General features: G+C 28.1%; 47 protein-coding genes, 3 rRNA genes and 1 riboswitch (2 of these 51 only partly in view). Of the genes, 13 read left to right on the top strand and 37 right to left on the bottom strand.

Going from position 1 to position 57,671, the window contains the following annotated elements; all coding sequences use genetic code 11:
* The 5 genes from HH195_RS01520 to HH195_RS01500 all read right to left on the bottom strand — a co-directional run.
* Positions 1–268: the beginning of a Gfo/Idh/MocA family protein gene (locus HH195_RS01520; protein ID WP_055260146.1), read on the bottom strand. Its footprint begins 722 nt before the window's first position; only the first 268 of its 990 coding nucleotides appear in the window; its start codon is at positions 266–268; its stop codon lies beyond the left edge, outside the window.
* A gap of 187 nt (positions 269–455) precedes the next feature.
* Positions 456–573 (bottom strand): 5S ribosomal RNA (gene rrf / locus HH195_RS01515).
* Between the two features lie 67 nt (positions 574–640).
* Positions 641–3,544 (bottom strand): 23S ribosomal RNA (locus HH195_RS01510).
* A 198-nt stretch (positions 3,545–3,742) separates the two neighbouring features.
* Positions 3,743–5,252, bottom strand: a 16S ribosomal RNA gene (locus HH195_RS01505).
* Together the 16S, 23S and 5S rRNA genes form the textbook arrangement of a ribosomal RNA operon.
* A 430-nt stretch (positions 5,253–5,682) precedes the next feature.
* Positions 5,683–5,937 carry a hypothetical protein gene (locus HH195_RS01500; protein WP_196371318.1) on the bottom strand — a complete coding sequence of 85 codons (255 nt, stop codon included), beginning with the start codon at positions 5,935–5,937 and terminating at the stop codon, positions 5,683–5,685.
* Positions 5,938–6,141: 204 nt separating this feature from the next.
* Here HH195_RS01500 and HH195_RS01495 point away from each other — a divergent pair, with 204 nt between their 5' ends.
* Complete coding sequence (locus HH195_RS01495) at positions 6,142–6,324, top strand: alpha/beta-type small acid-soluble spore protein (RefSeq protein WP_055259637.1); 183 nt, start codon at positions 6,142–6,144, stop codon at positions 6,322–6,324.
* 81 nt (positions 6,325–6,405) lie between these two features.
* Here the strand turns inward: HH195_RS01495 and HH195_RS01490 are convergent, their stop codons facing one another.
* Positions 6,406–7,314, bottom strand: a complete 909-nt coding sequence (locus HH195_RS01490; protein WP_196371317.1) for a radical SAM protein — start codon at positions 7,312–7,314, stop codon at positions 6,406–6,408.
* 239 nt (positions 7,315–7,553) lie between these two features.
* Between HH195_RS01490 and HH195_RS01485 the strand changes: the two genes are divergently transcribed.
* Positions 7,554–8,507: an aldo/keto reductase gene (locus HH195_RS01485; protein WP_055259638.1), complete on the top strand. Its 954-nt coding sequence runs from the start codon at positions 7,554–7,556 to the stop codon at positions 8,505–8,507.
* 45 nt (positions 8,508–8,552) lie between these two features.
* Here the strand turns inward: HH195_RS01485 and HH195_RS01480 are convergent, their stop codons facing one another.
* From HH195_RS01480 to HH195_RS01455, 6 genes are all read right to left on the bottom strand, one after another.
* Positions 8,553–10,880 carry a heavy metal translocating P-type ATPase gene (locus HH195_RS01480; RefSeq protein ID WP_196371873.1) on the bottom strand — a complete coding sequence of 776 codons (2,328 nt, stop codon included), beginning with the start codon at positions 10,878–10,880 and terminating at the stop codon, positions 8,553–8,555.
* A 372-nt stretch (positions 10,881–11,252) separates the two neighbouring features.
* Positions 11,253–12,266, bottom strand: a complete 1,014-nt coding sequence (locus HH195_RS01475; RefSeq protein ID WP_196371316.1) for a sensor histidine kinase — start codon at positions 12,264–12,266, stop codon at positions 11,253–11,255.
* Positions 12,263–12,931 carry a response regulator transcription factor gene (locus HH195_RS01470; protein ID WP_196371315.1) on the bottom strand — a complete coding sequence of 223 codons (669 nt, stop codon included), beginning with the start codon at positions 12,929–12,931 and terminating at the stop codon, positions 12,263–12,265. Before HH195_RS01470 ends, HH195_RS01475 begins: the two co-directional genes overlap by 4 nt.
* Before the next feature lie 152 nt (positions 12,932–13,083).
* Positions 13,084–15,099 (bottom strand): FtsX-like permease family protein, encoded by a 2,016-nt coding sequence (locus HH195_RS01465; protein ID WP_196371314.1) that lies wholly within the window; start codon positions 15,097–15,099, stop codon positions 13,084–13,086.
* The gene (locus tag HH195_RS01460; RefSeq protein WP_055259648.1) at positions 15,089–15,856 is read right to left on the bottom strand and encodes an ABC transporter ATP-binding protein; all 768 of its coding nucleotides are present in this window, start codon (positions 15,854–15,856) and stop codon (positions 15,089–15,091) included. The genes HH195_RS01465 and HH195_RS01460 overlap by 11 nt, the downstream gene beginning before the upstream one ends.
* Before the next feature lie 177 nt (positions 15,857–16,033).
* Positions 16,034–16,390, bottom strand: a complete 357-nt coding sequence (locus HH195_RS01455; RefSeq protein WP_055259653.1) for an ArsR/SmtB family transcription factor — start codon at positions 16,388–16,390, stop codon at positions 16,034–16,036.
* 453 nt (positions 16,391–16,843) lie between these two features.
* Between HH195_RS01455 and pnuC the strand changes: the two genes are divergently transcribed.
* Entirely contained in the window at positions 16,844–17,668 is an 825-nt protein-coding gene (pnuC, locus tag HH195_RS01450; RefSeq protein ID WP_196371313.1) for a nicotinamide riboside transporter PnuC, read from the top strand.
* A gap of 93 nt (positions 17,669–17,761) precedes the next feature.
* Here the strand turns inward: pnuC and HH195_RS01445 are convergent, their stop codons facing one another.
* From HH195_RS01445 to HH195_RS01395, 11 genes are all read right to left on the bottom strand, one after another.
* A complete protein-coding gene (locus tag HH195_RS01445; protein ID WP_243278527.1) occupies positions 17,762–18,922 on the bottom strand; it encodes a universal stress protein in 1,161 nt (386 codons plus the stop codon).
* Positions 18,923–19,063: 141 nt separating this feature from the next.
* Positions 19,064–19,651, bottom strand: a complete 588-nt coding sequence (gene kdpC, locus HH195_RS01440; RefSeq protein WP_055259658.1) for a K(+)-transporting ATPase subunit C — start codon at positions 19,649–19,651, stop codon at positions 19,064–19,066.
* A 12-nt stretch (positions 19,652–19,663) separates the two neighbouring features.
* The gene (kdpB, locus tag HH195_RS01435) at positions 19,664–21,724 is read right to left on the bottom strand and encodes a potassium-transporting ATPase subunit KdpB (RefSeq protein WP_196371312.1); all 2,061 of its coding nucleotides are present in this window, start codon (positions 21,722–21,724) and stop codon (positions 19,664–19,666) included.
* A 22-nt stretch (positions 21,725–21,746) separates the two neighbouring features.
* On the bottom strand, positions 21,747–23,423 hold the full coding sequence (kdpA, locus tag HH195_RS01430) for a potassium-transporting ATPase subunit KdpA (RefSeq protein ID WP_055259661.1): 1,677 nt from the start codon (positions 23,421–23,423) through the stop codon (positions 21,747–21,749).
* A 20-nt stretch (positions 23,424–23,443) separates the two neighbouring features.
* Entirely contained in the window at positions 23,444–23,524 is an 81-nt protein-coding gene (gene kdpF, locus HH195_RS12705) for a K(+)-transporting ATPase subunit F (protein ID WP_082412345.1), read from the bottom strand.
* An 820-nt stretch (positions 23,525–24,344) separates the two neighbouring features.
* Complete coding sequence (locus tag HH195_RS01420) at positions 24,345–25,511, bottom strand: MFS transporter (protein ID WP_243278526.1); 1,167 nt, start codon at positions 25,509–25,511, stop codon at positions 24,345–24,347.
* 649 nt (positions 25,512–26,160) lie between these two features.
* Entirely contained in the window at positions 26,161–26,805 is a 645-nt protein-coding gene (locus tag HH195_RS01415; RefSeq protein ID WP_196371311.1) for a DedA family protein, read from the bottom strand.
* Between the two features lie 118 nt (positions 26,806–26,923).
* A complete protein-coding gene (locus tag HH195_RS01410; RefSeq protein WP_243278552.1) occupies positions 26,924–27,655 on the bottom strand; it encodes an alpha/beta fold hydrolase in 732 nt (243 codons plus the stop codon).
* A 257-nt stretch (positions 27,656–27,912) separates the two neighbouring features.
* Positions 27,913–28,200, bottom strand: a complete 288-nt coding sequence (locus HH195_RS01405; protein ID WP_196371309.1) for a putative quinol monooxygenase — start codon at positions 28,198–28,200, stop codon at positions 27,913–27,915.
* A gap of 148 nt (positions 28,201–28,348) precedes the next feature.
* A complete protein-coding gene (locus HH195_RS01400; RefSeq protein ID WP_055259671.1) occupies positions 28,349–28,780 on the bottom strand; it encodes a MarR family winged helix-turn-helix transcriptional regulator in 432 nt (143 codons plus the stop codon).
* A gap of 135 nt (positions 28,781–28,915) precedes the next feature.
* Positions 28,916–29,467, bottom strand: a complete 552-nt coding sequence (locus HH195_RS01395) for an ECF transporter S component (protein WP_196371308.1) — start codon at positions 29,465–29,467, stop codon at positions 28,916–28,918.
* A 343-nt stretch (positions 29,468–29,810) separates the two neighbouring features.
* Between HH195_RS01395 and HH195_RS01390 the strand changes: the two genes are divergently transcribed.
* The 3 genes from HH195_RS01390 to HH195_RS01380 are packed head-to-tail and all read left to right on the top strand — an operon-like array spanning position 29,811 to position 33,161.
* Positions 29,811–30,488, top strand: coding sequence for an ABC transporter ATP-binding protein (locus HH195_RS01390; protein ID WP_058992369.1), 678 nt, complete (start codon positions 29,811–29,813; stop codon positions 30,486–30,488).
* A 31-nt stretch (positions 30,489–30,519) separates the two neighbouring features.
* Positions 30,520–31,839: an ABC transporter permease gene (locus tag HH195_RS01385; protein WP_196371307.1), complete on the top strand. Its 1,320-nt coding sequence runs from the start codon at positions 30,520–30,522 to the stop codon at positions 31,837–31,839.
* Positions 31,840–31,853: 14 nt separating this feature from the next.
* Positions 31,854–33,161: an ABC transporter permease gene (locus HH195_RS01380; protein ID WP_196371306.1), complete on the top strand. Its 1,308-nt coding sequence runs from the start codon at positions 31,854–31,856 to the stop codon at positions 33,159–33,161.
* Between the two features lie 115 nt (positions 33,162–33,276).
* On the opposite strand, the gene HH195_RS01375 is transcribed toward HH195_RS01380, so the two are convergent.
* The 4 genes from HH195_RS01375 to HH195_RS01360 all read right to left on the bottom strand — a co-directional run bounded on the left by HH195_RS01375 (position 33,277) and on the right by HH195_RS01360 (position 36,869).
* Positions 33,277–34,005, bottom strand: a complete 729-nt coding sequence (locus HH195_RS01375) for an MBL fold metallo-hydrolase (RefSeq protein WP_196371305.1) — start codon at positions 34,003–34,005, stop codon at positions 33,277–33,279.
* 48 nt (positions 34,006–34,053) lie between these two features.
* On the bottom strand, positions 34,054–34,746 hold the full coding sequence (locus HH195_RS01370; RefSeq protein WP_196371304.1) for a response regulator transcription factor: 693 nt from the start codon (positions 34,744–34,746) through the stop codon (positions 34,054–34,056).
* Between the two features lie 2 nt (positions 34,747–34,748).
* Complete coding sequence (locus HH195_RS01365) at positions 34,749–36,041, bottom strand: HAMP domain-containing sensor histidine kinase (RefSeq protein ID WP_243278523.1); 1,293 nt, start codon at positions 36,039–36,041, stop codon at positions 34,749–34,751.
* 153 nt (positions 36,042–36,194) lie between these two features.
* A complete protein-coding gene (locus HH195_RS01360; RefSeq protein ID WP_196371303.1) occupies positions 36,195–36,869 on the bottom strand; it encodes a hypothetical protein in 675 nt (224 codons plus the stop codon).
* 326 nt (positions 36,870–37,195) lie between these two features.
* Here HH195_RS01360 and HH195_RS01355 point away from each other — a divergent pair, with 326 nt between their 5' ends.
* Complete coding sequence (locus HH195_RS01355) at positions 37,196–37,630, top strand: MarR family winged helix-turn-helix transcriptional regulator (RefSeq protein ID WP_196371302.1); 435 nt, start codon at positions 37,196–37,198, stop codon at positions 37,628–37,630.
* A gap of 86 nt (positions 37,631–37,716) precedes the next feature.
* Here the strand turns inward: HH195_RS01355 and HH195_RS01350 are convergent, their stop codons facing one another.
* Positions 37,717–38,310, bottom strand: a complete 594-nt coding sequence (locus tag HH195_RS01350; protein WP_196371301.1) for a class I SAM-dependent methyltransferase — start codon at positions 38,308–38,310, stop codon at positions 37,717–37,719.
* Between the two features lie 482 nt (positions 38,311–38,792).
* On the opposite strand from HH195_RS01350, the gene HH195_RS01345 reads away from it, so the two are divergent.
* Genes HH195_RS01345 through HH195_RS01335 form a run of 3 tightly spaced genes read left to right on the top strand, consistent with a single transcriptional unit; the run spans position 38,793 to position 41,055 of the window.
* Entirely contained in the window at positions 38,793–39,149 is a 357-nt protein-coding gene (locus HH195_RS01345) for a 6-carboxytetrahydropterin synthase (RefSeq protein ID WP_196371300.1), read from the top strand.
* Positions 39,150–39,151: 2 nt separating this feature from the next.
* On the top strand, positions 39,152–39,736 hold the full coding sequence (gene xrtG, locus HH195_RS12700; protein ID WP_196371299.1) for an exosortase family protein XrtG: 585 nt from the start codon (positions 39,152–39,154) through the stop codon (positions 39,734–39,736).
* Positions 39,730–41,055, top strand: coding sequence for a TIGR03111 family XrtG-associated glycosyltransferase (locus HH195_RS01335; RefSeq protein WP_196371298.1), 1,326 nt, complete (start codon positions 39,730–39,732; stop codon positions 41,053–41,055). The genes xrtG and HH195_RS01335 overlap by 7 nt, the downstream gene beginning before the upstream one ends.
* Before the next feature lie 91 nt (positions 41,056–41,146).
* Here the strand turns inward: HH195_RS01335 and HH195_RS01330 are convergent, their stop codons facing one another.
* The gene (locus tag HH195_RS01330) at positions 41,147–41,596 is read right to left on the bottom strand and encodes an S-ribosylhomocysteine lyase (RefSeq protein ID WP_196371297.1); all 450 of its coding nucleotides are present in this window, start codon (positions 41,594–41,596) and stop codon (positions 41,147–41,149) included.
* Between the two features lie 179 nt (positions 41,597–41,775).
* Positions 41,776–42,339, bottom strand: coding sequence for a nitroreductase family protein (locus HH195_RS01325; RefSeq protein WP_196371296.1), 564 nt, complete (start codon positions 42,337–42,339; stop codon positions 41,776–41,778).
* Positions 42,340–42,786: 447 nt separating this feature from the next.
* Between HH195_RS01325 and HH195_RS01320 the strand changes: the two genes are divergently transcribed.
* Together HH195_RS01320 and HH195_RS01315 are read left to right on the top strand one after the other, a co-directional pair.
* On the top strand, positions 42,787–44,619 hold the full coding sequence (locus tag HH195_RS01320; RefSeq protein WP_196371295.1) for an APC family permease: 1,833 nt from the start codon (positions 42,787–42,789) through the stop codon (positions 44,617–44,619).
* 83 nt (positions 44,620–44,702) lie between these two features.
* Positions 44,703–44,874, top strand: a riboswitch (Lysine riboswitch).
* Positions 44,875–44,990: 116 nt separating this feature from the next.
* Positions 44,991–46,433 (top strand): amino acid permease, encoded by a 1,443-nt coding sequence (locus HH195_RS01315; protein WP_196371294.1) that lies wholly within the window; start codon positions 44,991–44,993, stop codon positions 46,431–46,433.
* Positions 46,434–46,653: 220 nt separating this feature from the next.
* Here HH195_RS01315 and HH195_RS01310 read toward each other — a convergent pair whose 3' ends face one another.
* Positions 46,654–46,875, bottom strand: a complete 222-nt coding sequence (locus HH195_RS01310; protein WP_055259703.1) for a hypothetical protein — start codon at positions 46,873–46,875, stop codon at positions 46,654–46,656.
* A gap of 900 nt (positions 46,876–47,775) precedes the next feature.
* Here HH195_RS01310 and HH195_RS01305 point away from each other — a divergent pair.
* A complete protein-coding gene (locus HH195_RS01305; RefSeq protein WP_196371293.1) occupies positions 47,776–48,801 on the top strand; it encodes a HoxN/HupN/NixA family nickel/cobalt transporter in 1,026 nt (341 codons plus the stop codon).
* 361 nt (positions 48,802–49,162) lie between these two features.
* Here HH195_RS01305 and HH195_RS01300 read toward each other — a convergent pair whose 3' ends face one another.
* The 6 genes from HH195_RS01300 to HH195_RS01275 all read right to left on the bottom strand — a co-directional run.
* Entirely contained in the window at positions 49,163–51,475 is a 2,313-nt protein-coding gene (locus HH195_RS01300; protein WP_196371292.1) for a YhgE/Pip domain-containing protein, read from the bottom strand.
* Between the two features lie 27 nt (positions 51,476–51,502).
* Positions 51,503–53,653, bottom strand: coding sequence for a YhgE/Pip domain-containing protein (locus HH195_RS01295; protein WP_196371291.1), 2,151 nt, complete (start codon positions 53,651–53,653; stop codon positions 51,503–51,505).
* A gap of 263 nt (positions 53,654–53,916) precedes the next feature.
* Positions 53,917–54,477, bottom strand: a complete 561-nt coding sequence (locus HH195_RS01290; RefSeq protein ID WP_055259712.1) for a Fe-S-containing hydro-lyase — start codon at positions 54,475–54,477, stop codon at positions 53,917–53,919.
* Positions 54,478–54,495: 18 nt separating this feature from the next.
* Complete coding sequence (locus HH195_RS01285; protein ID WP_055259714.1) at positions 54,496–55,338, bottom strand: fumarate hydratase; 843 nt, start codon at positions 55,336–55,338, stop codon at positions 54,496–54,498.
* A 154-nt stretch (positions 55,339–55,492) separates the two neighbouring features.
* Complete coding sequence (locus HH195_RS01280; protein WP_207750875.1) at positions 55,493–56,452, bottom strand: AEC family transporter; 960 nt, start codon at positions 56,450–56,452, stop codon at positions 55,493–55,495.
* Between the two features lie 553 nt (positions 56,453–57,005).
* On the bottom strand, positions 57,006–57,671 hold the 3' portion of the coding sequence (locus HH195_RS01275; protein WP_112365215.1) for a 2-keto-3-deoxygluconate permease. It continues 291 nt past the right edge of the window; the window shows 666 of its 957 coding nt (coding positions 292–957); its start codon lies beyond the right edge, outside the window; it ends in the stop codon at positions 57,006–57,008.

Genomic DNA, 57,671 nt, shown 5'->3' with positions numbered 1-57,671 from the left:
ATACATGAATATCATTATCTAAAAATTCCAATGTTTGCTTACAATGAAGATAGTTAGGTGTAGCTATATAAACTGCATCTATCATACCTGAGCGAGCCATTTCCTCCCAAGAAGTAAATACCTTTTTTGCTCCATATTTTTGAGCAAATTTTTTTGCATTTTCTTCTTTTCCTGAACAAACAGCAATTAATTCAAAGTCCTTTATATGCTTTGCTGCATCCATAAAATTATTGGATATAAAATTAGTCCCAATTATTCCAAATCTCATTAAACAAACCACCTCTATAGTTATCTATATATTTTAGTATAAAAGTTTTTTAAAGTGGCTTTATTACTTTTTTATAAAAATTAAATATAATGTTAAAATTCTTTGTTGTGAGTTTTATATCTAATTAAAAGCAAAAAAATAAAAATGTAATTTACTAATCGTAAATTACATTTTTCCTTACTTACTAACCTGGCAACCACTTACTCTCCCACACGGTCTCCCATGCAGTACCATCAGCCTCTAAAAGCTTAACCTTCGTGTTCGGAATGGAAACGGGTGTTACCTTAAAGAGCATTATCACCAGATAATCATGTTATTTATATGAAAGATATATTCTCTCAAAATTACACTAAGCATTAAGATAAAGTTAATTAGGTCAAGCCCTCGACCTATTAGTATCAGTCAGCTAAATATGTTACCATACTTACACCTCTGACCTATCAACCTTGTGTTCTTCAAGGGGTCTTACTAGCTTATGCTATGGGAAATCTCATCTTGAGGTGGGCTTCACGCTTAGATGCTTTCAGCGTTTATCCCTTCCCGACTTAGCTACCCAGCTGTGCTCCTGGCGGAACAACTGGTACACCAGAGGTCAGTCCATCCCGGTCCTCTCGTACTAAGGACAGCTCCTCTCAAATTTCCTACGCCCGCGACGGATAGGGACCGAACTGTCTCACGACGTTCTGAACCCAGCTCGCGTGCCGCTTTAATGGGCGAACAGCCCAACCCTTGGGACCTACTTCAGCCCCAGGATGCGACGAGCCGACATCGAGGTGCCAAACCTCCCCGTCGATGTGGACTCTTGGGGGAGATCAGCCTGTTATCCCCGAGGTAGCTTTTATCCGTTGAGCGATGGCCCTCCCACGAGGTACCACCGGATCACTAAGCCCGACTTTCGTCCCTGCTCCACTTGTGGGTGTCGCAGTCAGGCTCCCTTCTGCCTTTGCACTCTTCGAACGATTTCCGACCGTTCTGAGGGAACCTTTGGGCGCCTCCGTTACTTTTTAGGAGGCGACCGCCCCAGTCAAACTGCCCACCTAACAATGTCCTGTGACCAGATTCATGGCCGCCAGTTAGAACTTCAGTACTATCAGGGTGGTATCCCAACGTCGACTCCACTAAGGCTGACGCCCTAGTCTCTCAGTCTCCCACCTATCCTGTACAGACAATACCGAAATTCAATGCTAAGCTACAGTAAAGCTCTACGGGGTCTTTCCGTCCAATCGCGGGTAACCAGCATCTTCACTGGTACTACAACTTCGCCGGATTTGCAGTTGAGACAGTGCTCAAGTCATTACGCCATTCGTGCGGGTCAGAACTTACCTGACAAGGAATTTCGCTACCTTAGGACCGTTATAGTTACGGCCGCCGTTTACTGGGGCTTAAGTTCACACCTTCGCTTACGCTAAGTGTTCCCCTTAACCTTCCAGCACCGGGCAGGCGTCAGCCCCTATACATCAGCTTACGCTTTAGCAGAGACCTGTGTTTTTGCTAAACAGTTGCTTGAGCCTATTCTCTGCGGCCTACTCTCATAGGCATCCCTTATTGCTAACTTACGGGATCAATTTGCCGAGTTCCTTAACTGCAATTCTTCCGCCGGCCTTAGGATTCTCTCCTCACCTACCTGTGTCGGTTTGCGGTACGGGCACTACTTCTCTCTCTAGACGCTTTTCTTGGCAGCGTGGAATCATGTACTTCGGTTCCGTAGAACCTTCCCCATAACATCTCATCATTATTACAACGGATTTGCCTATTGTAACTGACTAAATGCTTAGACTAGCATCCAATAGCTAGCACACACTATCCTCCTGCGTCACGCCATCGATAATAACGATGGTAGTGGTACTGGAATATCAACCAGTTGTCCATCACCTACGCCTTTCGGCCTCGGCTTAGGTCCCGACTAACCCTCAGCGGACGAGCCTTCCTGAGGAAACCTTAGGTATTCGGCCTGTAGGATTCTCACCTACATCTCGCTACTAATGCCAACATTCTCACTCGTAATCAGTCCACCACTCCTTACGGTATGACTTCAGCCCGATTACGACGCTCCTCTACCGCTTGAATAAATTCAAGCCCGTAGCTTCGGTGGTAAGTTTTAGCCCCGAACATCTTCGGCGCAGGATCTCTCGACTAGTGAGCTATTACGCACTCTTTTAATGAGTGGCTGCTTCTAAGCCAACATCCTAGTTGTCTTAGAAATCCCACATCCTTTTCCACTTAACTTACACTTTGGGACCTTAGCTGACGATCTGGGCTGTTTCCCTTTTGACCACGGATCTTATCATTCGTAGTCTGACTGCCGAACTTATAGTATATGGCATTCGGAGTTTGATAAGGTTCGGTAAGCGCTATGCCCCCTAGCCCATTCAGTGCTCTACCTCCATTACTCATATTCGACGCTAGCCCTAAAGCTATTTCGAGGAGAACCAGCTATCTCCGAGTTCGATTGGAATTTCTCCGCTATCCACAGCTCATCCCATGCTTTTTCAACAGCAACGTGGTTCGGTCCTCCACGAGGTTTTACCCTCGCTTCAACCTGGCCATGGATAGGTCACCCGGTTTCGGGTCTACGACATGCAACTAGTTGCCCTATTAAGACTTGGTTTCCCTTCGGCTCCGTACCTTAAGTACTTAACCTTGCTACATATCGTAACTCGTTGGCTCGTTCTACAAAAAGCACATCATCGCACACATAAGGTGCTTTGATCGGTTGTAGACATATGGTTTCAGGTTCTATTTCACTCCCCTCCCGGGGTTCTTTTCACCTTTCCCTCACGGTACTGCTTCACTATCGGTCATCAGGTAGTATTTAGCCTTGGGAGGTGGTCCTCCCTGCTTCCCACAAGGTTTCACGTGTCTCGTGGTACTCTGGATTAGAACTTGATTACTCTAACTTTCACTTACAGGACTATTACCTTCTACGGTAGAGCTTTCCAGCTCTCTTCAATTAGTTATAGTTTCTCGTTATGTTCTATCCACAACCCCGGAAACAAGTTTCCGGTTTGGGCTCTTTCCCTTTCGCTCGCCGCTACTTAGAAAATCGATTTTTCTTTCTCTTCCTCTAGGTACTTAGATGTTTCAGTTCCCTAGGTTTACCCTCGTTAACCTATTTATTCAGTTAACGATACATGGGGTTTCCCATGTGAGTTTCCTCATTCGGAAATCTTTGGATCTCAGACTATGTGCGTCTACCCAAAGCTTATCGCAGCTTATCACGTCCTTCGTCGGCTCCTGATGCCAAGGCATTCACCATACGCCCTTTGTAGCTTGACCTTTGTTTCTATCTTTTAGATAGTTGCAATCAATTTTACAAAGAATAGTAAATTTAATTGGCTTTACTCTATTTATTAATACTTATGTGTAATTTTCAAAGAACATAATTTTGAAAGAACTTAGTCTTTCAAAATTAAACAGATATTTAAGAAGCATTCTTTATTATCATCTTAGTTTTCCTAAGATGTTCTTCCTTAGAAAGGAGGTGATCCAGCCGCAGGTTCTCCTACGGCTACCTTGTTACGACTTCACCCCAATCGCTGACCCTACCTTCGGCCGCTGCCTCCTTACGGTTAGCTTACGGACTTCGGGTATTGCCAACTCTCATGGTGTGACGGGCGGTGTGTACAAGACCCGGGAACGTATTCACCGCGACATTCTGATTCGCGATTACTAGCAACTCCAGCTTCATGTAGGCGAGTTTCAGCCTACAATCCGAACTGAGACAAGTTTTTGAGTTTTGCTCCACTTCACAGTATTGCTTCTCTTTGTACTTGCCATTGTAGCACGTGTGTAGCCCTAGACATAAGGGGCATGATGATTTGACGTCATCCCCACCTTCCTCCCGGTTAACCCGGGCAGTCTCGCTAGAGTGGTCAACTTAATGGTACCAACTAACAATAAGGGTTGCGCTCGTTGCGGGACTTAACCCAACATCTCACGACACGAGCTGACGACAACCATGCACCACCTGTGTTCCTGTTCCCGAAGGAACTTCCCACATTACTGGTAATTCAGGACATGTCAAGTCTAGGTAAGGTTCTTCGCGTTGCTTCGAATTAAACCACATGCTCCGCTGCTTGTGCGGGTCCCCGTCAATTCCTTTGAGTTTTAATCTTGCGACCGTACTCCCCAGGCGGAATACTTAATGCGTTAGCGGCGGCACAGAGGCTTGGGGCCCCTACACCTAGTATTCATCGTTTACGGCGTGGACTACCAGGGTATCTAATCCTGTTTGCTCCCCACGCTTTCGAGCCTCAGCGTCAGTTACAGTCCAGAGAATCGCCTTCGCCACTGGTGTTCTTCCTAATCTCTACGCATTTCACCGCTACACTAGGAATTCCATTCTCCTCTCCTGCACTCTAGATATCCAGTTTGGAATGCAGCTCCCAAGTTAAGCTCGGGTATTTCACATCCCACTTAAATATCCGCCTACGCTCCCTTTACGCCCAGTAAATCCGGATAACGCTTGCCACCTACGTATTACCGCGGCTGCTGGCACGTAGTTAGCCGTGGCTTCCTCCTTAGGTACCGTCATTATCGTCCCTAAAGACAGAGCTTTACAATCCGAAGACCTTCATCACTCACGCGGCGTTGCTGCATCAGGGTTTCCCCCATTGTGCAATATTCCCCACTGCTGCCTCCCGTAGGAGTCTGGACCGTGTCTCAGTTCCAATGTGGCCGATCACCCTCTCAGGTCGGCTACGCATCGTCGCCTTGGTGAGCCGTTACCTCACCAACTAGCTAATGCGCCGCGGGCCCATCTCATAGCGGATTGCTCCTTTGATTGTTAAAAGATGCCTTTCAACAATATTATGCGGTATTAATCTTCCTTTCGGAAGGCTATTCCCCTCTATGAGGCAGGTTGCCCACGTGTTACTCACCCGTCCGCCGCTAGAAAAGCTCCGAAGAACTTTTCTCGCTCGACTTGCATGTGTTAAGCACGCCGCCAGCGTTCATCCTGAGCCAGGATCAAACTCTCAAATTAAAATATACTAATTTCTTAGTTTTTATTTGAGTTTAATCTACTCATATTACTTATAAAAGAATTGCTGGTTTACTTAAATTATCTGTTTAATTTTCAAAGACCATTGTTTTTCTTTTTTCTTTGTCGCCCTCAAGCGACTTTCTTAGTTTAACATTTGATTAAACATTTGTCAACAAGTTTTTTAATTTTTATCTTTAACTTAATTTTTTGTTTTTATTAAGTTATCCTTGCGACGTGTTTTATCTTATCATAAATATATCTATGTATTGAATATTTATAGTGCCTTAAAATTTAATTATATTAATTATACTAATAAATTCTCTTTTTTTATCCTTTATCTATTACTCGATACACCAGGTATAGTATATATACAAATTTTATTATATTTTTTACTTTTATATAAATATAAAACAAAATTAATTCTTTTAAGTTAAGTTTCATTTAAGACATTAAGGGAAAATTTTAATATAAAAATTTGAACTGTTAAATCAATAATACTAGTTAACTTTACATTTATAAGTTTAAAAACAATATCAACACCTAAAGATGTTAATAAAAAGACAATAGCTCCAACTATATGTGTAACATCATGTTCTAACAAATAAAAAAAACATAGTATAACAGTAATAAGTCTAAAAAAGTTTTTTATTATCAAGTTATATAACACTCTTTTATTCTTACTCATTATTTTTCCTTTCTTTTTTACTTGATTAATATATATACTATTCTAGTTTATATTTTTAACATTATATAGAATTTTATATTTTATTTTCCTTAATTTCAGTGTTTTTCATAGTGTATTAATTTTCTTTCTCCACATACTAATATCAACAAGGGATAGAAAGTCACTTGTTGATAAAATATATTATTTTTTAAGGAGGAATTAAAAATGAATAGAAAATTAGTTCCAGAAGCAAAGGATGGTTTAAACAAATTTAAAAACGAAGTAGCTAATGAAATGGGAGTTCCATTTAAAGACTACAATGGAGAATTAAGTTCAAAACAATGCGGAAGCGTTGGTGGAGAAATGGTTAAAAGAATGGTAGAACAATACGAAAAAGGAATTAAATAATTCTATTAATTGTTTACATTCAATTAAATATTAATTTTTAAATAAAAGCTACATTAAATTATTTTAATGTAGCTTTTACCTTTAATTTCTTTGCACACCTTCATAATCAAAAGCAGGAATAAAACTTTCTTTTGCAGTCCCTTCTTCTTGAATAAATGCATTTTGTATGCCTATAGATATAGCATAATCTATTATAGTATTATAGTATTTTTCACTAATTTTTTTATTTATTTCTGGATAATTTTCAACATGTGCTAAAGGAGTATATTGATTCATTATGCTTATATAAATTTTATCATCATATGTTTTATGTAGATAATCTAATATTTTTTTTGAATCAAATAACAATCCAGGTAAAAGTAAATGTCTTACTATAACACCTTTTTTAATTATTCCGTTTTTGTCAAATTGAATATCTCCAACTTGTTTCACCATTTCATCTATTGCTTTAATGGCAAAATTAAAATAATCTTTTGCATTTGAATACTTTAAAGAATATTTATTACTAAAATACTTTAAATCTGGAAGATAAACATCAATATATCCTTTTAAATATCTTAGGGTTTCTATATTTTCGTACCCACTACTATTGTATATAATCGGTAAATTTAATCCCTTATTTTTTGCAATTTTTAACCCTTCTATTATCTGTGGCACATAATGAGTTGGCGTAACTAAATTTATATTTAACGCTCCTTTGTGTTGAAGTTCTAAAAATATATCACTTAATCTTTCAATTGATATTTCTTTACCTGCACTACATTCACTTATATCGTTATTCTGACAAAAAACACATTTTAATGTGCAATTTGAAAAAAATACAGTTCCTGAACCTTTTTCTCCTGATATACAAGGCTCTTCCCAAAAATGAAGTGCCGCTCTAGCAACTTTTAACTTATCTGTAGCTTTACAAAACCCAATCTTATTATTTAATCTATCAACTTTACAATTTCTAGGACATAACTTACAACTTTTTAATAAATCTATCATTATCAATCACCTAAATTACATTTATATTGAATATATATACTTAATTATAACATTTTAAAGATAAAAACTACTTTAATTTTAAATAAGAAAAAATGATATTTTAATCACCAAAAATATACGCAAGAATACAATACTTTTTATCATTTACTATAATAAATTTATATGAAATAATTTTGTAAATTTTTCATAAATTTATTATGGTAAGATTTAAATAATAATAAGTACTGGGAGGACTACTTATGGAAAAAATTAAAATTGGAAATAGCAATCTAGAAGCATCTAGAATTGCTTTTGGTTGTATGAGTCTTGGAGGAGGTTGGAACAAAAACCCTATCTCTTTACAAGATGAATATAAAGCATTTGCTGCTGTAGATTGTGCTCTGGAGAATGGAATTAACTTTTTTGATCATGCAGATATATATTGTTTAGGAAAATCTGAAGAAGTATTTTCAAAGATTCTAGATAAAAGACCTAAATTAAGAGAAAACTTAATTCTCCAATCTAAATGTGGCATAAACAATCTTGGTAAAACACCTTACTATGATTTCAGTAAAGATTACATATTAAGTTCCGTAGATGGAATATTAAAAAGATTAAAAACTGAATATTTAGATGTTCTGCTTTTACATAGACCTGATTCGTTAGTTGAACCTGAAGAGGTTGCTGAAGCTTTTGATATACTAAAAACTTCTGGGAAAGTAAGACATTTTGGGGTTAGTAATCATAACGCTATGCAAATTAGATTATTAAACAAATATTTAAATGAACCATTAATTGTTAATCAACTTGAAATTTCACTTGCAAACAGTAGCATTATAGATGAAGGGCTAAACGTTAATTCTAATACAAACCCTGGACCAATGCGTAACTTTGGAACATTAGAATATTGCCGTCTACATGATATTACTCTACAAGCTTGGTCTCCACTTGCTGGTGGAAGAATTGTTGATCCTAAAATCGAAAAGTATAGAAAATTAAATATTACATTAGATGAATATGCCAAAAAATATGGAGTTAAGAAAGGGGCTATAGTTGTTAATTGGTTATTAAGACATCCTGCTAAAATACAACCTATAATAGGTACCCGTTCTATACAAAGAATAAAACATATTTGCCAAAGTTCTCAAATCAAAATCAGCAGAGAGGAATGGTATAACCTTTATAATTTAGTAGAACACAGAAAACTTCTTTAGTAATAAAAAAATTAAGCGTAAAGCCTAATACTTTACGCTTAATTTTTAAAGCTTATTTACCCTTAATGCTCTCATAGCATTTAATACTGCAATTAATGCAACTCCAACATCTCCAAAAACAGCTTCCCACATATTTGCCATTCCTAAAGCTCCAAATATTAAAATTATTACTTTAACTCCAATTGCAAAAGCTATATTTTGAATTACTATATTTCTTGTTCTTTTTGCTATTTTTATTGATGATACTATTTTTGATGGTTCATCTGTCATTATTATAACATCAGCAGCCTCTATTGCTGCGTCTGAACCAACTCCTCCCATTGCAATTCCTATATCAGCTCTTGCAAGAACAGGTGCATCATTTATACCATCACCAACATATATTACTTTTTTATTCTTAGATTTTTCATTTTCTATCTTTTCTAATTTTTCTACTTTTTCATATGGTAAAAGTTCTGAGTAAACTTCATCTATATTAACTAATTTTCCAATACCTTCACCAACTTTTTTATTATCACCCGTAAGCATTACAGTTTTTTTAATACCTATTTTTTTAAGTTCTTTAATAGCAACTTTTGTATCCTCTTTTATTTCATCAGATATTATAATGTTTCCTACATACGCATTATCTATTGCTATATAAACCACAGTTCCAACAGTTTCCTCTTCTTTACAGACTATATTTTCTTTATTCATTAATTTTTTATTTCCTGCTAAAACCACTTTATCTTTATAGCTAACTTTAATACCATGCCCTGAAATCTCTTCATAATTTTTTACATTCTTTTTTTCTATTTCTTTTCCATAAGCCTTTATAATAGATGTAGCTATTGGGTGACTTGAAAAACTCTCAGCTGCTACTGCATATTCCATTAAAATGTCCTTGTCAAAACCATTTTCTACATTTATTTTTGTTACATTAAAAGTTCCCTTTGTTAATGTACCTGTCTTATCAAAAACTACAGTTTCAACATTGTTTAAAGCTTCAAGATAATTTCCTCCCTTAACTAGAATTCCGTTTTTAGAAGCTCCTCCAATTCCTCCAAAAAATCCTAAAGGAATTGATACAACTAAAGCACAAGGACAAGAAACAACTAAAAATACTAACGCTCTATATATGCTTGAAGAAAACTCCATTCCTGTTACAAAAGGAGGTATAAAAGCTAAACATGCAGCCAATATTACAACTATTGGAGTATAATACTTAGCAAACTTTGTTATAAAGTTTTCTGTATGAGCTTTTTTACTACTTGCATTTTCCATTAAGTTAAGTATTTTAGCTACTGTTGATTCACTAAATGCTTTTGTTACCTTAACCATTAATAATCCATTTTTATTTATTGCTCCACCTAAAATTTCATCACCTATTGACGCATTTCTTGGAACACTCTCACCTGTTAAAGCTGATGTATCTAACATTGATTTTCCCTCTATAATTACACCATCTAAAGGAACTTTTTCTCCAGGTTTTATAACTATAATATCTCCTATATTAACATCCTCTGGAGATACTTTTTTTATATCTTGTCCATTTTTTACATTAGCATAATCAGGTCTTATATTCATTAGGGATTTAATAGATCTTCTTGAACTATCAACAGCCATATCTTGGAACAATTCTCCTACTTGGTAAAAAAGCATTACCGCAACACCCTCTGGATACTGTTTTATAGCAAATGCTCCTATTGTAGCTAAAGCCATTAAGAAATTTTCGTCAAAAACTTTACCTCTAACTATATTTTTACCAGCCTTTAATAAAACATCTCCACCTACTATAAGATAACTTATTAAAAACAAAATTCCTTCAACTATATCTGAAAAACCAAAAGCTAAGCCTATGAAAAATAATGCTCCACCAACCCCAAGTCTTATAAGATTAGTTTTATTTTCTATCCATACACTTTTTTCTTCTTTATTTAAAGATTTTTTAGTATCATCTAAAACTTCACATTTGGTACCTGGTTCAATCTTTTCTATAAGGTTTAATGCATTATCTATAACATCATTTTTTAAGCTCTTACTTTCTATATTTAATATAAGCTTTTTAGACATAAAATCTAATGTAGAATCAACAACACCATTTATATTTTTTGATTGCCTTTCTATTTTTGCCGCACAATTTGCACAATTTAAATTTGACATATGAATTGTAATTTTTTCTGTGTTATCTAAAATTTCACATTTTGTTCCCGGTTCTGTCTTTTCTATAAGATTTAAAGCATTCTTTATAACATTCTCTCTTACATTTTTATCTTTTATATCTAGTACAAGTTTTTTAGACATAAAATTCAAACTAGATCCAACGACGCCATCTATATTTTTTGATTGTCTTTCTATCTTTGCTGCACAGTTTGCACAATTTAAATTTGACATGTAAATTATAACTTTATCATTACCTCTTTTATTTGAAGGAAGTATTTCTTTATGAGTAACTGTAAGTTTATTTGTAGAGGACAATTTTATTTTATTTCCTGAATATTTTTTTATAAGTTTTTTTTCTTGGTTATCCAAACTTATCTCTTCCACAATAATTCCTCCTTTTTTTCTTTATAATATAAATTTTTACAATTCTAATTTCTTATCAACATATGAACAAGTATTCATATGTTCATATATTATTATATACAGATACAACGTTTTTGTCCACATAGTAAAAAATTTTTTTTATATTTTAATAATTTATATATCATTTACTGATGATTAACAAAAATAAAAAGGCTATGCAAAAGAGCACAAGCCTTTTTATTAATAATTTAAATTAAATTCACTAACTGGAAATATTATGTTTATTTTTGTTCCATTACCTTTTTTAGATTCTATATTTATCCCAAGCCCAAGCTTTTCACAAAGCTTTTTACAAAGATACAAGCCTATACCAGTAGATTTTCCAAACTCTCGCCCATTTTCCCCAGTAAAACCCTTATCAAACACTTTAACTATATCTTTTTCATTAATTCCAATTCCATTATCTTCTATGGTTAAAACTATATTTGATTTATTTTTAGCAGAATATATCTTTATAATAGAATCTTTTTCTTTTGAATATTTTAGTGAATTACTTATTATTTGATTTAATATAAATTCAACCCACTTACTATCACTAAAAACCTCTTCATCTAATTGCTCTATATCTAGTTTTACTTTTTTGTTTATAAAATCCTTTGAATTTCTTCTTATAACTTTTCTAGTTATCTCCTTTAAGTTTATATTTTTAACTATATAATCTTTATTAGCATCAGCAATTTTAGCATAATATAAAACCTGTTCTATAAAGTTTTCTATTTTATCTAGTTGAGGATTTATTTTTTCTTTTATATCTCCTTCATTATTTTCTAATATAAGTTTTGCTGAAGCTATTGGTGTTTTTATTTCATGAACCCACGTTTCTATGTACTCTCTATATTCTCTTTGCATAATTTTATACTTTTTCACGTTCTCATTCATAGATTTATTGCTTTCTTGTAAAATCTCATAAAGAACACAACCTTCGATAAAATTAGGTTTTTCCATTATTTCTGGTATTAAATATTTATCCTTTAAATTATCTAAAACAACTTTTACTTTAGCATAATATATTTTTTTATTTACTCCATCAATTATCATATAAGATAAAAGAGGAATAAACCATATAAATGCAAACAATACTATTAAAGCTATACTAAAACCTGATAAAAACATAAACATAGAAATTGTTAATACAACTAATATATTAATTAATAAAAAATTAAATTTCTCTTTAAAATATTCTATTAAACTCATACCATTATATACCCTAGCCCTCTTCTAGTTTCTATTGGATTTTTAAGCCCAATACTTTCTATCTTTTTCCTAAGTCTTGTTATATTTACAGATAGCGTATTATCATCAACAAAAAAATCATCATTCCAAAGATATTCCATAAGATTTTCTCTAGAAATTATCTTTCCTTTATTTTTTATAAGATAAGATAAAATTTTTATTTCATTTTTAGTTAAGTTTAAAGTATTATCTTTATAAGATATAGTTCCATTTGATAAATTTAATACTAAATCTTTATATACCATAGATTCTTGAACTTCTTTTGAATAGACTCTCTTTAAAACAGAATTTATTCTAGCTAAAAGAATTTGTGTATTATATGGCTTTGTAATGAAATCATCAGCACCTAAATTCATACTCATAAGTTCATCTATATCACTATCTCTGCTTGTTACAATAATTATTGGAACATTAGAATTTTTTCTTATTTCTCTACATATATAAAAACCATCAAAAATAGGTAAATTTATATCTAAAAGAATTAAATCCGCATTTTCTTTTTCTATCTCTTCTATAATATTTTCAAATTTTTCTATAACTAAAGCATCGTAATTATATCTACATAAAAAGGTTTTAAGCTCATTTCTTATTGCTTCATCGTCTTCAATTATTAAAATCTTTTTCATAATTTTTTCCTCCTTCTAAATTCCCCTATTTAATAATATATATTATATTTAGTATAAAAACTATTGCTTAATAAAACTTTAAATAATAAGTAAGTAATTAAATAAAGGATTGTATTAAAATACTAAATTTATTTTAATACAATCCTCTTTTATTATTTATTATTTTTAATTATTCTTTTATAACTTGTGTATGTTGCATAAAAATATCCACTATATATTAATATAATAAATACTAAAGTAATTAAAGCTGAAATCATTATATTAGTACTTCCAAGTGCAGATATAAAATCATTTACTACATATATTCCAACTATTGAATGAACTATAGCTAATGCTAATGGAGCACCAAAATATATTAAAGTTTGTATAAATATTGATTTATTTATCATTTTATCCGTAACCCCTATTTTTCTAAGAGCTTTATATCTATTTATACTATCACTTGCTTCTGACAATTGTTGAAGAGCTAAAACTGCTGCACTTGCTATTAAGAATACAATTCCTAAATATATTGATAAATATATTACTATAGCTGATAATCCTAAACTTTGCTCATAAAGTTGAGTTCTAGTATATCCATTTCCTATATATCCATCTGGTTTTTCCCTATTTAATTTATTAAATATAGATTCAATATTACTTTCTTGCGTTTTCTTTTCTGTATTATTTCCTGTATAATTTATATTTATATACCCTGTATATGGAATTAAATTTTGAACAATTTTATCCGGAACAACTAGGGTTATAGTATTAATAGCCATTCCTGATGAATATAAAGAATCCTCAATAGCCTTATCATTTTGAACTTTATATTCTGTTCCATTTATATCTATTTTACCGTTATTTTTTATAAAATCATTTATAGGGCCTTCAAACTTTTGTACATTAGATAAAACCAATACATCATTATTAGCTAAACTTATCGGTTTTTGTCCTTCTAATTCCCTCATTTTATTATATTGAGAAATACTTACAGCCATACAATAATCATTATAACTATTATCTATTGCTTTTTTCATGGTGTTTGGTACATATGGAAGCAACATTTTTCTCATACTTACATTATTAAGTTGATACTGAGCTATATAAGATTTATTAGTATATTTAGATAATTGATTGTTTACAACTTGAGTTAACTCATTTGCTTGAGACACACTATCGCTAGAATAGTAAATTTCTATCGAAGCATCAAAAGGAGTATTTTTCTTTACACCTTGTTCCATTGTATTTTTAAATCCAAGCCCACTAGATAACATAACTGTTGTTATAAATAGCATAAGACATATTAAAGACATTGATAAAAAGTTTGTATTAAATTTACTGCTTATTTGTCTAACTATAAAAATATTTAAATTTTTCAAATAAATATTTTTGCTTCTTTGAATAACATATAGTACAATCCCTGATAATCCAAAGAAAAATAAAAATGTTCCAATTACGCCCAAAATCATAGATGATTGAAAATATATGGATTCTATATTTAAACCAGATTTATTTATAAAAATATATGCTACTACTATAAAAATTACTGCTAAACAAAATATAATACTTGAAATCACAGGATTTCTCATTTTTATTTTTTCATTTTTCTTAGATGCATTTAACAAATCTATAAGTTTATATTTAGATATAATAACTGTATTAAATATCATGACAAGTAAAAATATTATTCCAAAATACAAAATTGTCTTTAAAACTGCATCTATTGAAAAAGCAAACTGATAACTTGTCATTGACCCCATAAATAGCTTAGCTGTTAAAATAGATAACCCTTGTGATAAAACTACCCCTAAAATCAGCCCTATTCCTAAAGAAATTATTCCAATTAAAACTGTTTCAAGCAAAAGTATATTAGATACTTTTCTCTTTGGCATACCAAGAGTTATGTAAATGCCCATCTCTTTTTTACGCTTTTTTATTAAAAAATTATTTGCATATATTATTAAAGCACCAAGTATAAACGATACAAAAACAGATGCAATGGAAATGACACTACTAAAAAGTTTCATATATGCTTTTTGACTTACAGTTAGGTCTAACATAGCTTTTTGAGATTCTATAGAATTAAAACTGTAAAATATACAAACTGCAAAAGTTAAAGTTAAAAAATATATAGTATAATCTTTAAAACTTTTTTTTACACTATTTAAGGCAATTTTAGAATACACTGTTTGAGTCACCTCCAAGAATCGTTATAACTTCTATTATTCTATCAAAAAACTCTTTTCTTGAATCATTTCCACGAATAAGCTCATTAAATATCTTACCGTCCTTTATAAATAAAATTCTATGAGCATAACTTGCAGTAAAAGCATCATGAGTTACCATAAGTATTGTTGCCTTTAATCTTTCATTTAAATTTTCAAAAGAATCTAATAAAAGTCTTGATGATTTTGAATCTAATGCTCCAGTTGGTTCATCAGCTAATATTAAAGATGGATTTGTAACTATGGCTCTTGCAGATGCTACTCTTTGTTTTTGTCCTCCTGACATTTCATAAGGATATTTATTTAAAATAGATGATATTCCTAAATTTTCTACAATACCTTTTATTAAAGAATCTATTTCTTTTGGTTTTTTTCCTTGAATAGTTAATGCTAAGGCTATATTTTCATAAGCTGTTAACGTATCTAAAAGATTAAAGTCTTGAAATATAAAGCCCAATTCATTTTTCCTAAAATTCTCTAATTTCTTTGATTTTAATTTCGTTATATCATGACCATTTATAATTATATTACCTGTGGTTACTGTATCTATTGTCGAAATACAATTTAAAAGAGTTGTTTTTCCACTACCTGAAGGTCCCATAATACCAACAAATTCTCCTTTATCTATTGTAAAACTTATATTATCTATGGCCTTTGTTATATTTGATTTTCCACCATAATATTTTTCTATATTATTAACTGTTAATATATTTTCCACTAAAATTCCCTCCAAATTCTTTTTACACCCTTATTATAATATCTGTAATACTAATCTCATATTTTATTATCTTTCATTTAGCTTACATTTTTGTAATGTACTTTATTTAGTAAGATAAAAAGATACTTTGATTAAAATAAAAAGGACTACATGAAATATCCACATAATCCTTTAATCTTATTCACTTATATGCATTATTCCTTGATCAACTATAGACTTTATATGACCATCATCTAAAGAATAGTAGACTACCTTTCCCTCTCTTCTAAATTTAACTATATGACTTTTTTTCAATAATCTTAATTGATGAGAAACTGCTGATTGCGTCATGTTTAAAAGTGCTGATATATCACACACACAAAGCTCTTCTTCAAAAAGTGCAGATAATATTTTTAATCTAGTCGGGTCTCCAAATACCTTAAAAAAGTCTGCTAATATATTTAATTTCTCATCTTGTGGCATTATATTTCTAACTTTTTCTACTGCATCTTTATGTATAACGTTACAGTTACAAGTTTCCATTTTTTTACTCATATAATCATTCCCTTTCCAACTTATATTTATAATTTTATCTTGTTGAGTTATTTTATACAATAATAAATATAGTAACATATCAAGCACAAACAATTTAACATATTTTTGATAATTTTATTCACTTTTTTAATATTTATAGCCATTTTAAATATATTTTTGAATATTTATTCATATATTTATAATATTTATTCTGATTTTATTTTTTACGCACCTTTATTATTTTTTTTAATTAATCATACGTTATTTGTAATTTAGTATTATATTCTTACATTTTCTTGTTTTTTTTACAAATTTATTGGTTAAATTATTAAATTTTATTCGTTTTTTTTAGTTTTTTATAAATATTTTTAAATAAATACGAAAATTACTATTGAAATTATCCTATAATTATCGTAAAATATTTTTATGAATTAACCTCGTGAATATAAACTAATTTAAAGGAAGGACTATCGAATGAAATTTTATAAAAATTTTACTAATTTCCAAAAAGGATTTTTCCTGTTTTTTATTATAGCTAGTTTAATAGTTTTTTTCATACCTGCATTTTTACCTAGTGGAAGTATTTCAGGGGTTTTAACTCCATTAGGAGTAATAGGTATTGTTTGTACAATTTCCGGTGTACTTGTTTCTATTTACACTGCTAAAGCTAGCATCTCCGGATACTTATGGTGGTGGATTAATACAATCACTTTTGCAGTGATAGGTATATCTGGTGGCCTTTACGGACAATTTATAGAAAATCTATTTATTTTATTACCTCTTCAAATCTATGGTTTTATAGCATGGAAAATGAATATGAAAAAAAATAATGCTGACAAAATTGAAGTTAAACAATTTACATTTAAACAATGGATATTAGCGCTAGTTCTTCTAGCTGTATTCTGGGTTGCATATGGATACTTCTTGTTAGAGCTACCATTCTTGTTTAAAACATTATTTGGTATAACTATATCAGCTGACCCACAAATAGTTCTTGACTCATTTACAGCTGTAACAACAATCGCTGCTGTTTATTTAACAGGAAAGAGATTTGTACAACAATGGAATATTTGGATTGCGTGTAATGGTGTTGCAATTGTAATGTTTTTAATTCAAGCTATTGGAGCTGGTGCATCTAATCCTTCAATGCTTGTTGCATACTTATCAGATACATTATCCTACGTTCAATACTTAATTGGTACAATTTACGGATATATTATGTGGAAGAACATGTATAAAAAACAAAGAGAAAGTAAAATTTTTAATAAAGATAGTAATGCCTCTCCAAAATGTGCTTAGCACATAAAATATAGATATTTAGACAAAAGGAAGTATGCTCTAACCTCATACTTCCTTTTTTAATTTCTATTTTATAAATAACACTTTTTAATTTTAAGTGTATGGTATTATACGTATTTCTATATTTTCTGCTTCTTTTAAAATTTTATTTATTGTTGAACCTCTAAAAAATGTTTGCAACTTGGTTCTTTTGCTATGACCTAGCACAAGCTGAGTTATGCCTTTTTCTTGAGCAAAATCTACAACTACTTTAGAAATAGAATCTCCACTTCTCTCAACTACTTGAGCTCCTAGATGAATAGCTAATGCTTTATTTCTCTCTAATGTTTTCAAATCTTCTGGAGTATCCTTTCTAGCTAAAGGGTGAGTACAATCAACTATCAAAACATAACACTTACATTTATATCTCCTAGCTGTCCTTACTGCATGCCTTATGAGTTTAGAACTCTTAGGATTAGAACTTATGCAAACTAAAACTTTTTCATTTATCTTTATTTCATCTCTTATTTCAAAATGTTTTTTATGGTTCTTTAAATCATAGTCAACCTCGTTTGCAGCTTCTCTTAAAGCCATTTCTCTCAAAGCTGTTAAATTTCCTCTTTTGAAAAAATTATCTAATGATCTTGATATATTCTCACTTTTATATACTCTTCCCTCTTTTAATCTATTTATAAGACTTTCTGGAGGCAAATCTATTATCATTAAATCATTTGCTCTTTGAATAATTTTATCAGGTATAGTTTCTCTTACAACCACATCTGTTATTTTTTCAACTATATCATTTAAACTTTCTATATGCTGAATATTAACAGTTGTTAAAACACTTATTCCATGTTCTAAAAGCTCTAGGACATCTTCATATCTCTTTTTATTTTTAGAACCTGGTATATTAGTATGAGCAAGCTCATCAACTATTACAAATTGAGGATTTCTCTCTATAATAGCTTCTAAATCCATTTCCTCAAGCTCTATACCTTTGTACATGGTTTTTTTTCTTGAAATAACAGGTAAATCTTTTATTTGCTCTTTAGTTTCTGCTCTGCCATGGTCTTCTATATAGCCAATTACTATATCCTCTCCACGTTGAAGTCTTCTATTTCCTTCATTTAGCATACTATAAGTCTTACCAACTCCGGGTGCATAACCTAAAAATATTTTTAAAAATGCACTATTCTCCCTATCATATCTACTTTTGTTTATTTCTTTTAATTTATCTTCTTCCATCTCCAAATCTTTATCTTCCATATTATTCATACCTTTCTAAATATTTAAACTACTTTTCTAATACTATACCTTTCTTAATACGTTAATTTTAGCATAGTATTTACTAATTACTAAACATAAAAAAAAGAATTAAAATGCAATAATACATTATAATTCTCTTTTAAATTAAAACTAAATCATTTTAAGAGCTTCAGCAATTTTTATATTAAGTTGTAGTACATTTATTAATGTTTCCCCACTTGGAGATACTGATTCTTTACTTTCATTTATGTACTTAATTAAATCTACTCTTGAGATTCCTGTTGCTTTTGACACTCTAGCTATTTGAACTTCTGCACCTTGAAGTGTAATATCTGGATCTAATCCTGATGCTGATTCAGTAAATAAACTTGCTGGTAAGTTGTGTCTTGCAACTGTTGGATTTTCTGCTAAGAATTTATTTATTCTAGATTCTACACTTGATGTTAACTTAGATGAATTTGCAGCATCTGCTGTACTTCCTGTTTCAAATGTAGTGCTTTCTGTTGTTGTCGTATTATAGTTTATAGTAGATGGTCTGCCATGGAAGAACATATCGCTTGTAAACTCTTGACCTATAAGCTTTGAACCAACCACTTTATCATTTACATATATTAAGCTACCGTTAGCTTGACTATTCATAAACACCTGACCTACTCCTGTTAACACTAAAGGATATATAAGGCCACATACTATTATAAATACAATGGATAGCTTTATACTTGTCTTTAAATGTTTCATATAACTCTCTCCTTACATTATACCTAGCATTCTACAAAGTGGTGTTATTATAATGTTAATTATCTTAATTCCTATAAATGGTGTTATTACTCCACCTACTCCAAATATAAGAACATTTCTAAGAAGTAACATTTCTGATTTCATTGGTCTATATTTAACACCTTTCATTGCTATTGGTATTAATATTGGTATTATAATAGCATTGAATATTAAAGCTGATAAAATTGCAGTTGTTGGTGAAGATAAGCCCATAATATTTAATACTTTCATTTGTGGTATTGCAATAATAAATATTGCAGGAATTACCGCAAAATACTTAGCTATATCATTTGCTATACTAAATGTAGTTAAAGCACCTCTAGTTATTAAAAGCTGTTTACCTATTTCAACAACTTCTAATATCTTAGTTGGGTCAGAATCTAAATCAACCATATTCGCAGCTTCTTTTGCTGAAGTTGTACCTGAGTTCATAGCTATACCAACATCTGCTTGCGCTAATGCTGGAGCATCATTAGTACCATCACCCGTCATAGCAACTATTTTACCAAGAGCTTGTTCTCTTTTAATAACAGCTATTTTATCTTCTGGCTTACATTCAGCTACAAAGTCATCAACACCAGCTTCTCTAGCTATAGTTTCAGCAGTTAATGGGTTATCTCCAGTACACATTACTGTTTTTATTCCCATTTCTCTAAGTCTTTCAAATCTTTCTACAAGACCTGGTTTTACAGTATCTTTTAAATAAATTACACCATATATTTTATTTTCAACACATACAGTTAATGGAGTTCCTCCAAGTTTTGATACATGTTCTACTTTTTCATCTATATCTTTTGGAATGTCTCCACCTAAAGATTTCGCAAATTCTTTAACAGCACTACTTGCACCTTTTCTTACCCTAGTACCATCTTTTAAATCCATACCACTCATTTTAGTTTGAGCTTGGAATTCTATAAATTCAGCACCTGGATAATTATCTAAACTATCTGTTATGTTCATCTTAGCCGCTAACTCAACAACTGATTTACCTTCTGGAGTTGTATCTAAAAGTGAAGTTAAAAGAGCTGCTTTTATTAAATCATCTTTGTTAACTCCTTCAACTGGTATGAAATCAGCTGCTAATCTATTACCAAAAGTTATTGTTCCTGTTTTATCTAATATCATAGTATCAACATCACCACAAGCTTCAACTGCTTTACCTGACATTGCTATAATATTAAACTTTGTAACTCTATCCATACCAGCTATACCAATTGCTGATAAAAGACCACCAATTGTTGTTGGTATAAGACACACAAGAAGTGCTACCAAAGTCGCTATGGATATATTAACTCTTAAATAATTACTCATAGGATATAAAGTAACTACAACAACTAAGAATATTATTGTTAATGATAAAAGTAATGTTCCTAAAGCTATTTCATTTGGTGTTTTCTTTCTTTCAGCACCCTCAACTAGCTTAATCATTTTATCTAAGAATGATTCACCAGGAGTAACTGTTATCTCAACCTTTATCCAGTCTGATACAACTTTTGTTCCTCCAGTTACTGATGCAAAATCTCCACCACACTCTTTAACAACTGGAGCTGATTCACCAGTTATAGCTGATTCATCAACTGATGCGATTCCCTCTATAACTTCTCCATCATTTGGAATTAAATCTCCAGCTTCTATTAAAATTATGTCACCTTTTTTTAAATCATTAGCACTAATTATTGTTACATTTCCGTTGTCATCTAACAATTTAGCCTCTGTATTTTGTCTAGTTTGCTTAAGAGTACTAGCTTGAGCTTTACCTCTTCCCTCTGCAATTGATTCTGCAAAGTTAGCAAAAAGTATGGTGATAAACAATATTATCCCAATTATAAAATCATATATTCTATTATTTCCTGTTCCCCCAAATAAATTTGGGAAAGCCGATAATATAAAAACAAGTATACATCCTAATTCAACTAAAAACATAATAGGATTTTTACACATATGCTTAGGATTCAATTTTTTAAATGAATCCTTAAGTGCATTATTTAGGATGTCTTTACTTACAAATTTACCTTTTTCGCTTTTTTCGCTCATAAATCTTTATTCACTCCTTATCCTAAAATTTAAGAAACTCAGTTATTGGTCCAAGACCTAATGCAGGAAGGAATGTTAAAGCACCTATAACTAAAATAATGCAGAATAACATAACTCCAAATATAGCATTGTCAGTTTTGAATGTTCCTACAGTATTTGGAACTTTTCGCTTATTAGCTAATGATAAACCAGCAGCTAATAAAAGTAAAATAGGAGCATATCTTGCTATAAGCATAATTACTGCAGTAAGTATATTCCAGTATCCTGTGCTGTTTGCAAATCCACCTAAAAGTGAACCATTGTTAGCACTTGCACTTGTAAACTCATATAAAACTTGACTCATGCCATGGAAGCTAAGACTAATTCCACTATGTAAGCCTATACCACTTATCAATGTAAATGCTGTTGAGAATAAAATTAGTATAGGATGTATTAAAATAGCTATTGCTATTAATTTTATTTCTCTTGCTTCAACCTTTTTACCTAAAAACTCTGGCGTTCTTCCAACCATAAGTCCACAGATAAATACAGTTAATAAAACATACATTATTACATTCATGAATCCTGTACCGATACCGCCAAATACAGTATTAAGCGACATGTTCCAAAGAGCCATAAAAATTACTATAGGATTTGCAGCATTTAATGCTGAATTTGTAGCACCTGTTGTAAATGCTGTACTTATTGTCGTAAATAATGATGTTCCAAAGTTACCAAATCTTAAATCTTGTCCTGTAGAACCACTAAGTTGTTTAGATAAACCTAAATTTTGAAGTAGTGTATTTCCTAAAGAATTTCCATAATACATAACAAAGAATGAAATTAAAACTAATACTAATAAAGCAATTATTATTACAACTGATTGCTTTTTGTTTTTGATTGTCATACCAAAACTAACTATAAAAGCACCAGGTATTACAGTCATCGCTAACATTTCTATAAAATTTGAAATAAGGTTTGGATCTGCAAATGGAGTTGCTGAGTTTGCTGCGAAGAAACCACCACCATTTGTACCTAAAAACTTAATTGCTTCTAAAGCAGCTATAGGACCCATTGCTATGTTTTGGAATGTTCCTTCGATAGTTTTTATTGTTATCATACCTTGAAGTGTTTGAGGAACTCCTGTAGCTATTAATATTATTGCTAATATAAATGCACCTGGTATTAACACCCTAGTTAAAGCTCTTGTAAAATCCATATAGAAATTACCAAGGCTTTTAGATTTTCCTGCAACAGTTCTTATAAATGCAGCTCCTATCGCACAACCTGTAGCCGCTGCCGCAAACATAAGAAATATTATAACTAACATTTGACTCAAATTAGAAATGGCACTTACTCCAGAATAATGTTGAAGGTCTGTATTTGTTATAAAAGATACAGCTGTATTAAATGATAAGCTTGTACTCATACCTTTTACGTGTTCTGAATTTAATAAAGGAATTAAACCTTGAATTTTTAAGATTATAAATCCTATTAAAAACATAATAAAGTTACTCATAAGCAATGCAATAGCATACTGCTTAAACGTCATATCTTCTTTCGATATACCACATATTTTATAAATGCAGTTATCTATTTTACTAAAAAATTTGTCACCTTTATACTGCTTAAAATTAATAATATTAGATAAATATTTACCTATGATAGCTATAAGCACTACAAATATGACTAAAAATAAAATTAGATTTAGCATATTCATGTTTTGTTACCTCCAATAGATTAAAATTTGTCTGGATTTAATAATGCATAAAATAGATATACAAACAAACATAAAACTACAATTCCTAAGACAAATATCATCGCTTGTTCCTCCAAATTCTGCTTTAATATTTTTTAGATTAGCTTAAATAAAAATTTTAATTCTATTAAGTTTTTTTGTCAATTAGTATTTTTTTAATTTTGCAGTTTAAATTTCCCTTTTAAGTATTTTAAATCAAGCTATAAAATTATCTAATATAATTTTTTTGAATATATGTAAGTTTTACCCTTAGGTATAGAAAAAGAATATTTTAAACTACAACTTATATATTATACATATTGTCTTTTCTTTGGCAAAACTAAAAAAACACTATCTAAAGTTAAATAAAATCAAATAATCTAATTTTAAGAAAATAACTCTATAATAAATCAAAAAACTATATTTTACTAACTAAATCTTCATATTTTATAATGTTATTTTAAAAAAACTATAAAAATTTCACTTTTTATAAAAAATTTTTTTAAAAAAAGGCAATATTTTTCACTTTTTTTACAAATATATTTTCTTAGCTTAAATTTAATTTTGCTATAATAATTTAATTATTTTTTATCATTAAATCTTATATTAATAAGTTCTTAATCTATTAAAAATATTAATAGTTTATTTTAATTGAAACTAGATTTTATATTTATTTTCCTACTTATTATATACATATTAATAAGCAATTATTTAAATTTTTAAAATACATATTTAAAATAATTCTTTTTTTCTATAAAAAAACTTTTTCTACATTAATAATATGTTTTATAATATATTATTTTTTTACTTAATATATTAATTGATACATAATTCTAAACATTATATAAAATAAAAAATAAGGTATAAACAATAATGTTTATACCTTATTTTTTTAGTTATAAATTATTCATTTATAAATTTCATTTTACCTATTCCACAAATTAATGCCGCTACCACTATTGATATAAGAGCTAATGGGAATATTAAATGCATATTGCTAGACATTAAAGAACCTGCAACAAGGTTACCTATAATTTGAGGTATACATAAGAATACGTTGTTGATTCCCATATATTCCCCTAATCTTTCCTTAGGTGCAACCGCAGGGATTAACGCATAGAATACAACTTGGAATACCGCAAAGCCTAAACCAAAGATAATTGTGAATCCCCATAACATTCCTAAATTCATAACGAACATACCTACTAAGAAACCTATAAAATAAATTACACATACAATAAATAATATTACTTGTTTATTATATCTATCACATAACATTCCAATAAATACTGAAAGTATAAGTCCAACTACTGTAAATCCAACTAAAGCTAAGCTGATATCATTACTTGTGAAACCATTTGCTTTTTCAAAGTATGGTAACCAGTATGGCATTATCAAACCATAAGCTAAGTATAAGAAGAATGCTGTCATAAATACTTTCATTGCTGAAACATTCTTTAAAAAGTCAAAGCTAATTTTAGATGAAGCTTTAGTCATATGACTTCTATCTTCTTTTACACCAAATACAGTGATAAGGTTAGAAATTATTACAACTACACCTGCAACTATAAGTGGTAAAGCAGGATTTATAGTAAATAAAGAAACTCCAACACCAAATACTATAATTCCTCCAACTGAGTAGAATAATTTTCCCCAACCATTAACTAAACCAATTTGGTCTTTGTGAACAGCCTCTGGCATCCAAGCATAGTATGAACCTTGATAGAAGTTCATTGAGAAATAGAATAAAAATGCAAATATAAACATTTCTAAATAAGCTGAAGAAAATCCTAAGCAGAATAAGAATATAGCACCTGCTAATGATCCAAATAATACAAATGGTTTTCTTTTTCCTAATTTATCACTTAACATTCCTGATATGTACGGAGCAAATATTCCTGTTACAGAAGCCATAGCAACTAGTATAGCTAATTGAAAAGCTGATTTAGTTGCTGTTTCAACTAATAACGGAACTACTGTACTGTTCATATTCCATGCAAGACCTAATCCAATACTAGGTAATGCCATTAAAATAGGAACTAATTTACTATTATTTCTTTTCATTTCCATATGTATAGTTACCTCTTTCTATTTTTTTACATAAAATAATACTTTAAATATAAATTTTGATTTTTCTTCTATATTATTAATATCTTTTACCAAATCATATAAAATATTAATAATATTATTTCATTAAGGAAGAAATAATTTTAAATTTACTTAAATCTTTACTATTTTTGCAGATAGCGTTGTCAACGCTATGAAAACCTTATTAGTTTTAATATGTTTAATTATTCCCTCCTTTATTAATTAAAAGTTTTTACGCATTATAAATTTGATAGCACTTTATTATATAGCAATTACTATGCCAACATTATAAAATAGCTTATCTACTGTATTCTACATCTTTAGACATTTTTTTATTATTAATGTGTTTAAATTTTTTAAAACATTTTCATAAACACTGTTTCATTTTTACATTACACTGTTTATTTTTTATTCTTTTTAAATATAATTAAGTAACTTTTACATCAATAGTGTTTTATTTTTAATAATAGTGTTTCATTTTTTCAATTTTAAAACCTTTTCTTTATTATTTTAAACACAAAATGATATTCTGTTTTATTGCAAAATTATTTTTTTATATTTTATAATAAAAAAACCATGCAATTTAAAATTAATAATTATATTTATTGCACGGTATGTTCTTATATTAACTTTATTTCGCTGTTAATAATCTACTTTTTATAAACCCATATGCAGGAGCTATTAATGAAAATCCTATTATTACGAATACAACTATTGAAAAGTTATTTTCAACCGCAGGTATATTACCGAAAAAATATCCTACAAGAGTCACTAGTCCTACCCATAATATTCCACCACATATGTCAAATTTTACAAATTTCTTATATTCCATAGCTCCAACACCGGCAACAAAAGGCGCAAACGTACGAACTATAGGAATAAACCTAGCTATTATAATTGTTTTACCACCATATTTATCATAATAAGCATTTGTTCTATCAATATATTCTTTCTTTATAATTTTAGAATTTTTATTTTTTAATATTTTTTTCGATAAAAATTTTCCTATATTATAATTCACATTATCTCCTGCAATAGCTGCAAACATTAGAAGCCCTAATAAACCATATATATTTAACATTCCTGATGCTGCTAACGCTCCCGCTGCAAAAAGAACCGAATCTCCTGGTAAAATAGGTGTAACTACAAAACCAGTTTCCATAAATATTATTAAAAATAATATACCATAAACCAATATTCCATATGTATTTATAATTGTTCCTAAATAAAGGTTAAGGTGCAGTATTACATTTATAAACTCATGTATAAGCGCCATTTTTTCTTTAACCTCCAGTATTTATTATTAAATTTAAAAATTATTAACTTAACTTCAACTTATTATAACATTAATTTTCATAAATCGTATTAATATTTGATTAAAGATTATAAATCTTTTATTTGCTCTCTATAAAATTTTCTATATATTTTATAGTTTTTTCAGATGATACTATGTTAAAATGATTGGTGTATTTTATTATCTTTAATATAGAATTTTTTATATTCTTATTAATTTTAATAAGATGCTTTCTATAAATAACATCATTTTCAGCACCTAAAATAAGAGTTTTTACATTCATTTTATTTAAATCTTTCATGGATACTCCTATATCTCTTAACATAAGATTCATCCTCCAAACTTGAAATCTTGTTTTGCTTTTAGAATTAAATTTAAAAATTTGGATTATCTTTAATGCCATAGCATAAAACTGTATACTATACCTAAACCACTTCTTCATTCCATTTACTTTATTATTTGGAGATATAATTATTAATTTATCTATAATTTCTGGTTTTTTATCAGCCATAACTAAAGCTATGTTACCGCCGTCACTATATCCTATAATAATTACTTTTTTTAAGCCTTTTGCATCACAAAAATTTATCATATCTGACGCTAATAATCTTATAGAATATGGAACATATCCCTTATCACTTTTTCCATGTCCTCTACTATCAACAGCTATAACCCTATATTTTCTTTCAAAATATTTATACATTTTATCAAAAATAAAACTATTAGAACTATTACCATGTAAAAATAATATAGGAATATCGCTATTACCAGTTTCATAATAAACCAAATTTGCACTATTTATACGTAGACACTCTTCCTTTACTGATATCATTTTATCCACACTTTCTGCAACTATCTTATTTATTATAGTATATAAATATGTCAATTTTATAAAAAATATTGTATTTATTATATTATTTTATCTTATACATATAGTTTTTTCTATAAAAACAATCCTAATTTTGTACTAAAAACTAATAAGACCAAAAATATTTATAAAATATTCTTGGTCTTATCTCATTAATGTATGTTAAAAATTTAAAGTATCTAAACTAATAAATATTAAAAACTTCTTTTATTTTTTAATATTTATCTGATTTCTTTATAAATATTTATTTCAGTTTCTGATTTTTGAAGTTCCCCCATCTTAGGAAGTATTTCTTTAAAATGCTTAGAATTAAAATGTTTTTGCAAATCTTCTTCACTTCTCCAAAATTCTATAAACGTTAATATATTAGAATTCTTTGAATCTTCATATAAATTATAAGAAATATTACCTTCTTCTTTTCTAGTTTCCTTTATAATTTCATCTGCATACTTTTTAAATTCTTCTATCTTTTCTTCTTTCACTATTGCTTTAGCAACTACAGTTAACATTCTCTCATCTCCTTAATGTCTATTTATTTATATTTTAATCTAATTTATACTCAAAATAAAGTTATACAAAATAAAACTATATTTAAATTTATCTTAACTAAAACAATTTAAATATAGTTTACTATTTAAGCTCACATAACTTTTACATTTATATTTGATTTCCACTTTCCAAAGCTTTATCTAATGCACTTTCAAAAGTTCTTTTTTCACATTCAGTAAAATCTATCATTATTTTATCTAAAAATTCTTTTTGTATTTGTTGTAAAATTCTTTTTATTTTAACAGCATCGGGCAACAGACTTATATAAACACTTCTTCTATCAGCTTCACAAACACATTTTTTTATAAGCCCTATATTTTCATATTTTACAATCATCTCAGATAAAGAAGATTTAGATATTCCCCAAGATTTAGCTAGAGCATTGAACAACATCTTATCTCCATTTTCAGGTAATATATAAAAAAGTGGTATATGATTTTTAAGTATAGGTAAATTTTCTTCTTTTATTCTTTTTTCCATATATCTATGTGAAATTAATCCTATTTCTTCTATTTTACCTATTATACATAAATCTCTCATATAAACAATTCTCCAATCAGATTTTCTTCTTAACAGATGATAACACTCTAACTCTTAATATGTCAATATTTAATCCGAATCATTGCCATATAATCTATAAAAAATTTACATATTATTAAATTTTAAAAATACAATTTACTTTAAGTTAAATTTTACTCTAGCCTTATTAACTATTGGTGCTAAAATAAGTGCAATTATTATTCCAAATATTATTTCTGATGAATCCCCAGGCACATGAGCAACTGCATAAAGAACACTTGGTAAAAATCCATGAACTGCTCCCATTATTATTCCTCCCATTATTGCATTTGCTATAAAATATCCTCCTAAAGATACAAAACCTGCGACAATAAAAGAAATCAAATAAACCTTATAATTTTTTACTTTAAATCTATCAAATAAATATCCAGCAACAAATCCCATAGCCCCTTGTATTACAAAAGAAAATGGTGCCCAAATTAAATATCCACTTGTAGCATCTATTAGTCCCATACCTATCGCAGCAGACAAAGCTCCTCGTTTTTTCCCTAAAAGAACTGCTCCAAGTAAAATCATACAATCACCCGGTTGCATAAATCCATTTAATGTTGGTATTTTAATCACACTTCCTGCAACGAAGGTAAGTGCTATCATAAGTGCTGTTAAAATCATTATTAAAACTTTATTATTCCTAGCTCTTTGTTCCATAAAAATTTTCCTTCCATATATATACATTAATTATAGACATGTTTTAATTTTATATTTTATAATTTTAAAATATATATCATAATTACAAAATCCCTCGTAAAACACATACTTTTCTAATATATATCCTTAATAACTTTATTGCAAATATACCGATAGTATTTAAAAATACTTTAGTAATTATATTAAATTTATTAAATTTGTGATTTAAGTAATAATATACTTATATCAATATGCTTTATAATTAAACTTAAAATAAAATTTTTAATAATTAAACTTTATTTTATTATTTTAAAAATAGTGATATTTTATATATATAATATTTTTTAAACTAGGAGGATAAAAAATGATTGAAGTTAAAAATGTAACCAAAATATATAAAATGGGAAAAGAAACAGTAGTAGCTTTAAATAATGTATCCTTAAACATAGATAAGGGAGAATTCGTTGCTATTGTTGGCCCTTCTGGCTCTGGTAAATCTACAATAATGCATATAATAGGTGGATTGGATTCGCCAACTGAAGGTCATGTATATTTTGATAATAAAGATATATCAAAGTATAAGGATAAAGAAAAGGCTAAATTTAGAAATTCTGAAATTGGTTTTGTATTTCAAGCATTTAATCTGGAAAACACACAAACTGCATTAGAAAATGTTATGATGCCCCTAATATTTTCGGGTTCATCTAAGAAAAATAGAAAATCTAAAGCTGGAAAGGCTCTAGAACTTGTAGAGCTTGGGCATTTAAAAAACCATAAGCCTAACGAAATGTCAGGTGGACAAAGACAAAGAGTTTCAATCGCTAGAGCCCTTGTAAATGATCCTAAAATAATTTTTGCAGATGAACCTACTGGAAATTTAGATTCTAAAACTGGTGAAAATATAATGAATCTTTTTAAAGATTTAAACAATCAAGGTTATACCATTATAATGGTAACGCACAACATGGAAGAGGCTGAAAAAGCTAAAAGAGTTGTAAGAATCAAAGATGGCAATATAATTTCTGATTCTCTTAACGTTTAAAATTTAATATAAAAGTAAAGGAAGAATAATAATGAAATTTAGTGATAATGTATCTTTTGCAGTTAGAGACCTAAATAGACGAAAAAAAAGAACTCTCCTAACATCAATTGGTATAATTGTTGGAACTATTTTAATTCTTTTAATGGTTTCATTAGGTATTATGTTAAAAGGCTTCTTAATTCAAACAATTGATAGTGGTTCAAGTTCTAAAGTAATTACTGTTGAGCCGTTTAAAGCAAACTCTAATTTAAAAGATATAAAAAATTATACTACTTGGATTAAAACAAATTTTAATAAGATAGATAATTCTACTCTATCTAAAATAAGTAAGATTTCTGGAGTGAATCAAATTCAAGCATACATAAGCGGTGACTTAGCTAAAATAGAGCTAAATGGTAATACATATAACTCAACGTTTCCTATCGTAGGTTATGATTTAAATTACAGCATTTTTCTTAATAGCCAAATAGAATCTGCAAAAACAGCTGCTAAAAAATTAAATTTTAAACCTATAATTGCAGGTAATACTCTAACTGAAGCTAATAAAAATGATATTTTAGTTGGTGAATCACTTTTAAAGAATTTAGATATAACAAATCCTAATGACATTGTAGGTAAACAATTAACTTTTGTTGTTGATAATATAAACGGAACACCTATAACTCCTGTTTATAAGACATTTACAGTTGCTGGAGTTATAAGCAAGGACTTATCAGATGGAAATAAAATTATTATGGATTCTGAAAATGCAGCTAGTTTGATTGGAGTTTTACAATACACCAATAACTTTATGGATACATACGGTTATAACGCAGTTAAAATAGAAACAAACTCTATTGGTGATGTTTCTGCTGTTCAAAATGATTTAAATAATTTAAATTACAAAACTAGTTCTAATGAATCTACAACAAAAGATATAAATAAAAATTTCAATAATATAACCCTTATGCTTTCTATTTTAGGAGTTATAGTTTTAATAGTTGCCGCTATTGGAATTATAAACACTATGATAATGGCTGTTCACGAAAGAACAAAAAGCATTGGAGTTATGAAATCTCTTGGAGCTAGTAGCTTTGATATTTTATCTATGTTTTTATTTCAATCCACTATTATTGGATTTATTGGAAGTATTATTGGCTCATTAATAAGTTTTGGTCTTTTTAAACTTATAAGCTATTCAGTTGAACAAATATTATTAAAACAAGGATTTTCGTTAAGTCTCTTAAGTAATATTCCTTGGTGGCTTATTGTAGCTACTATTGCTTTTTCAGTTATAATATCCTTACTTGCAGGAATTTATCCCGCTGTAAGAGCATCAAAACTTGATCCAATTGAAGCATTAAGGCATTAAGGAGGTATATTTATATGAAAATTTTAGATGGTATAATTATATCTTTGAGAGATATAAAAAGAAGAAAATTAAGAAGTATCTTAACTATTATTGCAATCTCAGTTGGAAGTATGCTTTTAGTTGCTATGCAAGGAATGGGAACATCTATAAGCTCAAATGCTACCAAATTTATTAGTAGCTTTGGTAGTTTAGAAAATGTTATAGTTTTACCTCAAAAATATGAATCTGATTATAACTTTGCATCTAGTTTTAATATAGATTCCTCTAGCACTATGCTTCCTTATGTTGCTAACAAGCAAGAAAGCTCTAAAGCTGTTAATCTAACAAAAGTAATAACTGATTCAACAGCTAAAAGTATTTCTGAAATAAAAAATGTTAATAGTGTAAGTGCATATAACTCAGCTACTGCAAATAAAGTTGAAATAAACGGAATAAATACATCGCAATCAGATGTAACAGTACAAGGATATAGTCCAAATTATAATTATAATGATTCTAAAATCTTATATGGCAACAAGCTAACTGGAAAAGCTAATGAATTTTTAGTTGATGAATCATTCTTAAAAGAATTAGGTGTAACTGATTATTCTAGTGTTGTAGGGAAAACAATAACTTTAACAGTAAACTCTAAAATTTCCTCTACACCTTTAATAATTACAGGTTCAATACAAGGTGTGTTTAAACAAGGAACTTTTGATTTAGGAAATATAATAACATATAATACGATAACAAATAAAATTATAGATTATACTTATGGACTTAACCCAAATACTAACCCAGAATCAACTTACTCAATGATTAGTTTATATGCAAATAGTCAATCTGATGTAAATGCTATAACAAATACAATAAATAATAATTTAGGTTATGAAACATTTAATTTAGGTCAAATAGTTGGTCTTGCTAGTATATTTATAAGTTTTGTTAATGGACTATTAGATTTAGCAGCACTAATTGTTGTTATAGTCGCTGGAATTGGTCTTGTAAACACTATGAATATGACTGTTCAAGAAAAGAAAAAATGGATTGGTATCATGGGTTCTCTTGGAGCTTCTAAGTCAAATATAAGATTTATATTTTTATCACAATCTATAATTTTAGGAACACTTGGAGCTATCTTAGGATCTATAATAGGAACAATTGGTCTTATTCTAGTAAATCAATATTTAATTATGTCAGGAAAAGACTTCACCATATTAATAACTCCAACTATTATAATTTCTTCAATAGTTATAACTATTATAGTTTCAATAATTGCTGGAATTATCCCAGCTTCAAAAGCAGCTAAACTAGATATTGTTGAAGTTATAAATGAAGAATAGTAAATTTAATTCTACTTTAAACTAATTAAATTCTATTTTTGCGATAATTAAAATAATTGTTCTAAATCATAAAAAAGAGAGATAATTAAGTATCTCTCCTTTTTATATTAAAATATTATCTAGCTATTATTTCATCTATACAAGGTCTACCAATATAAAGACCACCATGATAACAATAAACTTTTTCAATATCTAACTCTTTTAATTTTTTCAATGATTCTCTAGCTTCTTTAGGATCATTATTATACATATCTGAAACAATATCTAATTTTTGAGCATTATTCATTAGTGTATCACCTGTTATTAACGCTTTATCCTTAGCTATGTATAAACAAATATGACCTGGGGTATGACCTGGGGTTCCTACAACTTCAATTTTAGCTCCCGCTAAGTTTAAAACATCACCTGAATTTATAATTTTATCAACATCTACATAAGACCTTGGAAATCCTACCTTTAACATTTCATAAAAACTTTTTTGCATTTCATTTAAACTATTTTTAACTTTTTCTAAATTATCCAATTTTATAGGAGTTGTTTTTCCTGAAATATATTTAGCCTCTATCTCTGTTGCTAAAATTTTAACTTTATCTCCTAATAATTCTTTAAACTCTCTAGCTGAACCAACATGATCTATATCGTGATGAGTTATTATTATTGTCTTTAACTTATTTATATCTATATATTTTTCAATAGATTCTTTTAATCCTTCAAATCTTCCTGGATAATCAGTATCAACCAAAACAGCCTCTTCTTCATTATATATTAAAACTGGATTTACAACCCTTGCTTCTTTAATTCCTAAAGTATCTTCATTTAAAACTTCAATTTTATAATTATTCATATAAATTTCTCCTTTGTATTTCTCTATTGTATTTTAATAAATAAAAATTTACTCATTAAATCTATAACCTGTTCCCCAAATAGTTTCTATATATTCAGGATTTGATGTGTCTTGTTCTAATTTTTTTCTAAGCTTTTGAATATGAACTGCAACAGTTGCAGTATCTCCTATATATTCTTCACCCCAAATTCTATTAAATATTTTGTCTTTTGTAAAGACTATATTAGGATTTGTAGCCAAGAACAATAAAAGTTCATATTCTTTAGTTGTTAATATAATTTCCTTTCCTCTTATAAAAACTTTATGAGAGTCTGTTCTTATTTCTAAAGCTTTATTAGTTATTATGTTACTTGATGGCTTTTTTCCTATAAGCCTTTCATATCTTATTATATGAGATTTTATCCTAGCAACAAGTTCTGCCGGACTAAAAGGTTTAGTTAAATAATCATCTGCTCCAAACCCTAATCCCCTTATTTTATCTATATCTTCAGTTTTAGCTGAAACTATTATTATTGGAACTTCTGATTTTTCTCTTACTTCTTTCACAATATCATAACCACTTTTTTCTGGAAGCATTATATCAACTATTATAAGTTCATATTTATTACTTAATGCTTTTTTTAATCCCTCTGCACCATCATAAATAAGTTCCACATTATATCCATTTAGTTGAAGATAATCTCTTTCAAGCTCTGCAATATTTAAATCATCTTCTATTATTAATATTTTTTTCTCATCCATTTTTATTTCTCCTTACACCCATTAATTTCTTCTTCCCTATATAAGGGTAAGCTTATAGTAAATACAGTTCCTTCATTTAATTTACTTTTAACTCCAATATCTCCACCATGAGCCTGAACTATCTCTTTAGCAATAGCAAGACCTAACCCTGTACTTAATAAATCCTTAGTTCTTTCTTTATCTATTCTATAAAACCTCTCAAATACATGCTTTAAATGCTCCTCTTCAATACCAGGGCCATTATCCATTATATCAATGAATACAAAATTATCATCATTATATAACTTAACTTGTATAGATAAACCATCAGCAGTTCCATACTTTATAGCATTACCTATAATATTTCTTATAGTTCTATAAATCCTTTTTCCATCTATATTTACAAATAAATCTTCTTTTAAATTATCTATATATTTAAATCCTATGTTTTCTTCCCCTAATATAAAAGTAAATTCTTCTATAACATCTATCATATACATACCTATATTAGTTTTATTAAACACAAAATTTAACTTTTGAACATCCAATTGAGAGAACAAAAATAAATCATCTATTAATCTATTCATATAAGCTATATTACTTTGAATCGTTTTTAAATAACCATCCATCTTCTCTTGTGATTCAATTTTTCCATCTACAATAAATTCTATATAACCATTTATTGATGTTATTGGTGTTTTTAAATCATGAGAAATATTTGCTATAAGACTTTTTCTATTTTCCTCATATTCTTCCTTTAGCTTTTCCCCCTCTTCAAGCTTGTTTGCCATATCATTAAAAGCCCTAGTTAAAATTCCAATTTCATTAAAAGAATTATTCTCAACTCTTACCGAATAATCCCCTGTTGAAATCTTTTTAACACCATCTATTAATTTTTCTATCGGTTTAACTATTTTTCTTTCTAATCTGTAATAAATATAAATATTAGCAATTTCATTTATAGCAAAAAATATTGCAAAAAATATTGTTATTGCCTGAATTCCTATGCTTACAAACATTAATCCAGTTATAATTATACTAACTATAAGTGCTACAAACTTAAAATATATCATATATTTATGAAATACATAAAATTCTTCCCTTGCCTTGTGTGATAGTCCTGAATAATATTGATTATTATGGTGATGATGCGCTTCAATAATTTTCTTCATTCTATCATCCATATCTGACGTCCATTTATTATTTTCATGAAACTTTCTATGATACTTATAACCTTTGTGATAATCCTTAATTATCTTATGATGTTCATAATGTTCTTTAATTATTTTAGTTATGTTTTTTTTTAATTTTTTCATCTTAACCTCTAGCAAAAACTATTTTTTTATATTTAACAACTCCTTTAATATTATACCTCTAAATAAAAAAGGAACTTAAGTTTGCTAATAAATAAGATAAACTTAAATTCCTAGAGTCAAAATATTTGAGTTTTTACCTTGAATTTATTTTTATTACCAGTTTAAAACTAAGCTTATATCAAAGTTTTTATCACCAGTTCCTTTAGCTTCAAGTTTTTCAACCTCAAAGTTTTTGTTTACATATATGTTTAATTTAGCTTCATCATAATTTCCACAGAATATCTTTTTCATACATTTTTTGTGCATCATCATAATATCATAATGAGCCTTTTGTTCTTGTGTTAATTGAATTTGTCCACTTTCACAAGCTGCTTTAAATTCTTGCATTCTTTCTTCTTTAAATGCTTTCATGTCTTTTATAGCTTCTTTAAGATCAACCTTTATTAAATGACCTTCTCCATTTGCTTCTACTTCAATATCATTTAATCTCTTTAACATAAATGCTATATGTGATAATTTACCTTTCATTCCACCATGGAATCCATGTCCATGCATTCCGTGATGTCCATGAGCCATTCTTTTCATTTCTTTTATTCTATTTAAATCTAATTCTTTTTTAACTTCAGCATTTACTTTAAAGTCTTCATAATTTATATCTGCTTTTAAATCTATATTTGCTATTCCTTTTGCTACATTTTTATTAAATTTATTGCTAATAGACATACCTTGTCCATTTTTCTCTGATACGTTAAGTCTACCTTCACCTTTAAACTCTTCTTTTTCTTTCATAGTTGATACTACTTTATATAATACTTCTAATTTATTCATAATAAATTCCTCCTAAAATATATTATTTACATATAACTTTATTTAATATGTATAAAACTTAATTTTTAATTAAGTATAAATTTTGCTATATATTTGTTTGCTTTGTCCTTGCTATGATTTAATTTTAGACTAATAAGTTAAAAATTAAATAAAACAATTATAAAAATTTTATAAAATTTTTTTAAATACTTTTTAATTTTATATTTATTAAAAATATAATTTATATAAAATCAATATATTTACATAACTTTACTAATGGTATATTATAATTATTAGCGTTTATAAGTGAACAATTTAAAATTAGCATTTATAAAGGAGAGAATGCAATGGAATTTAGTATGGGAAGAAATTTAAGTTTTATTTATAGGTCCTATCACAAATATATGAATAAAGTTTTAAAAGATTTAAATGTTTGTGCTGGTGAATTTCCAATTTTACTTGCACTTTCAAAACGAGAAGGACTAGGACAAAATGAATTAAGTAGAGTTGTTAGAATGAATAAATCTTTAGTATCTAGACATATACAAACACTTTCTTCTAAAGGATTTATAAATATAGAACAAAAAAAAGAATCTAATAATAAAAATATCTTGTCTTTATCTAGTGACGGTAAAAAACTAATTCCCAAAATAATAACTGCAAAAAATAACTGGGAAGAAGAGGTTTTAAAAGACTTTACAACTAAAGAAAAAGAATGCTTTTTCAATATGTTAAACAAATTAGTAGATATCTCATATAATATAGTGCAAAATAATACTTAATAGTAGAAAATATTAATTTAAACACATTACATCGTATAAATTATACAAAGAAATAAAAAAAAGGATTCATTTTGAATCCTCTTTTTTTATTTTTCCTTCTTTATAGAATAAATTATATAAATATCATCTTCATCTACCATTTTATCAACAAAAAAAGAATTTACTAACATCCATCCAACTTCTGCTGTTTCTTTAAGTCCTAATGATATATCACTTACCTTTTTCTTATTATTGTGATGGTTATTTAATTGATCTCTTCCCATATCATGACAAATTAAAAATTTACCATTTTCTCTTAACAAACTATGTACATGTGCTATAAACTTATCTGGATTTAAAAAATGTGGAAAAGCATTGTATATTATTACATAATCAAACTTTCTATCCTTTATATTATGAATATCATCACAAATAAATTCAATTCTTTCATCATTGTATTTTTCTTTTGCTTTTTTTATCATATTTTCAGCTATATCAACTGCTACTATTGATTTTGGGTTATATTTTAGTAAGAATTGCTCCATAACTCCAGTTCCACAAGCAACATCTAAAATATCTAATCCTTCCTTCATCTCACCAACTTCAAGGATTCTTTTTATCTTTTCTTCTCTTGGAATAGCTCTTTCATCCCAAGTTTCAGCCCAAGAATTAAAAACTTCTTTAATTCTTTTATTACTCATTGTATACACCTACCTATTCTTAATTAATATTAAATTAAAATCCCAATATATATTTTACTCTATTTTTTCAACAATTCTTATTAAAATTCATACTCTAAACAATGTTAATATCAAAATAATTAGACTTATTACCTAAAAAATTTATTTTTTTAATATATTTTTTTATTAAACTTTCTTATTATTTTTACCATTATATTTAATATAATTTAATTTATTTGATATTATTACTTGTGTTTACTATATTTAATTTGCATATTTTATTTAATTAATCTCTTTTTAATTAAATAATAAATTTACCTTAAATTTAAATAAATATATTTTTTAGTATTAATTTGATTAATTTGTATATATAATAGGTAAGTTTATACATATTGAAATTCGCCTAAAAAATATATACAATATTTATATAACCTTAATAATTTATAACTTTAACTTAGTCAATTGTTGACTCATTATTTACGAAAGAAAAAGGAGTGATTGATTTGAATTATCAATACAAATTTAAATTTTATGTTAGTGCAAGACATTATTCTAACATAGCTGGCACGCCAACTATCCTACACCCTCATACTTGGGAATTAACTTTATTGTTAACCACTTCTAACAATCAACTTATTCAATTTAGCTATTTAGAAAGCAAAATAAGTCAATACTTAAAAAATTTCGAGCAAAAATCCCTTAACACATTAGAAGTTTTCATTAATAAAAATTGTACAACCGAAGATATCGCTTACACTTTTTTTGAAGATTTATCAAATGTAGTTTTAAAAGATGATATTGTTTTAGATTGCTTAGAACTTAGCGAAAACCCAACTAGAACTTTTATTGTAAAGAGGTAATTATGATTTTTTGTACTTTATTTGTAGTTTCGATGATAATTTGGATATTCTTTGTTAAAATGTTCCATGATTTAAAAATGACAGCTTTTAAATTTTATTTTGGATCTATCGGTCTATTTTTTATACTGTTATTCTTTTTTAGAATTTACTTAGAGCAAGGCTTTAAAATATTGTTATTCTATTCGTTATTATTTTTAAGTAATTTAACTCATATTTTTTATTTGAATAATTTATCTGATGTGATTGTTAACGTTAATAATTTAACATATAGTGTAAACTTTTCTCTTCAAGCATCAACATTTATTAGTATGACAGTATTTACATCACTAATATGTTTCTTCCCTTTATTAGCCCTAAAAAAAAGAATCTATTTATTTTTCCTAGGAAATATATTAATATTCTTAATAAATATTTTGAAATCTTTTACTGTAATTTCATTAATAAAATTATTTTCCACCTATTCCTTAGTAATTGATTTTGATGTTATAGGAAAACTTATATTTTTCGTTTTAGTTATAATGTTGTACTATTTTATATTCACTAAGGCACAAATAAAAAATCAAAAAGTAGGTGAATTATTATGTTAAATACAGTTTATTTTTATTTAATTTTTTGGTGTGTATGGCTTCTAATTCCTCTTGTGGTAGATGGAATTCCAGGTTTTTTTATTGCATTTAATTTATTTACCTCACAGTTTAAAATAAAAAAAGAAAAAATACTAAAATCTTATCCAACAATTTCTGTTATAATACCAGTTTACAACTCAGCTGATACTTTAGAAGCCTGTATAAAATCTGTTGTGAAACAAAAATATCCTAAAAATAAAATAGAAATATTTTTAATAGATAATGGTTCATCAGATAACTCATATGAAGTATTTCGTAAAATACATAACAATTATTCAAATAGCCAAATGTGGTGGCTAACTTCTGGTAGCGGTAAAGTAAACGCTCTTAATAAAGGTTTATATTTATCTAAAGGAGATTATTTAATTAATATAGATTCTGATGGAATATTGCATGAAGATGCTATTTTTAACATGATTTACGATTTTGAACAAGACCATAGTATATCTGCTATGACAGGAGCTATTCTTATAAATAAAGATACTATGACAAAAGATAATAATAAAAAATTTCTTAAACTTATTCAAAAATGTGAGTTGTATGAGTATTTAGAAGCTTTCCTAGTTGGAAGAGCTTACGAATCTAAAAGAAATAATATGTTTACTTTAGCTGGAGCTTTTTCAGGTTTTAGAAGATCTGCAATAGTTAAAACTCATCTTTATAATGCAGAAACCCTTGGAGAAGATACTGCCATGACATTTGAAATAAAAACTTCTTTAAATGGTAAAGTAAAACTATGTCCTACTGCCTATTTCTTTACAGATTCCATAGAAAGCATAGACAAACTTTATCTACAAAGACAAAGATGGCAATGTGGTGAACTTGAAGTTGCTGCTTTATTTAAAAAACAAAATTTAAGTAAAAAATTAAGAAGAATGATTACTGTTACTTTAATTAAAGACCATACATTTTTATTCTCTAGAATGATTTGGTTTTTTGCAAATATATATTTAATTGCAAGTTCTTATCCACTTTACATAATATTAATATCAAATTTATTACTATATTTTATGTATTCACTTATATCCGTTTGTAACTTTATAGTTATAAAAAAATATTTAAAAAATCTAAAGGGGTATAAATCTTATTACAACAGAAACTTCTTTATAGCATTCCTAATGCCTTTATATAGAATGTTTACATTCTTTATCAGAGCTTTAGGTGCAATAAATGCTATGGATAATGAATCAAATTGGAACAGAAAAAGCTTTAAAACTGAAAAAGATGAAGTATCTCAATACATAAAATCATTAATTAATAAAATAGGCAAAGTTAACTAAAGCTAAAATATTAATATTAAGCTTATAAATATATAAGTTCATAATAGTATAAAATCATATGAAATTCTTCCATATGATTTTATACTATTATTTATCTGTATATATTATCACTTATACCATGTTGCAAAACTTCTTTTATATATTCTTTAGCTGCAAATAAAGAATGGTCTCTATAATTTCCACATTCTTTTGCTGTAGTTGCTGGGATAATATCTTGTTCTAAAATTTTATTAAGGGCATAGTTTAATGTATCAATTACAGTATCAACGCAAACATCACCCCATGCTATCATATAAAATCCAGTTCTACATCCCATAGGAGATATATCAATAATACCATCCATTTTTTCTCTCATAAAGGTAGCTAAAAAATGTTCTATTGTGTGAATTGCACCTGTGGGCATTTCTTTTTCGTTAGGTTGTAAAAATCTTAAATCAAATTTAGTAATTTTTGCTCCATTTCTTTCATCTTCCCCCGCTTTTCTAACATATGGAGCCTTAACTTTTGTATGGTCTAACTCAAAACTCTCTACTTTAATCATAAAATTTCCCCTCCTCAAATTTATATTTTAAGTAAATACACCTTAATATTATATTTATTTTTAATTTTTGTAAATATAATTTATTCTCAAAAAAAGAAGTTATATCATCAATTAAAAATTTAATGATATAACTTCTTTTTCTATATTTTTAAATTTAATAATTCTATGAAACAAACACATTATTTTATGTACTGAACTGTATTTTCTCTCCTAGCAGGTGCATTATTCATTCTAACTTCCTTATAACCTAAAGCTATTGCATAATATGGTTTAAATCCTTGTGGTACTTGTAATTTATTTTCATATTTTTTAAATATAACTTCATTATTAAATAATAATCCTACTAGCCCATTCCAACAAACTCCTATATCTAAACTTTCAGCAGCTATTAACATATTTTGAGTAGCAGCTGCACAATCAACTTCTGGCATTGCATTTTCTTCTTTTCCTGAAATTATAATAATTGTTGGTGCATCATAAAAAATATTAAAATCCTTATTCACAGCTATTTTCTTAATCATTTCATTTGGAATATCTTTAGCACTTTCTTTAGTAGCATCACTTAGCTCTTTAATAAGTTCTTCATTTTGAACAACCGTAAAATTCCATGATTGTTGATTGTGAGCACTTGGAGCATATAAACCAGCATCTATTATTTGTTTTAACTCTTCATCTTTTATTTGCTCTGATTTAAATTTTCTTGTCGTTCTTCTTTGTCTTATAACACTTAATGTTTGATTCATTTTTAACCCTCCAATATTATTCGTTCTTGTACGATTATATTAGCAAAAATATATTATTATGTCAATCAATTAAAATAATGCTACTTAACTACTAATGATATTATTAATTTTACTTTTTTATTATTAGTATCATTTATATTTTTAATGATTCAAATATAGACTATAAATAATTTTTATAGTAGTATATTGATAGAATATTGTCGAAATATAGCTTTATCTATATTTTACAAATAAAGTAATTTTATTTTCGCAGCTTAAATTAAACAATATCACATTTACCTTTTTAATTTAAATAATAATTTTAAACTGTTATGAAAATAATAAATTATAAGAAAGAGAGGTGACCGTTGCAAAAACTATTAATCTATAAAAAATTTAATTTTAAATATTCTTAAATCTTCTAAAATAAAAATTTATAGATTTTTATAGATTTTGATAACGCTACTTATGAATTTTTCAAAATTATTTATTGGAAAAGCCTTAAAAACAGAAGAGCTTAAAGGTGAAAAATTAAATGCTTTTTGGGGTCTCCCTATTATGGCAAGTGATGCTATCTCATCAGTTGCTTATGCGGGATCAGCTATTTTATTAATTTTAATACCTGTTCTCGGTGCCGCTTCTTACAAATATATGTTTTTATCTGCTATATGTATAGTAATTTTAATGGCAACACTAATTTTTTCATATAAGCAAGTTATAGATTCTTACCCAAATGGTGGTGGCGCTTATATTGTTGCTCGTGAAAACTTAGGTGCTAAATATGGACTTATAGCAACATCTGCACTTACTATAGATTATATTTTAACAGTAGCCGTTAGTACTTCCTCTGGAACTGCTGCCATAATATCAGCTTTTCCACAACTATCTGAATTTAAAGTTCCTTTAACTTTGGCTTTAATAGCACTAATAACCATTGGAAACCTTAGAGGTATTAGAGAATCTTCTAAATCATTTGGAGTTCCTACTTATCTTTTTTGTTTAGGTATAATAATCATGATTATAGTAGGAATTATTAAAGTTTATGTTTTTGGTTATGTTCCAACACCAATATATTCCATCCCTAAACAAGTTGGTAATATATCATTAATATTATTCTTACAAGCATTTGCTTCAGGATGTACTGCACTAACAGGAATTGAAGCTGTAAGTAACGGGGTTCCAAGCTTTAGAGCACCCGCTCAAAAAAATGCTATTAAAGTATTGTTTGCTCTTGGTATTTTAATACTTATAATTTTTGGAGGACTTTCTTATTTATCAACACTTTATCATGCTGTCCCTGGGAACTCACAAACCATGATATCACAAATTGCAACACAAATATTTGGAAGAGGAATAATGTATTATTTCATTCAAATTACAACAGCTTTAATACTTATTTTAGCTGCAAATACTGCATTTACAGGGCTTCCTGTATTATTTTCAATCATGGCTCAAGACGGTTATGTTCCAAGACAATTATCTAAAAGAGGAAAACGACTTAGCTTTTCAAACGGTATAGTATTATTATTTATAACTGCATCTATTTTAATTATCGTATTTGATGGAGATACAGATAGATTGCTTCCTCTTTATGCAGTAGGAGTTTTTATTTCCTTTACTTTAGCTCAAACTGGAATGCTATTTAAATGGAATAGAGAAAGACCTAAAAATTGGAAATTCAAAGCTTTAATAAATGGTATAGGTGCTATTTTATCTTTATCAACAACTATTATAATAAGTGCGACTAAATTCATTCATGGGGCTTGGATTGTATTTTTACTTATACCACTTTTTACTTATATAATGCTAAAAATCAAAAAACATTATAATACTGTTGCTAAAGAATTAAAATTTAATATTAACGATAACACTAAAGAAGAATTTAATTTCGCTAAACAAAAAGTTATAGTTCCTATAAACACCCTAAATAAGAGTTTTTTAAAGGCTTATGATTATGCAAATACAATAACTGATGATATAATACTTTTTCATATATCATCTAATGATGAACAAACAGAATGTCTTATTAACAAATGGAAGAAATACAGCGGAAAGACTAATATTTCTGTTATAAAATCCCCTTATAGAGAATTTTATAAACCATTTTTAAGGTTTATACAATCAATAGAGCAGGAATCTGAACCAAATACAATAATAACAATCGTTCTTCCTGAATTTGTTACAACAAAATGGTGGAGCAAAATTTTACATAACCAAACATCATTTATATTAAGAACAATGCTTCTTAAAAAGAATAATATTGTTGTTATTTCAGTTCCTTATCTTATTGGAAATAATTAAAATACAGTATTTTAGTTGTACCCTTAATAAAAAACTTGATAATTTTAATATTATATGTAATAATTATTTTTGCAAAAGTTAATAACTAAGATAGAGGTGCAAAATTTAAGAGTACTGTTATGGAGGTAAGCTCAATGAAGTAATAGAAAAGGAAATTTTGCCGAAGTTAATAGTGGAAGCTTTAAAGCTATTAGCTGGTTTTGTATAAAATATATACACGACTGTCACATTTTTTTGTGGAGAGCTATTATTCAATAAATTATAATGGTATTTTAACAATGCCTTTGTATGCCATGAGTATTTGCTCATGGCATTTTTTATTTTGAAAAATTATCTTAGTTAAAGAATACATAAAAACTAAGGAGAAAATTATGAGTGAAAAAAATGGAGATTTAAAAAGATCTCTAAAAGCAAGACATCTTAATATGATTGCTCTAGGTGGAGCAATTGGAACTGGTATTTTCCTTGCAATGGGAGATACAATTCAACAAGTTGGCCCTGGTGGCGCTTTCTTAGCTTATGCATTAATTGGAGTTATGGTGTATTTCATAATGACAAGTCTTGGAGAACTTGCTACATTTATTCCTATATCAGGTTCCTTTGGTACATACGCAACTAAATTTATTGACCCAGCTCTTGGCTTTGCTCTTGGATGGAACTATTGGTACAACTGGGCAGTCACTATTGCAACTGAAATGGTAGCTGGTTCACTTGTTATGCATTTTTGGTTTCCAAACGTAAAACCTGTTTACTGGAGTATGTTATTTTTAGGAATTATCGTACTACTTAATATCTTATCTGCTAGAGCCTATGGAGAAGCAGAATTTTGGTTTTCTTTAGTTAAAGTCGTAACTGTTATAATATTCTTAGCAGTAGGTGTACTTACAATATTAGGTATATTTGATGGGAATTTTATAGGACTTAAAAACTTCACAGCAGATGGTGGCCCTTTCATAGGTAATGGTTTTTCATTCTTCTCAGTATTCCTAGTTGCAGGATTTGCATTCCAAGGAACAGAGCTTGTTGGTGTTGCAGCAGGTGAAAGTGATAATCCAGGAAAAACAATACCTAAGGCTATAAATCAAGTTTTCTGGAGAATATTAATATTCTATTTAGGAACAATTCTTGTAATAGGTGCTATAATCCCAGCTGCCCAAGCTGGAGTAAGTACAAGTGTATTTACATTAGTATTTGAAAAAGCTGGTCTTGCAGCTGCAGCTGCCGTTATGAATGCTGTTATTTTAACAGCTGTTTTATCTGCAGGTAACTCAGGAATGTATGCATCAAGTAGAATGCTTTACTCTATGGCTAAAGAAGGCATGGCTCCAAAGACATTTGGTAAAGTTACCAAAAAAGGAGTTCCATTAAACGCTATAATATTAACTACAATTGTTGCATCACTTTGCTTCTTAACAGGAATATTTGCTCAAAATACAGTATATATTTGGCTTGTAGATGCATCTGGTCTCGCTGGATTTATAGCATGGCTTGGAATATCTCTATGTCATTATAGATTTAGAAAAGCTTATGTTGCACAAGGATATGATGTTAAAAAATTAAAATATAGAGCTAAACTATTCCCAATAGGACCAATAATAGCTCTTACAATGTGTGGACTTATCGTTATCTTCCAAGGATTTGGAGATTCAACATGGCAAACTCTTGTAGCAGCTTATATAGGTATCCCTTTATTTTTAGCATTTTACATTGGATATAAAATAAAATATAAAACTAAAATATTAAAATTACATGAAGTAGATTTGGAATTTTCTGAAACAAATCCAGATATATCAGCATATAAAAAAGATTCTTAAACAAAAAGCTATGCATCTTTGCATGGCTTTTTTATTTATAGATATCATTATGTAAAAAGAATATATATTATGTTAATATAAAATTTCTTATATTATTTTGATATATTACTTTCCACTTAATCTCATTTTAATTACCTGAACTATAATTATTATGACAGCTACTATGCATACTATTATAAACATATTTGAATTATTCATTTAAATTCCTCCATTAATATATCTAGTTTCTTTTAGAATTATTTAGTGAAGTTATTAAGGTAATTACTACTACCGCCAAGACAGCAACAGCACCAGCATATTCATTAACTAAAAATAATAGTATAACAGCTAACCACATAAATTTTCTTCTACGCCCTGCAGCTAATTTTCCATTTTTAAAAAAATCAATTATCAAATAAATTACTATTGCGACTACTATAATCCCTATAGCTACTGTTAGCATCTAAATCATCACCCACATTTTTAAATATTTTATTATAATTTTTACAGCAAGATAGATTAATAACTTAACTTTATAATCACTTCTTAATAATTAATATACCATTTATAAGATAACGCTAGCAATCATTAATTTACTATTATATTTAATTTATAAACAAAAATAAAAAAATAATAAATTTTAAAAAATAAATATAAATTTATTTTCTTTTGAAAATACTATATCAATTAAAATGCTAATATTAATTGATATAAATTATTAAACTAATAACTTTATTTTCTTTTATATAATTAATTCTATTTATAAATAGATAATTTTTTTGAAAATCATTTTTAATTAAAAATATACTTTTCTTTTTTATAAAAATATTGTATCATATAATTGTTCTTAGATTATGATTTATTACAGTATTTATGTAAATATTGTTTATTACTTGCTTAATAAAAAATGGATCAACAATGTTGATTCATTTTTTATTTTTATATATTTTATTATCAATTAATACATCACTATCAATTAAATTTTTTTAATTTTTAAATAAATTTTTGTAATTAATTAATGTCTAATAAGTAATTCTTTATCAATTATAAATGTATTATCAAATGAAAAATATCTTAATAAATTTTCTATATTTATCCAATAAAATTAATTTTAATTTAATTTTTTGTTAATAATCAGTTACATTTTCGCAAATGTTATTAACTTATTGTTAACAATATCTTATTTGCAAAAAAAACACTATAAAATGTGTATAATTCTTCATAGGTGATAAATTTATTTAAAAAAGCATACAAATCACCTATAAGAAATTACATATTTTAAATCACCATATAACTACTTCAATATATTGTATATCTAAGAACATTAAATACATATATTAAATTTGTGAAAGGACTGATTTTTATGCGTAATAGTAGCGCAAACTGGAAAGTAGACGCAATGAAGTATGGAATCTTTATAATTATTATATTTATTTGCGGATTTTCATTTTTATCATCTGGTGTTTTTAAATTTCCAACTCTTCTTGGAATGGCTGTTATTTCTTTAACCTTTGGACTTGCTCATGCATTTGATTGCGATCACATAGCATGTATTGATAATATGACTAGAAAATTAGTTCAAAGAGGAGGTAAAACTAGAGGTGCTGGTTTTTTCTTTTCGCTTGGTCATTCAACAGTAGTTATTCTTATGGGATTTGCAACAATTTTTGCAGTTAATTGGGCAAAAGATGCACTTCCTAAATTTCAAACAATCGGAGGAGTTTTAGGTACTCTTATTTCAGCAACCTTTTTAATTCTTCTTGCTATCGCTAACTTTTTTATTTTAAAAGATATGCTAAAAACATTCAAAATGATGAGAAACGGTACATATACTGAAGAAAGCCTTGAAAGACCAAATAAAGGACGTGTAAATCGTTCTATTAATCGTCTACTTAACATTGCTGATAAAAATTGGCACATTTATCTTATAGGATTTTTATTTGGACTTGGCTTTGATACAGCGACTCAAATAGCAGTACTTGCTACATCTGCAACTGCAACTGCACAAGGAATACCTTGGATTGCTGTAATCTCTTTTCCTATTTTATTTACTGCTGGCATGTGTCTTATGGATACATTAGATGGCTTCTTCATGTCTACAGCATATCAATGGGTACTTACATCACCATTAAAAAAAATATATTATAATATAACTATAACATCCCTTTCTATATTAGCTGCTGGAATTATAGGTGTTATAGAAATTGGACAATTTTTTGCTATGGAAAGTGGCTTAGATTCTGGTTTCTGGGGTTGGCTACAAAACTTAGATTTTGGTATAATGGGATTTATTTTAGTTGGATTATTTATATTAGTTTGGGTTGTTTCCATGATTTGTTGGAAAATATTTAACTTTGAGGAAAAGAAAAATTCTATAATAAAAAAATAAATATTGCAGTAAAATAGTCACTACTGTGTTAGTGGCTTTAAATTAGGTAAAAAACAAGGTATCCATTTAGCTGAACTACTTTTTAACACCTAAAAATAATCAATAAAGATTACATATATTAAAACTTTTATATCTGAAATTAATAAATAAATTGACATAATTGGATTATGGTTATAATATAAAAAAGATGTTTTTTATTATAGAGGAGGAAATATATCTATGGAATTCCTAGGATATGCAACTTTATTTTCTCCCATTATTTTAATCATTCTTATAATTATAGTCTCTTTTTTACGATTCTTTAAATAATAATGCAAACAAAGCACCAAGAACTATTTCCTGGTGCTTTTTATAAACATTTCTATAACCCTGATTCCTTAAACTTCTTACTCATGGATTCTGTTACATGATGAAATGGTTTCTTTAATAATGATAAAACTAAAAATACTATTAAAAAGCATATTAATATTAAAACATCATGCCTAACATTACTCCAAGAAACTCCAGCAATTCCTTGTCTAAATCCATCTATAGCATAAGTAAAAGGCCATATTGGTTGTAAAATTTGAAAGAATTTTGGATTTGTTTGTATTGGGTATATTCCTCCTGAACCTGCAATCTGGAATACCATTATAAGAACACACATTGCCTTTCCTATATTTCCAAAAAGCGATACTAAAGTAAATATTATAATCGTAAATGTTATTGAACTTAAAAATGCAAAACCTAACATAACTAACATGTTTAACGGTTCAATTCCTAACACTAGTTTATCTCCTAATGTAACTATTGTGGTTTGTATAAGTGATAAAAATATAAACAAAAGCATTTTCCCAAAATGTTGTTCAATTAATCCTACCTTTTTACCTTTTTCTAACTCTTCTTCACACTCAACAGTTAAAAGAGATGTTAAAAGGAGAGCTCCAACCCAAATAGCAAGAACAGTATAAAAAGGTGTAAGTCCTTTTCCAAAAGTATCTGAGTTATATATTTCCTCTTGCTCCACATTTATTGGAGAAGATAAAAAGTTTGAAACATCATCTGTATTTCTTTGAAGAAGATTTACAGCACTATTTAATGTATCATTATTTAAAATGCTTAACTTATCATTTAAAGTACTTAAACTTCCTGAAAAACTTGCAAGTTTAGAATTAACCTGATTAGCTGTATCTAATGCTTGACCACTAATTTCTATTCCTGTATTAGATAATTCTTTAATAACAGGTACAATTTGATATGAATTAGCAATAATAGAATCCGCATTATTTATTTTGCTATTTAAATTAGTTGCCAAATTATTTATTTCTGGAAGCAACGTACTTGAAAAATTATTTGATATATTTCCTAATGTGCTTGATGCACCATTTAATATAGTTAATACATTGTTTAAAGCTGTATCTACACCACTTAAATCAATAACTGTTCCAGTTTCATTTGAACTATTACCATCATTTATTATTGAATCACTTGGAACTTGAGTACTACTAAGCGTTTCATCAACTAAAAGTTGCTCACCTTGCACACTTTCCTCATTTCCTATCTTTTTACTAGTTATAACATCTGGTATAGCATTTACTTTATCTTTTAAAGAATTTAATGATGATATTGCATTATTTATAGTTGAACTTAATTTATTTAATGATTCTATTTGTGCAGTTATTTTATCACTTGGAACTATATTATTTATTACCTTTAATGTTTTAATAGCTTTTCCTACATAGTTATTTGCATTCTCTAAAGAATTATTCATTTTATTTATAAGAACTAATGCAGTAGCTTTATTTCCATTAACATCATAATCAATGGCTTTTAATTCATTTACAAAAGATATTGTTTGTGATATAGCATTTTGAATACCATTTATATTATTTTCAACATTTTGACCTAAACTATTTAAAGTATTAGTTGTAGATGCAACTAATATCTTGCTAGAGTTTGCTACATTTTGCAAACTATTTAAGCCATTTGTAATTGATGAAGTATCTTTTTTAACAAGACCTAAATAATCAGAAAAATTTTGTGCATCAGAACCCACATTATTCATATAATCTTTTATATTATTTATTGAGGAACTAGCTGTTAACATATCATCTTTAAATTGAATAAGCCCAACTTCATTTTCTTTAAGCTTATCTCCAACCTCATTTAATGTACTTCCTGCGGCATCTGTTATAGCAGATCTCATACTACTTTTAATTTCTTCTGTAAGCTTTGTTGTAGCCACATCAGTAATTTTTGTAGCAATAGCATTGGCTTTTTGATTTACTAGATATATTATATCTGGTTTTTCAGCCCCAATATTTTGTGTATTAGTTATAAGAGATGAAAAATTATCTGGTATTTCTATCATAGCATAATATTCACCAGTCTTTACTCCCTCTTGACCTTGTTCATCTGTGACAAATTTCCAAGCTATATCTTTATTGTCTTTAAGTTTATCTATTATCTCATCACCTATATTTATCTCCTTACCATTTATAACTGCTCCTTTATCTTCATTTACAACTGCAACAGGTAAATTCCCTGTATTAGAATAAGGATCCCAAGTAGCCTTTAAATTTATCCATGCGTAAAGAGATGGTATTACACAAATACCAATAATTATTATAAGTGCTGCTTTATTTTTAGATATATTTTTTAAATCTCTAAAAAATATTTTAAAAATATTTTTCATAATGCCCTCCTTTCCTAAACTAAACTTTTATTCTCCAACTCCAGATTTTTTAAATTCCTCTTCAAACTTTTCAACCTTCTTGTTCAAAAGATTTTTAAGGAAAAATCCTGCAAGAATAAATATTATCGCCATTATTACAAGAATTTCAATATCTTTAATTACACTGCTTAATAATGGACCTGCAATTGCTTCTCTGAATCCACCAACTGCATAAGTAAATGGAAAGAACGGTTGTAGTATTTGAAAAATTTTCGGTACAACTTGTATTGGATAAGTTCCTCCAGAACCTGCAAGTTGCAATACCATCAACACTATACAAATAGCTTTTCCTATGTTTCCAAAAACAGAAACAAAAGTAAATACTATTATAGTAAATGTAACTGCCGACAATACACTAAATAATATCATAAGCGGGAAATTAACTGTATATACGCCTAGAATGTATTTATCTCCAAGGCAAACTATAAGCCCCTGTAAAGCTCCTAATATTACAAAGAACATCATTTTACCAAAATGTTTTTGTCTAACAGATATTTTTTCGCTTCCTTCAAAATCTTTAGATTTAGTTGACAACAATGATGTTAATAACAATGCACCAACCCATAAAGCCAAAACAGTATATATAGGAGCCATTGCGCTACCATAATTAGGTACAGCATAAAGCACCTGTTCATCTATATTAAATGGACTAGAAGCAAAACTTCCAACAACTTTGGGATTGCTTTGTAATATACTTACTATTTGAGATAAATCATTATCATTAACTTTTTCTAATTGAGTAGCTAAATTAGCTATTGGCTCCTTATATTCATTTAATTTAGAAATAAGTTCGCTTGACATATTACTTGCCATATTTGTTCCAGTTGTTGCAGTATTTAAAATAGTATTTATTTGACCTATTAACCCTTTAGAAGTTCCAATAATTTTAGTTGCATCATTTGTTGCACTTAAAATTTCATTTCCTATATTATTAAGCTCTGGCATAGTTACATTATTAACTGTATTTACTATATTATTTATTTGTGTTTTTGCACTATTTCCATTATCAATTAATGTGTTTATCACAGTATTACTTAACTCTTGCCCTGAACCTATAATATTTTTAGCATTTTCTAATGCTGTTTTTTGTGTATCTAAAAAGTTTTGTAATGTTTTTAAATCATTTATCGCACTATCTAGCTTAGAATTATTAAATCCTTCTAAAAAGCTTATATTAGCATTAATTAACGTATTTATAGTTGTAATTTTGTTTATAGCTTCATTTATTGTATTTAACTTATCTTCAGAATTTCCATTATTAGAAACTAAATTTTTTAAATTATCTAATAAGCCACTTACACTACCAATCTCACTTTGAATTGTTGTATAATTTGTTTTCAATGTGTTATATGATGTATCTACACTACTTTTAGCGCTAGAAACAAAATCCTGAGTATTTATATTAATATTACTCAAAGAATTAATTCCTTGTGATATTGTTGGAATTTCTCCCTTTAATAATCCTAAAGTCGTATTTAAGCTATTTGAATTGCTATTAATATTTTTTAAAGCATCCTCTATACTATTCATATTATTATTCAAATATATAATTGCAGATTTTATCTTTAATATATTATCTCTTTGAGAATTAAGATTATCACCATATCCATTAACTTTTGAGAACATAGTTTCACTTACACTCTCTATAAAACTAGATGAAATCTCATTAACTAAATTGCTTTGAGCAACTTCTGTTATTTTACCTGCCACAGGACTTTCTTTAGTATTTACTTTATAAATAATGTCTGGCTTTACAGGATTATCAGACGTTACACTAGCTAAATCCTCTGAAAAATCTTTAGGTATTTCTATTTCTGCGTAATATTTACCGCTTAAAAGTCCATTTTGAGCTTCTTGCTCATCAACAAACCTCCAACCAATTTTATCATTACCTTTTAGCTTATCAACCACATCATTCCCTAAATTAATATCTTTACCATCCAAAGTAGCTCCAGTATCATTATTTACAACTGCTACACAAACATCACTTGTGTTTCCATAAGGATTCCAAACAGCCGCAATATTAACCCAAGCGTAAAAAGAGGGCAATATACAAAGTCCTGCTACAATTAATATCGCTACAGAATTTTTTATTAATGCACCTAAATCTCTTTTTAATACTTTAAAACAATTTTTCATTAGTCACCTCCATGTCTAAACTCTTTAGTACAAATATTATATAAAAATTATTCTATCATTGTAAAATAAATAGTACAAATACATTATAGAACAAATATTTCTAGAATATTTAATATTTTTTCATAAATCAACATATTTTTTATTTTTATCATATACTTTTATATTAAATTATCCTAAAATATCTTGAATTAATAAATAGAAACATTTATTCAACAATCAGCAATAAAAAAACTATTAGTCATTCAAATGACTAATAGCTTAACCTATTTATTATTATCTTCTAAATAATTTTTTCTTCCTATTTCATAAAGATTATTTCCGTAACAATCTATACAAACAATAACTGGTAAATCCTTAACTTCTAATCTTCTTATAGCTTCAGAACCCAAATCCTCATAAGCAATTATTTCGCTTTTTTTAATACATTTTGACATATAAGCAGCTACACCACCTATTGCAGCGAAATATACTGCTTTATTTTTTTTCATTGATTCTATAACCTCTTTAGAACGCAGACCCTTTCCTATCATTCCTTTCAAACCTAAATCTAAAAGACTAGGAGCATAAGGATCCATCCTATAACTCGTAGTTGGACCAGCCGAACCTATAGCATTTCCTGGCTTTGCAGGGCTTGGTCCTACATAATAAATTATAGAATCCTTAACATCTAAAGGAAGTTCTTTTTTTGCTTTTAAAAGTTCAATCAATCTTTTATGTGCTGCATCTCTTGCGGTATAAATTACCCCAGATATTAAAACCATATCCCCAGCTTTCAAATCTTGAACCTTTTCTTTTGTTAAAGGCATAGTTATTTTTTTTTCCATACTTTCCACCACCCAAAATTAAAGTTCTATCTCTGCATGTCTTGTAACATGACAATTTATATTAACAGCTACAGGTAGACCTGCTATATGCGTTGGATAAGTCTCTATATTAACAGCAAGTGCTGTAGTTTTACCACCAAAACCTTGTGGCCCTATTCCAAGCTCATTTACTTCTTTCAAAAGTTCTTTTTCTAAATTAGCATAAAACTCATTATTATTTTTTTCATTTAAAGGTCTGACTAAAGCTTTTTTCGCAAGATTTGCAGCCTTATCAAAAGTTCCACCAATACCAACTCCAACAACTATTGGTGGACATGGATTAGGACCTGCCTCTTTAACTACTTTTAACACAAAATCTTTAACACCTTCCAATCCATCTGCTGGTTTTAGCATTTTAAGTTGACTCATATTTTCAGAGCCAAATCCCTTAGGTGCCACTTTTATTTTAAGTTTATCGCCTTCAACTATATCATAATAAATTATAGCTGGAGTATTATCCATAGTGTTTATTCTATCTAATGGATCCTTAACCACGGATTTTCTCAAAAACCCTTCATTATACCCTTGTCTTATTCCTTCGTTTATAGCATCTTTTAAATTGCCACCAATTATATGTACATCTTGACCAATTTCAACAAATACACAAGCCATTCCTGTATCTTGACATATAGGCATTTCTTCTTTCTTTGCAATATCTATATTAGTTAAAATTTTTTCTAATATTTCTTTAGCCATAGGCCAATTTTCTTGCTTATATGCACTTTCAATTTTTTCTTTAACATCATGTGTTAAGTAATAATTAGCATCTATACACATATTCTTTACAACTTCAGTTATCTTGGAAACATTTATTTCTTTCATTTTTAGCTCCCCCTTCAATTCCATCTAATCACATAACTATTATTTTTAAAAAATAATTTACAATTTTATTATACAAAATATCATTCTTTCTCGAAACCATTACTTGTAAAAAACACAAAAAGCATCTTTAAAATTTTAAAGATGCTTTTTATACTTATTTAATATACTGAGTTATTAACATTAATACCGGAACAACTACTATAAATAATACCGTACTTATTGTTGTAATATTAGTTGCATATTTAACATCACCATGATATTGGTCTGCTAAAATAGGTAAAACTGCAAGCATTGGAGTTGCTGATTGAACTATAAATGAATTCTTTTCTATGCTAGGCATAACTATTCCAAACGCTCCTGTTCCAATCATTATTAAAACTATAATTATAATTGGACAAATTACAAAACGTCCTACTAAAGCAAGAATACTGTCACGATCTAATCTCATATTTTTTAATCCTGCGTTATATAGCATTATACCTATGTAAATCAAAGCAAGTGGAGTAACAAAAGCTCCTAAATATTTTAATGCTGAATTTATAAAATCTGGAACTGGTATACTGAATATTAAGAATATTAAACCTATTATAAATCCTACTAAAGGAGGTGTTAATACCTTTTTCCAATTAAATGATTTCTTACCTGGTTCTTTATGAGGATCTGTAGCAGACATTATAATTATACCAATTACCCAAGTTGATATTGTATTACTTATGTAACAAACTAAATAATATGGTATACTTGCTTCACCAAATAATGCAATATTTAAAGGCATTCCAACAAATATTGTGTTAGCATTTGCCACACCATTTAAGAATATCCCTCTACGTTCAGGTCTAATTTTAAATACTTTCATTAATATAAATGCTATTATGTACGAAACGATAACAGTACCAAATGGGAATATTAATCCAATTCCTAAATTCCCCAAACTACCCACTGTTAAATTTGCTAATATACCAGTAAAAATACTACATGGTAAACCAACATTAACAACTAATTTTGATATACCTTTGCTAAAATCTGGTCCAAACCATTTATATTTTTGCAGAAAATATCCTACTGCTATTAATATAACAATGGTTAAAACACTTTCAATCGATGTAAAAAACATTATTGACTCCCTCCTTATTATGTTATTTTTATATAGTAAAATATCTAAATTTAGAAAATATAATAATCCTTATTAATTTTCTAATTTAACTATTAAATTTGAATTATCTGAAATTTAATAATATACAAATATATTATTTATTTAGTTTAGCAAAGTATGTCCTTTAAAAAATATTTAAAATAAATTACATATTTCATATATTATTTTACAAATTTATGTTTTCCTATTAAGTTTTGCACAAATTATTTTTTCTATACATCAAGAATATCATTTACAAATTTTTAAGTAAAATATAAAAAAACTATATATAAATAAATGAAATCTATAATGATTTTTGAATTTAAAGTAATTTATTTTAGTTATTTTATTAACATTTTATTTATAATTTAATTTTTAACAAATATTTTTTACTTTTAATTACATTTTTACATTTAAAGGAATTAAATTATAAAAAAACCATAATATATTATAATGGTTTTTTACCAAATCATTATAATATATTATGGACATTTTTTTACAATTTTATTTATATTTTTTTAATAGTTACTTTATTTTAATTTTGCTTTTTTAATTGCTTTTTCTTAAGCCTTTTATCTAAATATCCAACCATAAATGGACAAAGTATAGCTGATACTATTATAGAAGCTGCTATTTGTGTTGTTGCTGAAGTTAAATATGGAGCTAAAGCACTATCCGCAGCAACTACCGCAATAGGGGTTGCTAATTGATTCCCAGCTGTTGTTCCTATTGCAAAATTAACAGCTTTCTTCTCCCAAAATATCGCATGTATGTAGTAATTCACAAATCCAGTTATGAAAACTACTGCTACTCCAAGACATACTCCTGGAAGCCCTGAATGTATAATATCAGCAAAATTCATTCCTGTACCTAATGCAAATGAAAAGAATGGTGTTAATATATGTTTACCAGAACCTAAAAATTTTCTAAATTCTTCATCTAAATTACCAATAACAAACCCTATAATTATAGGAATTATTACAGCAACTATTGACATTATAGGAAAATCTGCAAGTCCACTAGCTCCCAAAGCAAGCATTGTAAAAAATGCTCCTGCACTTAAAGATATTATTGTTGATGCACCTTGATCATCTGCATCACCATATTCCTCTGCTAAAGCTACATAAAGTCCTGTATTATTACAAGCAAAAGCTGCCATTAAAGCCATTGTTGATATTCCAAAAATACCTTTGTTTCCAAA

The organism is Candidatus Sarcina troglodytae (assembly GCF_015708635.1).
GTDB lineage: Bacteria > Bacillota > Clostridia > Clostridiales > Clostridiaceae > Sarcina > Sarcina ventriculi.
Note: the sequence above shows the minus strand (reverse complement) of the source record. Positions and strands in the feature narration are given on the sequence as shown.

Coding starts and splice junctions, on each gene's coding strand:
- HH195_RS01500 (WP_196371318.1), bottom strand. CDS start 5,937: ATGAGTAAGAATAAAAGAGTGTTATATAACTTGATAATAAAAAACTTT.
- HH195_RS01495 (WP_055259637.1), top strand. CDS start 6,142: ATGAATAGAAAATTAGTTCCAGAAGCAAAGGATGGTTTAAACAAATTT.
- HH195_RS01490 (WP_196371317.1), bottom strand. CDS start 7,314: ATGATAGATTTATTAAAAAGTTGTAAGTTATGTCCTAGAAATTGTAAA.
- HH195_RS01485 (WP_055259638.1), top strand. CDS start 7,554: ATGGAAAAAATTAAAATTGGAAATAGCAATCTAGAAGCATCTAGAATT.
- HH195_RS01480 (WP_196371873.1), bottom strand. CDS start 10,880: ATGTCAAATTTAAATTGTGCAAACTGTGCAGCAAAGATAGAAAGACAA.
- HH195_RS01475 (WP_196371316.1), bottom strand. CDS start 12,266: ATGAGTTTAATAGAATATTTTAAAGAGAAATTTAATTTTTTATTAATT.
- HH195_RS01470 (WP_196371315.1), bottom strand. CDS start 12,931: ATGAAAAAGATTTTAATAATTGAAGACGATGAAGCAATAAGAAATGAG.
- HH195_RS01455 (WP_055259653.1), bottom strand. CDS start 16,390: ATGAGTAAAAAAATGGAAACTTGTAACTGTAACGTTATACATAAAGAT.
- pnuC (WP_196371313.1), top strand. CDS start 16,844: ATGAAATTTTATAAAAATTTTACTAATTTCCAAAAAGGATTTTTCCTG.
- HH195_RS01445 (WP_243278527.1), bottom strand. CDS start 18,922: ATGAATAATATGGAAGATAAAGATTTGGAGATGGAAGAAGATAAATTA.
- kdpC (WP_055259658.1), bottom strand. CDS start 19,651: ATGAAACATTTAAAGACAAGTATAAAGCTATCCATTGTATTTATAATA.
- kdpB (WP_196371312.1), bottom strand. CDS start 21,724: ATGAGCGAAAAAAGCGAAAAAGGTAAATTTGTAAGTAAAGACATCCTA.
- kdpA (WP_055259661.1), bottom strand. CDS start 23,423: ATGAATATGCTAAATCTAATTTTATTTTTAGTCATATTTGTAGTGCTT.
- kdpF (WP_082412345.1), bottom strand. CDS start 23,524: ATGATATTTGTCTTAGGAATTGTAGTTTTATGTTTGTTTGTATATCTA.
- HH195_RS01420 (WP_243278526.1), bottom strand. CDS start 25,511: ATGGAAATGAAAAGAAATAATAGTAAATTAGTTCCTATTTTAATGGCA.
- HH195_RS01415 (WP_196371311.1), bottom strand. CDS start 26,805: ATGGCGCTTATACATGAGTTTATAAATGTAATACTGCACCTTAACCTT.
- HH195_RS01410 (WP_243278552.1), bottom strand. CDS start 27,655: ATGATATCAGTAAAGGAAGAGTGTCTACGTATAAATAGTGCAAATTTG.
- HH195_RS01405 (WP_196371309.1), bottom strand. CDS start 28,200: ATGTTAACTGTAGTTGCTAAAGCAATAGTGAAAGAAGAAAAGATAGAA.
- HH195_RS01400 (WP_055259671.1), bottom strand. CDS start 28,780: ATGAGAGATTTATGTATAATAGGTAAAATAGAAGAAATAGGATTAATT.
- HH195_RS01395 (WP_196371308.1), bottom strand. CDS start 29,467: ATGGAACAAAGAGCTAGGAATAATAAAGTTTTAATAATGATTTTAACA.
- HH195_RS01390 (WP_058992369.1), top strand. CDS start 29,811: ATGATTGAAGTTAAAAATGTAACCAAAATATATAAAATGGGAAAAGAA.
- HH195_RS01385 (WP_196371307.1), top strand. CDS start 30,520: ATGAAATTTAGTGATAATGTATCTTTTGCAGTTAGAGACCTAAATAGA.
- HH195_RS01380 (WP_196371306.1), top strand. CDS start 31,854: ATGAAAATTTTAGATGGTATAATTATATCTTTGAGAGATATAAAAAGA.
- HH195_RS01375 (WP_196371305.1), bottom strand. CDS start 34,005: ATGAATAATTATAAAATTGAAGTTTTAAATGAAGATACTTTAGGAATT.
- HH195_RS01370 (WP_196371304.1), bottom strand. CDS start 34,746: ATGGATGAGAAAAAAATATTAATAATAGAAGATGATTTAAATATTGCA.
- HH195_RS01365 (WP_243278523.1), bottom strand. CDS start 36,041: ATGAAAAAATTAAAAAAAAACATAACTAAAATAATTAAAGAACATTAT.
- HH195_RS01360 (WP_196371303.1), bottom strand. CDS start 36,869: ATGAATAAATTAGAAGTATTATATAAAGTAGTATCAACTATGAAAGAA.
- HH195_RS01355 (WP_196371302.1), top strand. CDS start 37,196: ATGGAATTTAGTATGGGAAGAAATTTAAGTTTTATTTATAGGTCCTAT.
- HH195_RS01350 (WP_196371301.1), bottom strand. CDS start 38,310: ATGAGTAATAAAAGAATTAAAGAAGTTTTTAATTCTTGGGCTGAAACT.
- xrtG (WP_196371299.1), top strand. CDS start 39,152: ATGATTTTTTGTACTTTATTTGTAGTTTCGATGATAATTTGGATATTC.
- HH195_RS01335 (WP_196371298.1), top strand. CDS start 39,730: ATGTTAAATACAGTTTATTTTTATTTAATTTTTTGGTGTGTATGGCTT.
- HH195_RS01330 (WP_196371297.1), bottom strand. CDS start 41,596: ATGATTAAAGTAGAGAGTTTTGAGTTAGACCATACAAAAGTTAAGGCT.
- HH195_RS01325 (WP_196371296.1), bottom strand. CDS start 42,339: ATGAATCAAACATTAAGTGTTATAAGACAAAGAAGAACGACAAGAAAA.
- HH195_RS01320 (WP_196371295.1), top strand. CDS start 42,787: ATGAATTTTTCAAAATTATTTATTGGAAAAGCCTTAAAAACAGAAGAG.
- HH195_RS01315 (WP_196371294.1), top strand. CDS start 44,991: ATGAGTGAAAAAAATGGAGATTTAAAAAGATCTCTAAAAGCAAGACAT.
- HH195_RS01310 (WP_055259703.1), bottom strand. CDS start 46,875: ATGCTAACAGTAGCTATAGGGATTATAGTAGTCGCAATAGTAATTTAT.
- HH195_RS01305 (WP_196371293.1), top strand. CDS start 47,776: ATGCGTAATAGTAGCGCAAACTGGAAAGTAGACGCAATGAAGTATGGA.
- HH195_RS01300 (WP_196371292.1), bottom strand. CDS start 51,475: ATGAAAAATATTTTTAAAATATTTTTTAGAGATTTAAAAAATATATCT.
- HH195_RS01295 (WP_196371291.1), bottom strand. CDS start 53,653: ATGAAAAATTGTTTTAAAGTATTAAAAAGAGATTTAGGTGCATTAATA.
- HH195_RS01290 (WP_055259712.1), bottom strand. CDS start 54,477: ATGGAAAAAAAAATAACTATGCCTTTAACAAAAGAAAAGGTTCAAGAT.
- HH195_RS01285 (WP_055259714.1), bottom strand. CDS start 55,338: ATGAAAGAAATAAATGTTTCCAAGATAACTGAAGTTGTAAAGAATATG.
- HH195_RS01280 (WP_207750875.1), bottom strand. CDS start 56,452: ATGTTTTTTACATCGATTGAAAGTGTTTTAACCATTGTTATATTAATA.